The 55,595-nt window shown below is 68.9% G+C and carries 56 protein-coding genes and 1 tRNA gene (2 of these 57 running past the window's edge); 30 read left to right on the forward strand and 27 right to left on the reverse strand.

Going from position 1 to position 55,595, the window contains the following annotated elements; all coding sequences use genetic code 11:
* The 3 genes in view from HD596_RS02420 to HD596_RS02430 are tightly spaced (at most 2 nt apart) and all read left to right on the forward strand, a layout consistent with a single transcriptional unit that may run on beyond the window.
* A protein-coding gene (locus tag HD596_RS02420) for a hypothetical protein (protein ID WP_185067668.1) crosses the window boundary here: on the forward strand, positions 1-115 show its end. Its footprint begins 1,541 nt before the window's first position; only the last 115 of its 1,656 coding nucleotides appear in the window; the start codon falls outside the window, past its left edge; its stop codon occupies positions 113-115.
* The gene (locus tag HD596_RS02425; RefSeq protein WP_221519147.1) at positions 102-875 is read left to right on the forward strand and encodes a hypothetical protein; all 774 of its coding nucleotides are present in this window, start codon (positions 102-104) and stop codon (positions 873-875) included. The genes HD596_RS02420 and HD596_RS02425 overlap by 14 nt, the downstream gene beginning before the upstream one ends.
* Before the next feature lie 2 nt (positions 876-877).
* Entirely contained in the window at positions 878-2,860 is a 1,983-nt protein-coding gene (locus HD596_RS02430) for an Hsp70 family protein (RefSeq protein ID WP_185067670.1), read from the forward strand.
* Between the two features lie 56 nt (positions 2,861-2,916).
* On the opposite strand, the gene HD596_RS02435 is transcribed toward HD596_RS02430, so the two are convergent.
* Positions 2,917-3,564 (reverse strand): 5'-methylthioadenosine/S-adenosylhomocysteine nucleosidase family protein, encoded by a 648-nt coding sequence (locus HD596_RS02435; protein ID WP_281398402.1) that lies wholly within the window; start codon positions 3,562-3,564, stop codon positions 2,917-2,919.
* 17 nt (positions 3,565-3,581) lie between these two features.
* Positions 3,582-3,878, reverse strand: a complete 297-nt coding sequence (locus tag HD596_RS61245) for a hypothetical protein (RefSeq protein ID WP_246554077.1) — start codon at positions 3,876-3,878, stop codon at positions 3,582-3,584.
* A gap of 446 nt (positions 3,879-4,324) precedes the next feature.
* Here HD596_RS61245 and HD596_RS02440 point away from each other — a divergent pair, with 446 nt between their 5' ends.
* The 3 genes from HD596_RS02440 (at position 4,325) to HD596_RS02450 (ending at position 7,182) form a co-directional block, all read left to right on the forward strand.
* On the forward strand, positions 4,325-4,558 hold the full coding sequence (locus HD596_RS02440; protein ID WP_185067672.1) for a hypothetical protein: 234 nt from the start codon (positions 4,325-4,327) through the stop codon (positions 4,556-4,558).
* Positions 4,555-6,585 (forward strand): DUF6571 family protein, encoded by a 2,031-nt coding sequence (locus tag HD596_RS02445; protein WP_185067673.1) that lies wholly within the window; start codon positions 4,555-4,557, stop codon positions 6,583-6,585. Before HD596_RS02440 ends, HD596_RS02445 begins: the two co-directional genes overlap by 4 nt.
* Positions 6,586-6,762: 177 nt before the next feature.
* Complete coding sequence (locus HD596_RS02450; RefSeq protein ID WP_185067674.1) at positions 6,763-7,182, forward strand: hypothetical protein; 420 nt, start codon at positions 6,763-6,765, stop codon at positions 7,180-7,182.
* 346 nt (positions 7,183-7,528) lie between these two features.
* On the opposite strand, the gene HD596_RS02455 is transcribed toward HD596_RS02450, so the two are convergent.
* Together HD596_RS02455 and HD596_RS02460 are read right to left on the reverse strand one after the other, a co-directional pair.
* Entirely contained in the window at positions 7,529-8,893 is a 1,365-nt protein-coding gene (locus HD596_RS02455; protein WP_185067675.1) for a tyrosine-type recombinase/integrase, read from the reverse strand.
* The gene (locus HD596_RS02460; protein ID WP_185067676.1) at positions 8,890-9,081 is read right to left on the reverse strand and encodes a helix-turn-helix transcriptional regulator; all 192 of its coding nucleotides are present in this window, start codon (positions 9,079-9,081) and stop codon (positions 8,890-8,892) included. The genes HD596_RS02455 and HD596_RS02460 overlap by 4 nt, the downstream gene beginning before the upstream one ends.
* A gap of 992 nt (positions 9,082-10,073) precedes the next feature.
* Here HD596_RS02460 and HD596_RS02465 point away from each other — a divergent pair.
* Complete coding sequence (locus HD596_RS02465; RefSeq protein WP_185067677.1) at positions 10,074-10,433, forward strand: hypothetical protein; 360 nt, start codon at positions 10,074-10,076, stop codon at positions 10,431-10,433.
* Between the two features lie 40 nt (positions 10,434-10,473).
* On the opposite strand, the gene HD596_RS02470 is transcribed toward HD596_RS02465, so the two are convergent.
* Positions 10,474-10,767 (reverse strand): hypothetical protein, encoded by a 294-nt coding sequence (locus tag HD596_RS02470; protein ID WP_185067678.1) that lies wholly within the window; start codon positions 10,765-10,767, stop codon positions 10,474-10,476.
* A 405-nt stretch (positions 10,768-11,172) separates the two neighbouring features.
* Positions 11,173-11,790: an ATP-binding protein gene (locus HD596_RS02475; protein ID WP_185067679.1), complete on the reverse strand. Its 618-nt coding sequence runs from the start codon at positions 11,788-11,790 to the stop codon at positions 11,173-11,175.
* A gap of 204 nt (positions 11,791-11,994) precedes the next feature.
* On the opposite strand from HD596_RS02475, the gene HD596_RS02480 reads away from it, so the two are divergent.
* Positions 11,995-12,771: a helix-turn-helix domain-containing protein gene (locus tag HD596_RS02480; RefSeq protein ID WP_185067680.1), complete on the forward strand. Its 777-nt coding sequence runs from the start codon at positions 11,995-11,997 to the stop codon at positions 12,769-12,771.
* A gap of 137 nt (positions 12,772-12,908) precedes the next feature.
* On the opposite strand, the gene HD596_RS02485 is transcribed toward HD596_RS02480, so the two are convergent.
* Both HD596_RS02485 and HD596_RS64605 read right to left on the reverse strand, forming a co-directional pair.
* Entirely contained in the window at positions 12,909-13,589 is a 681-nt protein-coding gene (locus tag HD596_RS02485; RefSeq protein WP_185067681.1) for a response regulator transcription factor, read from the reverse strand.
* The gene (locus HD596_RS64605; protein WP_185067682.1) at positions 13,582-15,525 is read right to left on the reverse strand and encodes a sensor histidine kinase; all 1,944 of its coding nucleotides are present in this window, start codon (positions 15,523-15,525) and stop codon (positions 13,582-13,584) included. The genes HD596_RS02485 and HD596_RS64605 overlap by 8 nt, the downstream gene beginning before the upstream one ends.
* A gap of 303 nt (positions 15,526-15,828) precedes the next feature.
* Between HD596_RS64605 and HD596_RS02495 the strand changes: the two genes are divergently transcribed.
* A complete protein-coding gene (locus HD596_RS02495) occupies positions 15,829-17,361 on the forward strand; it encodes a serine hydrolase domain-containing protein (protein ID WP_185067683.1) in 1,533 nt (510 codons plus the stop codon).
* A gap of 134 nt (positions 17,362-17,495) precedes the next feature.
* Entirely contained in the window at positions 17,496-18,617 is a 1,122-nt protein-coding gene (locus HD596_RS02500) for an alpha/beta hydrolase family protein (RefSeq protein WP_185067684.1), read from the forward strand.
* 95 nt (positions 18,618-18,712) lie between these two features.
* Here the strand turns inward: HD596_RS02500 and HD596_RS02505 are convergent, their stop codons facing one another.
* Positions 18,713-19,015, reverse strand: coding sequence for a hypothetical protein (locus HD596_RS02505; protein WP_185067685.1), 303 nt, complete (start codon positions 19,013-19,015; stop codon positions 18,713-18,715).
* 299 nt (positions 19,016-19,314) lie between these two features.
* Positions 19,315-20,151: a helix-turn-helix domain-containing protein gene (locus HD596_RS02510; protein WP_185067686.1), complete on the reverse strand. Its 837-nt coding sequence runs from the start codon at positions 20,149-20,151 to the stop codon at positions 19,315-19,317.
* A 171-nt stretch (positions 20,152-20,322) separates the two neighbouring features.
* On the opposite strand from HD596_RS02510, the gene HD596_RS02515 reads away from it, so the two are divergent.
* The 3 genes from HD596_RS02515 (at position 20,323) to HD596_RS02525 (ending at position 22,815) form a co-directional block, all read left to right on the forward strand.
* Entirely contained in the window at positions 20,323-21,522 is a 1,200-nt protein-coding gene (locus HD596_RS02515) for a Gfo/Idh/MocA family protein (protein ID WP_185067687.1), read from the forward strand.
* A gap of 232 nt (positions 21,523-21,754) precedes the next feature.
* Complete coding sequence (locus HD596_RS02520; RefSeq protein WP_185067688.1) at positions 21,755-22,120, forward strand: hypothetical protein; 366 nt, start codon at positions 21,755-21,757, stop codon at positions 22,118-22,120.
* Positions 22,117-22,815, forward strand: a complete 699-nt coding sequence (locus HD596_RS02525; protein ID WP_185067689.1) for a hypothetical protein — start codon at positions 22,117-22,119, stop codon at positions 22,813-22,815. Before HD596_RS02520 ends, HD596_RS02525 begins: the two co-directional genes overlap by 4 nt.
* A 323-nt stretch (positions 22,816-23,138) precedes the next feature.
* Here HD596_RS02525 and HD596_RS02530 read toward each other — a convergent pair.
* Positions 23,139-23,212: transfer RNA gene (locus tag HD596_RS02530), tRNA-Arg, on the reverse strand.
* 736 nt (positions 23,213-23,948) lie between these two features.
* On the opposite strand from HD596_RS02530, the gene HD596_RS02535 reads away from it, so the two are divergent.
* Both HD596_RS02535 and cbiB read left to right on the forward strand, forming a co-directional pair.
* Positions 23,949-24,731 (forward strand): phosphotransferase, encoded by a 783-nt coding sequence (locus HD596_RS02535; protein ID WP_185067690.1) that lies wholly within the window; start codon positions 23,949-23,951, stop codon positions 24,729-24,731.
* Entirely contained in the window at positions 24,715-25,716 is a 1,002-nt protein-coding gene (gene cbiB, locus HD596_RS02540; protein ID WP_185067691.1) for an adenosylcobinamide-phosphate synthase CbiB, read from the forward strand. Before HD596_RS02535 ends, cbiB begins: the two co-directional genes overlap by 17 nt.
* A gap of 60 nt (positions 25,717-25,776) precedes the next feature.
* Here the strand turns inward: cbiB and HD596_RS02545 are convergent, their stop codons facing one another.
* Complete coding sequence (locus tag HD596_RS02545) at positions 25,777-26,010, reverse strand: hypothetical protein (RefSeq protein ID WP_185067692.1); 234 nt, start codon at positions 26,008-26,010, stop codon at positions 25,777-25,779.
* 91 nt (positions 26,011-26,101) lie between these two features.
* Positions 26,102-26,881 (reverse strand): exodeoxyribonuclease III, encoded by a 780-nt coding sequence (locus HD596_RS02550; protein ID WP_185067693.1) that lies wholly within the window; start codon positions 26,879-26,881, stop codon positions 26,102-26,104.
* Between the two features lie 417 nt (positions 26,882-27,298).
* Here HD596_RS02550 and HD596_RS02555 point away from each other — a divergent pair, with 417 nt between their 5' ends.
* Genes HD596_RS02555 through HD596_RS02565 form a run of 3 tightly spaced genes read left to right on the forward strand, consistent with a single transcriptional unit; the run spans position 27,299 to position 29,115 of the window.
* A complete protein-coding gene (locus HD596_RS02555) occupies positions 27,299-28,402 on the forward strand; it encodes a zinc metalloprotease (RefSeq protein WP_221519148.1) in 1,104 nt (367 codons plus the stop codon).
* Between the two features lie 11 nt (positions 28,403-28,413).
* Complete coding sequence (locus HD596_RS02560; RefSeq protein WP_185067694.1) at positions 28,414-28,731, forward strand: hypothetical protein; 318 nt, start codon at positions 28,414-28,416, stop codon at positions 28,729-28,731.
* A 51-nt stretch (positions 28,732-28,782) separates the two neighbouring features.
* A complete protein-coding gene (locus HD596_RS02565) occupies positions 28,783-29,115 on the forward strand; it encodes a DUF4326 domain-containing protein (protein ID WP_185067695.1) in 333 nt (110 codons plus the stop codon).
* Between the two features lies 1 nt (position 29,116).
* On the opposite strand, the gene HD596_RS02570 is transcribed toward HD596_RS02565, so the two are convergent.
* Positions 29,117-29,734: a hypothetical protein gene (locus tag HD596_RS02570; protein WP_221520159.1), complete on the reverse strand. Its 618-nt coding sequence runs from the start codon at positions 29,732-29,734 to the stop codon at positions 29,117-29,119.
* Positions 29,735-29,754: 20 nt separating this feature from the next.
* Between HD596_RS02570 and HD596_RS02575 the strand changes: the two genes are divergently transcribed.
* Complete coding sequence (locus tag HD596_RS02575; RefSeq protein WP_185067697.1) at positions 29,755-29,916, forward strand: hypothetical protein; 162 nt, start codon at positions 29,755-29,757, stop codon at positions 29,914-29,916.
* 117 nt (positions 29,917-30,033) lie between these two features.
* On the opposite strand, the gene HD596_RS02580 is transcribed toward HD596_RS02575, so the two are convergent.
* Complete coding sequence (locus HD596_RS02580) at positions 30,034-31,593, reverse strand: ABC transporter substrate-binding protein (RefSeq protein ID WP_185067698.1); 1,560 nt, start codon at positions 31,591-31,593, stop codon at positions 30,034-30,036.
* 172 nt (positions 31,594-31,765) lie between these two features.
* On the opposite strand from HD596_RS02580, the gene HD596_RS02585 reads away from it, so the two are divergent.
* Both HD596_RS02585 and HD596_RS02590 read left to right on the forward strand, forming a co-directional pair.
* Positions 31,766-33,652, forward strand: a complete 1,887-nt coding sequence (locus tag HD596_RS02585) for a sensor histidine kinase (RefSeq protein ID WP_246554078.1) — start codon at positions 31,766-31,768, stop codon at positions 33,650-33,652.
* A complete protein-coding gene (locus HD596_RS02590) occupies positions 33,645-34,001 on the forward strand; it encodes a DUF742 domain-containing protein (protein WP_185067699.1) in 357 nt (118 codons plus the stop codon). Before HD596_RS02585 ends, HD596_RS02590 begins: the two co-directional genes overlap by 8 nt.
* Here HD596_RS02590 and HD596_RS02595 read toward each other — a convergent pair.
* Positions 33,979-35,388 carry an MFS transporter gene (locus tag HD596_RS02595; protein ID WP_185067700.1) on the reverse strand — a complete coding sequence of 470 codons (1,410 nt, stop codon included), beginning with the start codon at positions 35,386-35,388 and terminating at the stop codon, positions 33,979-33,981. The genes HD596_RS02590 and HD596_RS02595 overlap by 23 nt on opposite strands.
* Positions 35,389-35,464: 76 nt before the next feature.
* Here HD596_RS02595 and HD596_RS02600 point away from each other — a divergent pair, with 76 nt between their 5' ends.
* Positions 35,465-35,926, forward strand: coding sequence for a MarR family winged helix-turn-helix transcriptional regulator (locus tag HD596_RS02600; RefSeq protein ID WP_185067701.1), 462 nt, complete (start codon positions 35,465-35,467; stop codon positions 35,924-35,926).
* Here the strand turns inward: HD596_RS02600 and HD596_RS02605 are convergent.
* The 7 genes from HD596_RS02605 to HD596_RS02635 are packed head-to-tail and all read right to left on the reverse strand — an operon-like array spanning position 35,919 to position 43,780.
* On the reverse strand, positions 35,919-36,785 hold the full coding sequence (locus HD596_RS02605) for an ABC transporter ATP-binding protein (RefSeq protein WP_221520161.1): 867 nt from the start codon (positions 36,783-36,785) through the stop codon (positions 35,919-35,921). The genes HD596_RS02600 and HD596_RS02605 overlap by 8 nt on opposite strands.
* 2 nt (positions 36,786-36,787) lie before the next feature.
* On the reverse strand, positions 36,788-37,591 hold the full coding sequence (locus tag HD596_RS02610; RefSeq protein WP_185067703.1) for an ATP-binding cassette domain-containing protein: 804 nt from the start codon (positions 37,589-37,591) through the stop codon (positions 36,788-36,790).
* Complete coding sequence (locus HD596_RS02615; RefSeq protein WP_185067704.1) at positions 37,588-38,442, reverse strand: ABC transporter permease; 855 nt, start codon at positions 38,440-38,442, stop codon at positions 37,588-37,590. Before HD596_RS02615 ends, HD596_RS02610 begins: the two co-directional genes overlap by 4 nt.
* Positions 38,439-39,455 (reverse strand): ABC transporter permease, encoded by a 1,017-nt coding sequence (locus tag HD596_RS02620; protein WP_185067705.1) that lies wholly within the window; start codon positions 39,453-39,455, stop codon positions 38,439-38,441. The genes HD596_RS02615 and HD596_RS02620 overlap by 4 nt, the downstream gene beginning before the upstream one ends.
* Positions 39,456-39,457: 2 nt before the next feature.
* The gene (locus tag HD596_RS02625; protein ID WP_185067706.1) at positions 39,458-41,083 is read right to left on the reverse strand and encodes an ABC transporter substrate-binding protein; all 1,626 of its coding nucleotides are present in this window, start codon (positions 41,081-41,083) and stop codon (positions 39,458-39,460) included.
* 23 nt (positions 41,084-41,106) lie between these two features.
* Entirely contained in the window at positions 41,107-42,717 is a 1,611-nt protein-coding gene (locus HD596_RS02630) for a hydantoinase/oxoprolinase N-terminal domain-containing protein (protein WP_185067707.1), read from the reverse strand.
* The gene (locus HD596_RS02635) at positions 42,710-43,780 is read right to left on the reverse strand and encodes an S-methyl thiohydantoin desulfurase family protein (protein WP_185067708.1); all 1,071 of its coding nucleotides are present in this window, start codon (positions 43,778-43,780) and stop codon (positions 42,710-42,712) included. The genes HD596_RS02630 and HD596_RS02635 overlap by 8 nt, the downstream gene beginning before the upstream one ends.
* A 106-nt stretch (positions 43,781-43,886) precedes the next feature.
* On the opposite strand from HD596_RS02635, the gene HD596_RS02640 reads away from it, so the two are divergent.
* The 6 genes from HD596_RS02640 to HD596_RS02665 all read left to right on the forward strand — a co-directional run bounded on the left by HD596_RS02640 (position 43,887) and on the right by HD596_RS02665 (position 50,114).
* Positions 43,887-44,321 carry an RpiB/LacA/LacB family sugar-phosphate isomerase gene (locus tag HD596_RS02640; RefSeq protein WP_185067709.1) on the forward strand — a complete coding sequence of 145 codons (435 nt, stop codon included), beginning with the start codon at positions 43,887-43,889 and terminating at the stop codon, positions 44,319-44,321.
* 15 nt (positions 44,322-44,336) lie between these two features.
* Positions 44,337-44,558 (forward strand): hypothetical protein, encoded by a 222-nt coding sequence (locus tag HD596_RS02645; protein WP_185067710.1) that lies wholly within the window; start codon positions 44,337-44,339, stop codon positions 44,556-44,558.
* Between the two features lie 116 nt (positions 44,559-44,674).
* On the forward strand, positions 44,675-45,838 hold the full coding sequence (locus HD596_RS02650) for an amidohydrolase (protein ID WP_185067711.1): 1,164 nt from the start codon (positions 44,675-44,677) through the stop codon (positions 45,836-45,838).
* A 27-nt stretch (positions 45,839-45,865) separates the two neighbouring features.
* Positions 45,866-48,394, forward strand: a complete 2,529-nt coding sequence (locus HD596_RS02655; protein ID WP_185067712.1) for a Tex family protein — start codon at positions 45,866-45,868, stop codon at positions 48,392-48,394.
* 392 nt (positions 48,395-48,786) lie between these two features.
* Positions 48,787-49,848 (forward strand): hypothetical protein, encoded by a 1,062-nt coding sequence (locus HD596_RS02660; protein WP_185067713.1) that lies wholly within the window; start codon positions 48,787-48,789, stop codon positions 49,846-49,848.
* Between the two features lie 50 nt (positions 49,849-49,898).
* On the forward strand, positions 49,899-50,114 hold the full coding sequence (locus HD596_RS02665; RefSeq protein WP_185067714.1) for a hypothetical protein: 216 nt from the start codon (positions 49,899-49,901) through the stop codon (positions 50,112-50,114).
* Here the strand turns inward: HD596_RS02665 and HD596_RS64610 are convergent.
* Entirely contained in the window at positions 50,107-50,802 is a 696-nt protein-coding gene (locus HD596_RS64610) for a TetR/AcrR family transcriptional regulator (RefSeq protein WP_185067715.1), read from the reverse strand. The genes HD596_RS02665 and HD596_RS64610 overlap by 8 nt on opposite strands.
* Positions 50,803-50,904: 102 nt before the next feature.
* Between HD596_RS64610 and HD596_RS02675 the strand changes: the two genes are divergently transcribed.
* Both HD596_RS02675 and ilvD read left to right on the forward strand, forming a co-directional pair.
* The gene (locus tag HD596_RS02675; RefSeq protein WP_185067716.1) at positions 50,905-52,125 is read left to right on the forward strand and encodes a saccharopine dehydrogenase family protein; all 1,221 of its coding nucleotides are present in this window, start codon (positions 50,905-50,907) and stop codon (positions 52,123-52,125) included.
* 48 nt (positions 52,126-52,173) lie between these two features.
* On the forward strand, positions 52,174-53,823 hold the full coding sequence (gene ilvD, locus HD596_RS02680) for a dihydroxy-acid dehydratase (RefSeq protein WP_185067717.1): 1,650 nt from the start codon (positions 52,174-52,176) through the stop codon (positions 53,821-53,823).
* 205 nt (positions 53,824-54,028) lie between these two features.
* Here the strand turns inward: ilvD and HD596_RS02685 are convergent, their stop codons facing one another.
* The 3 genes from HD596_RS02685 to HD596_RS02695 form a co-directional block, all read right to left on the reverse strand.
* Entirely contained in the window at positions 54,029-54,442 is a 414-nt protein-coding gene (locus HD596_RS02685) for a hypothetical protein (RefSeq protein ID WP_185067718.1), read from the reverse strand.
* 158 nt (positions 54,443-54,600) lie between these two features.
* Positions 54,601-54,978, reverse strand: coding sequence for an STAS domain-containing protein (locus HD596_RS02690; protein ID WP_185067719.1), 378 nt, complete (start codon positions 54,976-54,978; stop codon positions 54,601-54,603).
* Between the two features lie 41 nt (positions 54,979-55,019).
* A protein-coding gene (locus HD596_RS02695; protein WP_185067720.1) for a phosphotriesterase family protein crosses the window boundary here: on the reverse strand, positions 55,020-55,595 show its 3' portion. Its footprint extends 402 nt past the window's final position; only the last 576 of its 978 coding nucleotides appear in the window; the start codon falls outside the window, past its right edge; its stop codon occupies positions 55,020-55,022.

Consider the following 55,595-nt stretch of genomic DNA (forward strand, 5'->3'; position numbering starts at 1 on the left):
GCCGGCGAGCATGAGTGCGGACTTCCTGACGCTGCGCGAGCGGGCCGCAGAAGAGCTACTCGCCGAATTCCACGTATCTCCTTCAACAGAAAAGATCACCGATGCCGAGCAGTGAGAAGGGGCCCCGGAGCAAGAGTCGCGGTGGCAACAGCCAGCCGCCCGGTTTCAAGAAGTCACACCCGGCGCCCGCTGGGCAACGTCCCGCGCCTCAGGTGACGGCCAGTGATCTGCAAGCCGCCCTCGACGCCCGGTTCAACCAGCTCTCGTCGGACTTGGAGAAGACCGTCAAGAAGCACGTCCGGCAGGCGCTGAAAGCCGAGATCCGCCAGGAGGTCGAGCTCGAGATTCGGGCGGAGATCGCTGCCAAGGTTCACCGGGAGATGGCGGTACGCCTCGCCGATCTGGTCCGCGAACACCAGCATCTGGACCCAGCCACGATCCTGCAGGACTTCGTTCGGCAGGCCACCGAGCTGCTTTCCAGCTCGAGCCAGCCTGCTGCGGACACTCTTACACAGCAGGAGCTCGTGGAGGCGCTGCGGCAGGCCGTGTTGGACGCCTTCCGCGCCCGCCGGCTCCACCTGGCCCACTTGGCCGAACTCGACTCCCATCTGCGTGAGGCCACCGACTTGGAGGGCATCAGGCTGCTCGTCGATGAATGGATCGCGGTGACCGGGCTCAAGCGCGTCACCGCTCCGACGGAGAACCCAGAGTGCTTCACCACGGTGAATCCGTCGGCCGACGGCCCCTACCTGGCTGTCGTACGACCCGCGTATGTCGATATGGCCACCCGCAAGACCATACGAAGCGGTCAACTGCGCCACACTGACGACCCGGCTAGCGCGATCCACGACGACTCCCCCGTTGGAGGGCACTGAAGATGGCAACGGGCATCGACTTCGGCACGACGAACTCCGTAGTCGCGCAGTGGAACGGAGACGAGGCCGAGGTTCTCCCCCTCGACGCGGACAACATCGACTCCGACTGGCTCTATGAGGAGTTCCAGGGCATCTTCCCCACCATCGTGGGTGAGAGCTCCACCCGGCTCGGCGCACTCTTCGGCTGGGAGGCGAAGCTCCGTTCCAACCGGGTCTTCGAGGCGTGCAAGCGCATGCTCCGCAACGACGAGAGCATCCGGCTCCGCGACGCCTCCGTCCCCGCGAGCGTGGCCGCGGCCGGGGTCTTCCGCGCCATGCGTGAACGCGCGGAAGGCAACCTTCTGCGACCCTTCGACAGCGCGGTGATCACGGTTCCCGCCAACGCACGCGGGGCCGCGCGCTACCGTACGCGGGCGGCGGCGCGGGCGGCGGGCATCCAAGTCAAGGCACTGCTGAACGAGCCCACCGCCGCGGCGCTCTCCTACATGCACGACATGCAGGAGGAGGGCCGCATCATGGTCTTCGACTGGGGCGGCGGGACCATCGACGTGACGATCCTCGAACACATCGATGGACACTTTGAGGAACTCGCATCCAAGGGCATCACCCAACTGGGTGGCATCGAGTTGGACAAGCGACTTCGCAAACTGCTCCTCCGTAAGCTTCCAAGCCATCCCGTCCTGTCGGAGCTGGAGAGCCGGGAGCTCGACCTCATCGTCGAACGAACCAAGATCCGTTTGTCGAAGGAGCCGACGGCGGTCGCCCGTATCCCTGGCAGCGGCAAGCTAGTACAGGTGGCCCGTGACGAGTTCGAGCGGGAGATCGCCGATCTCGTGGAACAGGCGCTCCAACCAGCCCGGCAATGTCTCAACGAAGTCGGCATGCACCCCGACGAGATCGACGGCGTCCTTATGATCGGAGGAACCAGCCAGCTTCCCTGCGTACGGGACGCCGTTGAGAGACTCATAGACGACGAGGTCGTGCCGGACGTCATTTGTCATCCCATGACAGCCGTCGCTCGGGGAGCGGCGATCGCCGCGGCCATCCTCGACGAAAAGGTCAACAGCTATCTGCGAGTGTCGTCGATGTTCGCCCTGGGCACCAGCACCACTGACCAACGCAGTGGCAAAAAGGTCTTCAGCGCGATCATCGATCAGCACACACCGCTTCCCGCCATCGAGGAGAAGAGGTACACCCCGATCGATGATGGACGGTCCCAGCTCACCGTTCCCGTGTGGGAGGCGGATCCTGCCAAGTCGCTAGACGACCCCGAGAACTTCCAGCTGACCAAGCTCGAACTCAAGTATCCAAGGCCCCTGCGCCGGGAAGAGGCCATCTTCAATCTCCGCTACACCTACACGGTGGACGGCCTGCTTCACGTCAAGGCAACCCTCGACAAGACCGGCGAGGTTCTTCTGGATCAGGAGATCCGGGATTTCACCAGCGGTGATACTCTACCGATCAGCGAAATTCAGCGTCGAATGAGTGCGTTGGACCGACTCACTCCATCAGGGACCTCCCTGCCCCGAACGACGTCCACCTCAGCAAAGTCCTTTGTTGTAGACGGTTCGAATCTCGCCTGGTACGGGCGAGATGCCAGAAAGGGCGATATTCCCAGCCTCAGCCTGCTACTCAGCGGCATCCAGGCGCTCCACAATAAATTCCCCGAAGCGGGAGTAACCGTCTTCGTTGACGCAACCCTGCGACACAAGCTGTCCCCAGCGGAACAAGTGATGCTCGACGACGCCATTCGGCAAGAGATCATCTTGCCGACCCCTGCCGGAACGCATGGAAAAGCCGACAGATTGGTGACGATGTTCGCCGATGAGACGGGCAGCATCATTGTAACCAACGACAGCTACAAGGAGCTTCAAGCCGAGTTCCCATTCCTCCTAGACGATGGACGTTTTCTCGGAGCTACGCCCGCCGGTGGCCATTGGCTATTCTCTCCGCGAACGCCGGTCCGACATCGACCTAACTCCTGATTAGGCGCAGCGCGGTTCACGCCCAACCAGACTGTGTCGCGCTGCCTCTTCGACAGTCAAGCCGACCTTAATGGCGGCTGGTCCAGCCCGCCGTTGAGCAGCACGTCCCGGACGAACTCGGCCGCGTTACGCGACGCGCTTTCGTGCCAGTCGTCGTTCTTGCCCATCCCCCAGTCGCAAACGGACTTCACAACGATCCAGTCCACCTTCTTCTTGGCAGCCGCGGCGTAGACGCCGACCGCCTCCATCTCGCCGCCGATCGCGTCCGGATGCGCATCGATGAGCTCTTGTCGTGCCGTCGGCGAGTTGAGCAGCACACTTCCAGAGAGCATCGGGCCGAAGTGGACCTTCGGGGTGCCCTTCGTCAACCTGGCGGTCTGGCAGCGGTCGAGCAGCGTCACCGACGGGGCGACCCGCTCACCCCTGCTGATTTCGACAGCCGTCCCCGGCGTGGGCTCGACGATCTTCTTGTGATCGATGCCTCGGAGCTGAGTGCACACCAGGATGTCACCGAGCTGTTGCTCACCTTCACGCAGGCCATAGCAGATCCCGGTGAGCAAGAGGTAGTCGGGGCGGAGCCGGTCGATCAGCGACTTCGCGGTAAGTTGGGCGCCTCCCGGATCCACGGCTGCCGTCCGCGTCTGCGCCAACAGGACACGGGCACGCCTTACCAGGCCGAGATCGAAGGTGGTGTGGTGCTCCAGGTGGCGACGCTGTGGCCCTACCCCCGCATGGAAACTTGCCGTCCCCGCACGTCTGTTCGTGGCCCCGTGGCCTGGAACGTGACCCCGTCGCTGTTCGCGCCAGCCAACTCCCGCAAGGCGTCTCGCATGGCATGGGTCGTCGCTCCGTCCAGGAGGCACAGCAGCGGTTCGTTGACCTCGACCGTCCACAGGCGCACCCTCAGGTCCTCGACGGCGCCCATCATCTGGGCACGTACCAGCCCTTGCAGCCGCTCGGTGACCTCGCCGAGTAGGTCGTGCGCCAGAGCGGGGTCGGTGCAGTGGCACAGCGACATCGACCAGTGCTGGAACCTCAGCTCCTCGCCGACCGACCGCAGAACCGGGCCGCCCCGCCACGCTCTACCGCCGCGGCCCCGTCCGTCTCCTGCATCCGCCGCTGCTCCGCGAGGGGCGCACGGCCCGTACACAAACGACACCTGGCCCCTCCGCCAAGAAGTCCGACTAACAAAATGATCTAGGAGAAGGGGCCGCCGTGGATCGTACCGGAGAGTTATGGGTGCGGATCGAACCTGCATCCCCCGAAAAACTCGCCCACCAGCCCAAACCGCGTCCCGCTCTAGGCGCACCATCCGCGGCCTGCCCATGCCATAGCCACTCCCACGTTGTACGCAAGGCTGGCGCTTCTGGGTTCGAGCGATATCCACTTGGTCGGACTCGTCCAAGATGTGCCGTCCATGGTTACCATTCAAGCGTCCAGTCGTCTTTCCCGGGTCAGGCCGTCATGCCGACGAAAGATGAGGTAGAGACCGCTCGCCGACAGATCGAGCGTCTTTCCGATCAGTGCGAGGCGGATTTACGCGAGCTCATCCGCCTCGCCGAGGGTGGCGCGCTGAAAGGGCCGGAGGGCGACAAACTCTCCGCCGATATCCGCCAGTGGGAGCGCGACACCAAGAACTACTTCCGGGCGGCCCTGGACACGCTCCACAACCTCCCCGCGTCCGAGGTGTCTCCATGAGCCCTCGCGTGGGTATCAACCCTGAACTCATGACCAAGGTCATAGCCATGCTCAAGCGCACGGGCCCCGAGTTCCGGGAATCCAGCCGCCAGGTCGAAAGCGCGCTCGGCCGTCTCGGCGTCGAGTTCTGGACCTCGCCCGCGCTACGCAGGGTCGCCGACCAGATGAGCGCGAAGCCACCGGACCTTCAAGGTCGCCTGGACCTGATTCTCGCCACCCCTGATGCGGAGCTCAGCCGTGACGGCATCATCTGGGCGGACGGCGCGGACTGGCAGTCCAGCACCACGGAAGGCGCCGCCGCCGCCCGGGCGGTGGCGGCGAAAGTCCGTGCGCAGGCCAAATCCGGGGCCTTCGACGCCCAGACGATCGCCGAACTCGAGAAACACAAGAACGACCCTCTCTTCGCGGCTGCATTCGCCAAGGAGATCCCGCCTGATGAGCTCAAGCGAGTGATCTCCCGAATGTTCAGAACAGACCTTCCTCCCGCCGGCCGCCCGGATGACAAGGACCTGGACACAGAGAAAAAGGTCGCCGGGCTGTTCAGCACCATCCTGGGCACCGCCTCCCGGGCCCGGAAGCTGCCCGACAAATACGCCGATGAACTGCTCAAGGACCTGGACGACCCGCAGAGCGCCTTCGCCATCGGCAAGCTCCTCGGCAAAGGGAAATTCGACCACGCGTTCATGCTCGATGTGGTGAAGCGGGTCTACGACTTCGACGTGGCTCACCCGCAGGCACGGGCAAGAGAGCCGGAGTCGCCGCTGCCCGGCCAGGACAAGATTCGGCCCGCCCCCGACGTGAGCCCCATGAGCACGGTGCTGAGCGCTCTGATCCATCATCCGAAGGTGGCCCAGGATTTCTTCACCGACCCCAAGCGGAGGCCGCTGGCCTACCTGATGCGCGAGCGGCGGTGGGGACCGGAGAGCGACAACCTGCTCGGCGCTGCCCTGTACGAGGCGTCAACGAAGTTCCGGGACCACGGCATGCCCCGGGAGCAGTCGAGCGGATACAAGGCCGCGCTCATCGCCTCATGGGCGAGCCATTACTGGGCCGAGGAGAAGGTGCAGCAGAACCTGCCGAACACCCGGATCTGGGCCGCTTCCATCCACGCCAACTACATCAGCGACGTTCACCGGGCCAACCAGGCGCCGCCGAGAAAGGATATTGGCGCAGACACCGCCTACGATCCGGACAAGTCCCTTACCGGCGTACAGCCTTATGGCGCCGTCTTCAACAAGGATGAACTCAAGAGTGTCGAGACGTGGGCTTTCAACGACAACGACGCGTTCGCAACCGTCGCGGCGGCTCATGGGCAGTACTCGGTGAAGGTGCTGGACGAGACGGCGGCCGCGCTGGCCGCAGAGGTGAAAGCTGAGTTCGCGACATGGCACAAAGCACATCCGGAGGCGACCAAGAAGCAGATCAACGACAAGCGGCAAGAAATCCTCGAGGAAAAGATGGGCACCGGTGGCGGAGCCTTCCAGTTCCGGGGCGTGGTGAACGACCTTAGCGAGACCACATATGCCCTCACGGATGCCGCGAACATCGCCAAAATAGAGGAAGCCAGGAAGAACGACGAGAGGTACGCGGTGTACAAGAACATGGTCACGAAGATCATCGACCTGGCGCCCGGACCACCTGGCAAGTTCGTCGGACTGCTGGTCGACCAGGCGAAGGATCACATCTATGGAGCATTCACGTCCGATCAAGAGGGCAAGGCAAAAAAGGCGGCCGCGAATGCGCTGGATGACGCCAAGGTAATGTTCGAAGATGCCACTGCGGCCGCCATGATGCGACACGGCCTCTTCGGTGACGGATCAGCACCGGCGCCCACTCATCCATACGCTTCTAAGCAGAGACCAAAAGCCCCTGAGAACGACTTCCTTGTGAACGGGGAGATCATGTCAAAGGACAAGATGAGTGAATCTCAAAAGAATGCCTACGATGAGTGGCTCCATCGAACCCCTGCTACGGATCGCGTCTTCTTCGGGGTAGATAGTGCCATAACCCGTGACACTTGGTCATGACAGAGGCATATCATGAGCAAAGCCCGCTTCGCAATGCGAAGCCTGTCACCTCCCACGGCGCTCCTTCTTGCGGTGGCCCTGCTGACTGCCTGCTCGACCCCTTCTTCACCGTCCCCATCATCCACTCCTGACACGCAACCGCTTGGCGACGTCACGGCCGCACCCAAAGAATGCGGCTTGCTCTCGAGGCAGTCCGTCGAACGTGCCACCGGCCTCAGCAACTTCACCGTCGAGAAATACATGTCCGACGATGGCAAGCTCCTCCAGTCCTGCTACATCTACGCCAAACCACGTACCGGAAACGCATATCGACTCAAAATCAGAATTGACGACCCGTCTCAACTCCCCCTGAGCCGCTTAGAGGGATCCAGAGCCTCCAGAAACGGGGTCGACTTGCCCACCGACGCCGGGCCCGGATTCACCTTTATCCTCATGGAGTCCGGGGAGAAATACGGGACCGACGGCTGGGCGTGGGCGCAGGATGGCAGCCGTATGCTAAGCGTGTCGCTCTCCAACACCCCATCCAATAGGGACGCCCAAAAAGATGTCATAGAATTTATTCGCCAGCTCAGACCCATAGTTCTCGACGAGGACTGAGCATCGACACGGGCGCCTGACCGACCCAAGTGATCGACTCACACGTATATAGTCAATCGAAGACCGAGACCGCCCACTGCCCGATCAGTCGCGGCGACGACCAGTTCGGCCACTTCCGCCAGAGGTATCCACCCGCACCTCATGGCAACCATGCGCATAGACCGGCCGATCAAGCGGCGGCATCGATTTCTGTCAGTCTTGCCGTGACCGAGAAAGGAGTCGACAGACCGAGTCGCTCAGGTAGACCAAGCGTGGCGTCCCGTGGTAGGCAAACGCCACGATCAGACGCAAGTCGGGGAGTGAAACGGCCCCGGCGAGGCCGGGACCGGAAGTAGATACATGCAGGCTATTCGTTCAGAGCCTCGTTGATCTTGCCATTGATGTGCTCCTGCTGGCCGTCCACGCATTTCGCGTAAACCCGCAGCAGGACATCCACGCTATGGCCGGCGCGCTTGGCGACTTCGACGGCCGGGACGCCCGCGTTCAACCAAAGGGAAACTGCCGCGTGCCGCAGATCGTACGGTCGAGCAGCCAAGGAAGAGGCGAACCGCGCGGGGGTGAGCGCGAGTTTGCGAGCTTCCTGCCAAACGTAGGAATGCGCCGAACTGGAGTAGGTGCCACCGGTGCCCGTGTGGAAAACTCTGCCGTCCGCGGCGGTACCGTACTCGGTGATGTGCTCGCGAAGCATGGCGACCAGAACGGGCGGGATGGGGATCTCTCGTGTTTCCTTGTCCGCACGGTGCTTCAGGTTGCGCGACTCGTGGGTCTCGCCGGAGTTGGTCCAGCGCTTCGTTCCCTGGGGCCGCGCCTTTTCCAGGACGATCAGGCCCCAGCCCGCGTCCGGCAACGTGCAGTTGGCCAGCCGCAGGTCCGCCGCTTCCTCCGGCCGAAGCGCGGCGTAGTAGACGCATGCGAACAGGGTCTTGAGCCGAGGGCCGCGCTTGCGGCCTACCTTGGGCACTGCGTCGAGGAGTTGCCGTGCTTGGGCGGGGTTGACCACCGTGCGGGGATCAACGAGTGCTACGGGCTTGGGTACCCTCCTTTTGATCTTGTCCAGCGGGTTGCTGTTGAACAGTCGCTCCTCGACTGCGTGCTCCAGCAGATGATGCAGGATGGCGCGCTTGCGCCGTACCGTGTTGGCTGCCGCCGGTGTACCGGAGAAGGTGATCGATATGGCGTCGAGGGCCTTGCGAAGGACCTGTGCTTCTTCCAAGGCCGTCAGCGGTAGAGAGGCCCTCTCCAACCAGCTCATAGTCACGGCTTGTGCCGTTGTCAGGTCGGCCCGCCGCTTCTCCGGGAGCAGCGCGTGGATCCGGAGAACCTCCCTGAGTTCCGCAGCGGTGGGACGTTGCGGTGCGTCGGTGACCAACTCGGGGACGAGGGACAGCAGTGCGTACGCGTCTGTCTCGCGGGTTCGAGGAGCTGTCGAGTTCCAGCGCCGAAGAAGGTACGCCTGAGCGAACTGCAGGAGGGACGGCCCGGAGGGTTGCCGTGCGCGCTTCGACACCGGGAGACCGGTGGCGAGGTCGAACTCCTCCCCCACCTTGGTCGCCTGCCGCAAGTCGGATATGAAGGCGTTGGCCAGGCCCTTGGTCCGGAAGCTTTTCGACCTCTCCTTGCCGGCCACTCGCCAGCGAGCGATGTAGGTGGGTGCACTTCTATTGGAGCGCTGCTGGACGTAGCCCAGTTTCACGTCGTACGTGGTGCTCATCTCGGCTCCCGTCGTGAGTCGAGCCAGGCCATGAGATCGCTCCGCCAGACGCGGAGTTCGAGGTTGGGCAGTTGGACGCAGACCGGTGCGCGGCCAAGCTGACGCCAGCGGTAGAAGGTGCGGCGGGACACGCCGCCCAGCTCTTTGAGGACCTGAGGAACGGTCAGCAACTCGTCATGCCTGGTCATTGACCAACTCCGTGTTTCGATCGCAGAAACCGGTGCGACCGCTGTCCGCGGGGCCGGATAGCGTACGGCCACGTCGGATCTTGCGGTGGACGCCTTGTGCGCTGTCCGGCTCATGGGTGGTGTTGTCGTGGCGCAGGAGCCCGCTTGGGGTGCGATTGGGGTGGTTCACACTGCCACGTAGGTGAATGCGTCGACGGGGCCTGCCGGTTCTGCGGATGTGGCTGGCCCGGCAGTCGTCAGTCCGGCCGTTGAGCCGGTCGGTCGTCTCCATGGCGGCGCGGGAATGGGCAAGGTTCTCCAAGGTACGCGTCTTTCCTCTCCAGTGATCTACTCTGGCCTCGACTCGTCGGGTGTCCTGACGGACGTATGGCACGGTGATCACCGCGTGGTAGTGATCGCCGGACGGCTGAGGCACGGGCTATGGACCCTCACCTCTGGCCGCGTCGTCAAGTCCAGCGATTTGGTGCGCTCACGTGTCACGGCAGCTCAGCGCTGGTCCAACCGTCGGGCGGATAAGCGGCGAGGAGTGGGACATCGGCGGCTTGCGGAGGATCAGCAGATCTTCGCGCGCGGTGGCATGGATCGGCAGTCCACGCGCCCAACCCATACATGCTTCGACCAGTTCGAAGAACTGGAGCTGGGAGATGACATCCTGCGCCGGGCGGCCAAATATTTAGCCGGCGAGACCAACTGGTCAGCGCTTCCAGTTCGTCGTCGACCACGCGGGCGCCTTCGGCGTCAAGCGGCAGGCGCACATGCGCAGAGCGCCGCCTCAACGTGAATGAACGCCCCCGCCAGGATCGGTTGACCTGAGCCACGGCAACTCTCCCCAGCCCGGAGCGGCTCGCAATGACGCTGGATCGATGGCCTTGTGAAGCACCGCCCAAATGTTGATCAAGCCATGTCGCCAGGGATGCTGGGCTGCGGGACCCAGACACGCAGGAGGTTCACAGTGGCTCCGTTCTGATCTCCTCACCCGGAACGGATAGCCCATGATCCGTCGCATCGCCCTGTCAGCCGCCGCTCTCGCCGTCCTGCTGGCTCCCTCACCGGCCAAGGCCCAGACCTCGGACGGCTGGCATGATGACGCCGGCTGGGGATCGGTCAGCGTCTCGGCCGACCGCCATCGCATCACCGTCTGTGACCTAAGCAACGACGGCCGTGCCGTCCGGGTCGAATACGCCACCTCCTACCTGCAGACATGGACCATCGTCGACTCCAACGGCGCTCGCTGGGGCTGCAAAACCGACTCCACCTTCTTCAGCCGCATCACCGCCTTCAAGCTCTATGAAGGTCGTAGGTACGGCTCCTGCCGCCCCTCCACCTGGATCTCACGATCCGGCCTTGGGTAAGCCGGGCCAGTCTGCAATCTTGCGCGAGCGGCCGGGCAGTCTATGCGCTCCTTCTTCGGCGTCGTCCTGCCACGATCTGCGCGGCCGTCAGCCCGCACATGTGTTCCACATACCACCGGCGACTGTTTGCGGCTTTCCGACCATCCCACTCCTTGAGGTCCTGATTTGAGATATTGAGAGGAGCCGCCACTTTGATCGGCCGGTAGGTGGCACGCCAGATCTGCGGGTCACGCTCATAGGTGGGGTTCCAGTACGTGTAGTCGCCGCCAATGACTGCCTCGGGATCGAGATCGATGTGGAGGCAACCGCGATCGAACAGGTACACCTTGATCACGTCCCGGCCGCACTCGCGGCAGTACGCTCGTCGGGCGCTCATGTCGCGTTACCAGCGTGTGCGGGGTGCGCTCCCAACAGATGAAAGACCGACCGCATCATGGAGGAGTGCGGCGGCGGCACTTGCGGGCATGTGGGCCATATCACTGCCGCACCTGCCACGGGTCCGGGGCCGAAGGGGGCACATCTCCGGTTCGAGAGTTCGTTGTGCCCTAGATCGCCACGCCCAGCTTGCGCTGCGCATTGCACGGCACAAGTGGCGTGCCCGGGTTGAGGTCGCCCATGTCCGGCACCGCAGCCGCGTCCCCCACATCGTTGATCGATACGTACACCAGGACGGTGCCGTTGACTTACGGGGCCCCCTCCGAGCCTGTAGGTGTGCGGGCTATTGATCCTCTTGCCGTGCTCATTGACCATGAGCGATGTCCCTGCCGACACACCTGTGAGGCTGGTCTGCCAGACCGTGAAGGGCCTGGCAACCTGCAGTCCCCCACCCGCCGTCGGCGATACCTGCCGCTGGGAGCTGGGAAGGCTCAACGGGACCATCGACTCTCGCGTGGCCTGTCGCAGACGCATCTTCCCCCAGGACAGCCCAAACATTGCGGCGTCCGGCATCGCAGGTGTAGGTGCCCCAGGCAGTGGCGTACTCCGCCACGATGCCCAGGCCGCGACCTGTCTCCGAGGCGAAGGCCGGCGGATGCGGCTGCGGCAAGGGGGACATGTCCAGGGTGCCGGGATCGATGACCTCCAGCAGGAGGAAGGGGCGGCCGCGGCTGACGCGTACCACCACCGATTCACGACCCAGGCCGTGTGCCGGGTGGATGACGGCGTTGGTGAGCAGTTCGCTGGCCACCTGGAGGAGCGAAGGGAGCAACGGATCGTCCTTGCCAATCCACTGGGTGAGGACATGTCGCCCGTGGCGAGGTGCCCTCGCGTTACGAGGCAGGGTGATCTGCGAAATCAGCATCATCGCTGTCGGCGGGCGAGATTCCTGCACCGGCACGGGTGCGGTTTCCGTTGGCATGGATATCACCGACCATCTGGAGGGCTTGGCCCCGAGGTCCACAAGATCGACTCTTCTTGTGAACCCAAGTTCGCCTAGTTCGTTGAAGACACTCCCCAGACTGGCCCCCGCCAGTTACTTTGAGTAGTCAACAGGCGACACAGTTGCTACACACATCGGGTTCACGGATGTGTGTGTACTTGTGAACATGAGGGTGATGCGTCCATGGCCGCAAGCGAGCTCGACCCAGGAGCCAGTCCTCTCGCTCTCTTCGGGGCCGAACTGAGGAGGCTGCGGGACGAAAGAGGCGTAACGCAAGAAGAGATCGCGGACTACGCCCATGTCAGCAAGAGCCTGGTCAGCCAGATCGAGAACGCCAAGCGCACACCGCAGCGCGACTTCACCGAGCAGGTAGAGAGCCTTCTCGGCCTCAAGGGAGACCTGCTCCGCCTCTTGCCCCTCGTAATCAAGTCAGGACCGACCTGGTTCCGTCAGTGGCCAAAGATCGAGGCCGATGCTCATACCCTGCGCACGTGGCAACCCCTCGTGGTTCCCGGACTGCTTCAGACGCGCAACTATGCTCGCGCGATCCTGAGCGGGCAGCCAGGCATCAGCAACGAACGCGTCGACGAAGAAGCTGAGGCACGCCTCGCCAGGCAGGTGGTGTTCGACCGTCCCGAGCCACCCATGTACGCGGCGGTCATCGACGAAGGAGTCCTCCTGCGCCCCATCGGAGGAGCCGAGGTGATGCGACAGCAGCTCGACCACCTCCTCAAACTGCTGGCTCACCCCTGCATCACCCTGCAGATCGTTCCGATGGGTGGCCCGAGCCGACGCCCAAGGTCGCTGTGGCGATCCGGGCGATCTACCGAGGCAAGCGGCAGGTGCCGTTACCGGTCCGAGTGCGTGATGAACTGGGCGAAGTCTTCGCCGATGAGACGTTCGCAGGCGCCTTCGGCAAGGAGGGCCGGCCGGGCTGGTCGCCGGGACGCCTGGCGTTGATCACAGTGTTGCAGCGGGTGGGCCGGCACGACGGCGGCCAGCACTGCGAGCAAGGGGCCGGTCGGGGGTTAGGACGAAGCGGTGAACCCGGCGTTGGCCGCCCTCTCCAGGGCTGCGGAAACGTCTGACAGACGGCTCTAGAACTCCGCGCCAAGGTACTTGACCACCGCTGCCACACGCCGGTGCACGTCCGGCGCGTTCTCCAGGCCAAGCTTGTGGAAAATCGTGTTCACGTTCTTCTCGACCGCGGACACCGACAGGTGAAGCGACTGCGCGATGCCAGCGTTCGACCTGCCGAGGGCCATCTCCCCGAGCACCTCCCGCTCCCGCGGAGTCAGCCCCCCGGCGGCCGGACGGGTGCGCCTGACCCGGCGCCGCACCAGCGCGTCGACCACCTGCGGCTCGACGACCGAACCGCCCGCGGTGACCGCGCCGATCGCGCCGAGCAGGTCGTCGAGGTTGCCGATCCGGTCCTTCAGCAGGTACGCGAGCCCCTCACTGCCGTGCCTGAACAGCTCGAAGGCGAACAGCGCGTCCCGGTACTGCGACAGCACCACCACTCCGGTCCCGGGGTGCTCGGCGCGTACGCGATGGGCCGCGTCGATGCCTTCGAACCCCTCGCGGAAGGACGCTCCCGGCATGCGGATGTCGGTCACGATCACGTCGGGCTCGAACCGGCGCACGGCGTCGAGGAGCTCGTCGGCGTTGATGGTCGCCGCGACGACCCTGACCTTGCCGGAGGTCTCGAGCAACTGCCGAAGGCCCTCCCTGACCAGGTAGTGGTCGTCGGCGAGCACCGCCCGCACCTGGTCAGCCATCGACCGGTATCCAGGCGTTCACCCTGGTGCCCTCCCCCGGAGCGCTGATCGTCTCAAGATTCCCGCCGAGCGCGCTGAGCCGGTCGGCCAGAGGTCCGAGCCCGCGACGCGTCGCGGCCGCCGGGTCAAAGCCCTTGCCGTCGTCGGCCACCTCCAGGAGCAGGTCCCCGTCGCGCAGTCCGAGCCGTATTTCGATCCGGGAGGCGGCGGCGTGCTTGAGGGCGTTGGCGAGCGCCTCGCCGACCGTGAAGTATGCCGCCCCTTCCACGTCGTCGCAGAAGCGCCGCCCGCGCAGCTCGTCGTCGACGGTGAGCCCGACGTCGACTGGCAGGCGGTCGCAGCGTTCCTCCACCGCCTCGACCAGGCCGCCCTGGGTGAGAACCGTCGGGTGGATGCCCGCGGCCAGCTCTCTCAGGTCTTCGAGCGTGGCCCGCGCCTGCGCGCGCAGTTGCGCCAGGGTCTCGGCGCGAGGGGCGGTCCGGGCCAGTTCGAGCCCCGCGATGAGGGCCACAAGCTGTTGTTGTACGCCGTCGTGGATGTTGCGTTCGATCCGCCGGCGTTCGGTCTCCTGGGCGTGGACCAGGCGTGCGGCCAGACGGGTGGCGCGCAGGGCCAGGCCCGCCTGGGCCGCCAGGGCGGTGAGCAGCGTGTGGTCCCGGTCGGTGAGCCTGCCCTCGATCTTGGGGCCGCACGACAGCCGTCCCACCACCCGACCTTCGCTCGTGATCGCGACGGTTCGCTCCGGTGGGCTCGTGACGGCGCCCGCGTTCGCCTCCGTGCCGTCCTCCAGGCGTACGGCGATCCACTGGGTGCCGAGGGCGGAGCGGGCGACGTGCGCGAGGTGCCGCAACTGGCTGCCCGGCTCCGACATGGCGTCCAGCGCCGCACTCATCTGGACCAGGACATGTGCCGCCGTGGGGCGTACGCCGAACACCAGCCGGTCGGCGAGCGCTTCCAGCCGCGCCCGTACCGGCTGAAAGACAAGCGTGACCAGGACGGTCAGGACGACCGTGATCGCGACCGGCAGCCGCTCCCCGGCGACGACGCCGAGCCCGGTCGCGACGCCGGCGTAGACCAGCGCGATCGCGGACCACAGCAGGCCGTAGGCCAGCGACCCGCGGATCACCAGCCGGATGTCGAGCAGGTTGTACCGCACGACGGCCACGCCGATGGCCGCGGGTACCGCCCCGAGAACGGACAGCACGACGAGCCCGCTGAGATCCGGCGCGACGAGCCGGTGATCGATGCCGAGCGCGAGCAGGAACCCGGTCCCGTTCAGGAGGAAACCCGCCGTCATCCATCGCAACTGCCGCCTTTCGGACGGCGCGGCGCCCCGCCAGCGCGTGATGAGCGCGCCGAGCGCACCCGCCGCGGCTACCGGCATCAGCAGCGACCCCACTGTGGCCGCCGCCGCAGCCAGCGACCCCGCGACGCCGGGTAACGCGAGCGGGTTGGCCACAGGCACGTCCTCATCCACGAGGCCGGGCGCGAACAGGACGCCGAACGTGTGCAGCGCGATGCACGCGGTGCCTGCCCAGGCGAGCGGCCGCCACCGCGGCGAAGGCAGTCGGCCATCAGGGAAGAGCAGCGGGACGAAGATCCATACGAGCCCGTAGTGCACGCCGAACAGCGCCGCCGCCGCGACGCCGGGGCCAGGCACGTCCTGCCCCGTCCGTACGTGATGCAGGAGAGCACCCACACCCAGGCCGCCGAGGCCGAAGCACAGGGCGGCGCCGAGCAGCAGCCAGCCGTAAGGGTTGGTGGGCCGCCGGACGGCGATCAGCCGGCCAAGGACGGGCAGGGGCAACCCGATCGCCACGAAGAACCACTGGGACAGAGGCACCGGGAACCCGGTCTCGAGCATGGCGCCCACGAGTGTGCCCAGCCCGGCCGTGACTGCCATCGCGCCGGCCAGCAGCCGCACACGGGAGGTCACCACGGGAACATCACGCGAAGGGGCGAAGGGGCGAAGGGGGCATCGCCATCGATGACCGCCTCCTCGGACCTGCGAACACGACTCGCAGGCCAGCGTAGCGCTGTCAGGAGCGCAGCTCGTCCGCCCGTCGGCGCCGCCGATCGAATGCCCGTCACGACGTCGCAGCATGCCAGCTCCGCGGGCGGGGTTTCCTGTGGTTAACCGCACACTTTCTCCGGCTGGCCGCACTCATCTCACGCGGTGGCCGGCACCCTTCGGCGCCGAGGCTCGCCTGGCTAGCTTCGTCGGCTGGAGGTGGACCTCGTGACAACCACGATTGATCAACACGCAGCGCACGGCCGGCGTCGCCGCAGGCGACGCGCCCTGATCGTACTCGCCGCCGTCGCGGCGGCGGCGCCGCTAGCGGGTCTGCTCGCGCCGCGCGGCCTGCGACTCGGCCCCGAGAGCACGGGCGACGCCGCGCTGGCGCGGGTCGTACGGGAGGCGGCCTGGCCGTCGGCGGGACACCACGCGCTCGCCGTCGCCCTCATCGACAAAGGCGTCGTACGGACCGCCGGCGTGGGGACGACCGACGCGCCCGGCGGCAGGCCGGTGGACGACCGGACGCCGTTTGAGTTCGGCTCGGTCACCAAGACGATGACCGCGATGATCTTCGCCGACATGGTGAAGAAGGGGGAGCTCACGCCGCGGACTACGGTCGGCGAAATCTTCCCCGGCCGATCGTTCCGCGATCCCAGCGTCGCGAATACTTCGCTGGAGGAGCTGGCCGGTCATCGCTCGGGCATCCCCAGCGTCCCGGCCTCGGTCACCAGCGCCGCCGTCCTCGGCAGCCTGGTCGGCGGCAACCCGTACGGCGGGTGGAGCGCGCGCGACGTCGTGGACGACGCCGCCGCATCGGTGGCGACCGGCCGTGGCGAGATCGCCTACTCCAACCTCGGCTTCGCGCTGCTCGGACAGGCCCTGGCCGCCAAGGCGGGCGACACCTACGACGGCCTGCTCCGGCGGCGCCTTCTCGAACCCTTGGGCATGCGCGACACCGTCCTCGTCAGCGACCCGCACTCCCTGCCGCGCGGCCACGCCACCGGCCATCTCACCTCGGGCCACGACGCCCTGCCCTGGGCCAGCGACGGGTACGCCCCGACCGGTGCGGGCGGCTGGAGCACCAGCGCCGACCTGGCCCGCTTCGTCGCGGCCGTGCTCGACGGCACCGCCCCCGGCACGGACGCCACCCGCCCTCGCTGGCACCTCGCCGAGCACGACAGCGTCGGGTACGGCTGGCGCACCACGAACGGCGTGACCTGGCACGACGGCCACACCGCGGGTTTCTCCAGCTACGTGGGGCTCGACCGCACGTCGGGACGCGGCGTGGTCGTCCTCGGCGACACCTCCGCGGCCGTCGACTACATCGGGCTCCGCCTGCTCGGCAAGGACAGGCCGTCCGAGCGGGACCTGCTGACCGGCGAGCTCCCCGTTCTGGCGTCGACCCTCCTGTGTCTCGTCGCAGCGGCCCGCACGCTGGAGATCGCCGCTCGGCGCCCGGGCCGCCGCCTGCTCCCCGTCCCGGACCGGCTGAAGATCGTCTCGATGGCGTGGCGTGCCATCGTGCTGCTGGCGGCCTCCTGGACGTTCGGCACCTGGAACATTCTCTGGCCGCCGTTGTGGCCGGCTGTGGCGGCCCTCGTTGCCGCCGGCGTCGCCGTCGCCGGCCCCCGCTGGGTCCGGCTGCCGGTCGCCCGCGGCCCACGTCCCCGCCTGCGCTGGGCCACCACCATGGCCTCTGTACTGCTGTGGGCGGCGGTCGCGGCGGTCGTCGTCATTGCATGGGCCGCCCGTTGAAGCGTTCCAGAGAACTTGACCGGCTCAGCGAGGCCGATGCGACCGCGGGCGTACTCGGGGCCATGCGAAAGTCGCACGTGAGGCTGGACGTTCGGCCGAAGCGGGCGCTCCGGGGCGATCGAGAGCATGGCGGCATGAAGGTAAAGATCACTCATGCTGTCACCGCGGGCCTGCTCACCCTCCTCGCCGCCGCGCCCGCCCAGGCGGCTGTGGTAACGAGGGCCGAGCCCGTTCGGAGCGTGGCGCTGCCCGCGCCGACCGGATCCCAGGCGGTGGGGACGGTCAGCCTGCACCTGGTCGACCGGAGCCGCCCTGACCCCTGGATGCCCACGGAGAAGGCCAGGGAGCTCATGGTCTCGCTGTGGTATCCCGCCGAGAAGGCCGCCGGCCGGCCCGCGCCCTACATGACGGACGAAGAGGCCACGGCCATGCTCAAGGGACAGAAGGTCACGGGCGTCCCGAGCAAGACGGTCAGCGGTATCAGGACCCACGCCGTGACCGGGGCCCAGCCCGCCGGCCGCGACGGCACGCTGCCCCTGGTGGTGCTCTCCCCCGGGTTCACCATGCCGCGCTCGTCGCTGACCGGCCTCGCGGAGGAGCTGGCCAGCCGAGGGTACGTGGTCGTCGGCATCGACCACGTGCACGAGTCGTACGGCACCACGCTCCCCGGCGGCCGGCTGGCCTCCTGCGCCGCGTGCCCGGAGCAGGAGGCCGACGCCTGGGCCTTCGGCGACAAAGCGGTCAAGGGACGGCAGGCGGACGTGTCGTTCGTGCTCGACCGCCTGCTCGGACGCCATCCCGTCTGGAAGGGCGCCAGACTCGTCGACCGCTCCCGCATCGGCATGGCCGGGCACTCGCTGGGCGGATCGAGTGCGTCGTGGACCATGGTCAAGGACTCGCGCGTACGCGCCGGGGTCGACATGGACGGCACCTTCTTCGTGCCCGTCCCCGACAAGGGCCTGCGGCGACCGTTCATGCTGATGGGGGCGGGCCAGGTGCACGAGCCGGGCGGCAAGGACTTCACCTGGGGCCGCGACTGGGCGCGCATGACGGGCTGGAAACGCTGGCTCACGATCCAGGGCGGCGACCACGCATCCTTCACCGACTACACGCTGCTGACCAAGCATTCGGCGAGGGATCTGCAGGTCTCCCGGGCGTACGTGGTCGCCTTCATGGACCGGCACCTGCGCGGTCGCGACCAGCGCCTCCTGGACGGCACCTCCGACGCGTTCCCCGAGGTCAAGTTCTGGCAGTGACCCGCCAGCGCCGACAATCATGACGGACAGCCAAACTGACTCATCACGTGGGACGCCAGGGCCAGGTGCGGCCTTGACATGACGCACCGGGCGCCCTACCTGCACCAGGGCTGGAATGACGCTGCACCAACATCACACAGCTGCACCGCGAAATCACCGCGCAGGGTTTCCGCGGCAGCTACACCACCGTCTACCCCTACCTGGTCGCCTTCAAAGGCAAGACGGCACCGCCCGCCGTCCAGACCCCGCCGAAGGTCCGCCACATCACCAGTTGGATCCGCCGCCGCCCCGAAAAGCTTGATGCCGGCGAGCAGGTCAGGCTCAATGAGGTGCGTGCGGCTTGCCCAGATCTGCACGCGCTGCGCGGCCACATCGAACCGTCGGAATGGCTCAACCACCTTGATAGCCCGGCAAGCAGCACCCGCGCCGCTTTGCGTCCCGCCGTGAGGTGGACTGCCGGTCTGACCGATGCCACGCCGGGACGGGGAGCCGACGGACAAGCGGGTGGCGTTCTCGGGCTGTTTCGCGCGAGACCTCGTACGACAGCTCCACGGTGCAGGCAGCGGTGCTGGGACGGCATCCCCCATGTGCCGTCCCCGCGCTGGACCGCCCCGGCCACCGGCCAGAGAACCAACATAGTGACGTTCTGGATCTGGCCGGTCGTCCTCCTGCTGGTCACGTGGGAGGCCACCGCTCTTCAGGAGAACTCTGCCGTACGGTGGCGGCTGTACTCGCGCCGGAACTTCGCGGGTGATGTGCCACAGGCAGAAGTGAACACGCTGTAGAACCGGCTGACTGAACCGAAGCCGACTGTGGACGCGATGTCATTGATCGGTAAGTCGGTGATGATCAGCAGTCGGCGGGCCTCCGCAAGGCGGTGCTTGGTGAGGTATTCGACCATGGTTGTGCGGACCACCTTGCGGAACTGGGCCATCGCGTAATTGGGGTGCAGGTGCGCGGCGCCGGCGATGTCGGCGCTCGTCAATGGCTCGCGGAAGTGTTCGGCGATGTGCCGCACCATGGCGATGACGTGCTGTAGCGCCGGTTCGCCTCCGGCGTACCGGGGCACTGGTTCGCCCATGCTCGTCAGAGCGAGCCGGCGGACCCTGGCTTCGATCTCCAGCAGTGCGATCCGATGGCGTTCGCGCTGGTCGGTGGCCAGGTCGTCGGCCCACTGGGCAAAGGTCACGGGATCGGTAGGCAAGATGGCCGACGGTGCGGAGACCAGGGGTGCACCGGATAGAAGGCGCCTGACGAGCGTGGCGGGCAGTCGCCAGCCCAGGAAGGTCGTGAACGGCACGTGGAGCCAGTGGACGGACGTCGCCGAGTTCGCCACCAGCTGGTGCGGTACCGCGGCCCAGAACACTGCCAGGCTTCCAGGGCCGATCTCGACGGGCGTGCCACCGAACAGGTAGAGCATGGTGCCGCCCTCGATCACCAGATTGATCTCCAGGTCGTCGTGCTGGTGGGGGGAGCCCATGACCACCGGTCGGCCACCCCATCCGGTGAGACTCGGCGGTTCAAGGCTGGACATGAGAATCCAAGAAATTTTCACTCTCTTAGATGAAGCGTTCGTGGATTCTAGGCTTCTATCGTCGTGACAGTCCACGCGGGCCGCCTGCAGCCACTGCTGACACCTCACCGACCGCGGGTCCGCGGGGCAGGAAACATGACCATTGCTCTGACGGCATGACAAGGAACTTTCATGACCTTCTCTTTAGGCATCGTCGGCGCCGGGCAGTTCGCTGGCCAGTTCGCCAAGCTATGGCGGCTCCACCCGGGCGTCGGCGACATCTGGGCCACCGACCTGGTCCCGGACCGGGCCGCCCGACTGGTCGCCGACTACGACCTTGCCGGGACCATGCCGTCCTTCGAGGCCTTGCTCAACTCAGACGTCGACGCGGTCGCCATCTTCACCCAGCGCTGGACCCATGGGCCGCTGACCGTCCAGGCGCTACGGGCCGGTAAGCACGTGTATGCAGCAGTGCCCATGGCTGTGGCCGAGGAGGAGATCGAAGCCATCATCATGGCCGTCCAAGAGACTGGGCTGATCTACATGATGGGCGAGACCAGCCACTACAACCCGGCGACCGTGTACGCCCGCAATCAGATCGCCGCCAGCAGCTTCGGACGGCTGTTCTACGCAGAAGGCGACTACGTGCACGACATGGACCTCGGCTTCTACGACGCCTACCGGTACAGCGGCGGCGACAACTGGAAGGCGACGGCCAGCTACCCGCCGCTGCTCTATCCCACCCATGCGATCGGCGGCGTGCTCGGCGCCTGGCAGACGCACGCGATCAGCGTGTCGGCGATCGGAGTCGTCGACGATCGCGGGGACGGAGTGTTCGACAAGTCGGTCAGCCAGTTCGGCAACGACTTCTCCAACGCCACCGCGCTGTTCGAAGTCGAGGGCGGAGGATGCTTTCGGACGAACGAGTTCCGGCGAGTCGGCTACCCCTCACACATCCGCGAGTCGCGGTTCCGGTTCTTCGGCACTGAGGGGAGTCTGGAGCAGCTGGCCACAGTGAGCCTGTGGCAGGACAAGAGCGGTGTCACCGACGTCACCGACTACCTTCAACCCAAACCGACCCTGCCCCCTGATGACCCCTCGCTCCAGCACGTTTCCCCCGCCCTCAGAGACGCCTTCACCTCGGGCTCAGCGCCGGTGCACGACCGCTCCCGGCTGCCTGAAGAGTTCACCCACGTCTCCAACGGCCACGAGGGCAGTCACCACTTCCTCGCTGACGACTTCGTACAGGGGGTCGCCACCGGCACCCTGCCCCCGGTCAATGCCTGGGTCGCTGCACGCTACACCTTGCCCGGCATCGTCGCGCACCAGTCCGCCCTCAAAGGTGGCGAGCGGCTGGCAATTCCGGACTTCGGAAACGCCCCCCGGGCGTGAAAGACAGAGGTCCAAGGTGCCTCAAGGGGCACCTTGGACCGGCCTTCGAGGAGGCCGAGTTCCGAAATTAGCGGTAGTGACCTGCGGCTTCTTTGCCTGTCAGCGATCCGTAATGGCCCGGAACTCCTACAGCTCCGGCCAGCGGCCACTCAGTTATCAGTGGGTATGGCGGCGCGGTGCCAGAACCTCGGTTACCTTGGCGATGGCTTCGGCGCCGGGTTTGACGTAGCGCATGGCGGTGCGGGTCGCGCTGGCGACCCGGCTGCTCAGCGTCGCGGACGCGCGCGCGGTGGAGACCTACACCTCACCCGTGCCGCTCTTCGCCTCTGGCACGGAGGCGGCCGAGCATGGCCTGGCCGACCTCGATGCGCCGAGCCTCGAGGCTGTCCGGGCGATCGCCAAGGTCGACCGTAGGCGGGCGGGGCTGACCGGGCGGGGCGAGGCGATCGGAAACGCCCCGACTTCCGAGGCTTTCCGGGCGATCGCCGAGCTCAATCGTAGGCTGGCCGCATTCGTGCAGACCGAGGCGGCGGGCGGCACGCCGCCCGCGGGCGAGCCCGGTATCCCGCCCAGCGAGCAGGGCCCAGCCGTATCTTGACCGCCGACGGAACCGAGCTGCGCACGACGCCGCCCCCGCACGAGACCGCGGCACGGCGTAATCCCGACGATTTCGACGTCGCCGCCTGGCAGCGGCATGCCGGCGACCTGCTGGACACCTGGCTGCGAGAGGAGTTCACCTGGGCGAGCCGGCCGCTCGCCCTGTTCCTCACCGAAGTGAATGCCGTGTTCGACGATGGCCACCGGCTCGCCCTCTGGCAGACCGCCGAGCCATCCACTGCCTTCCGGACCCTGGCGTTACGCTCAGCACCGATGCTCGACGACGCCGAGTACGACATGTTCCATCCCGTCTGGGTGGAGCTGATGGAGGCGCCGTGGCTGCTGGAAGGACGCCTGCTGCACACCCGCACACCCGCTTCGAGATCGACCAGCATGCTTCGCCCACAACGGCGTCAATCTGCTGATCGCGGTTCCGGATCGGCGCACGCCGGACGTGGCGCCGCGGCTCGACCCGGACACGTCTCGTACACGACCGATCAAGGCATCCTCGCCGTCCCGCTGTGGCCGTTCCGGGCACTGTCTGCGATGCGCGCAGGAGCCGACGCGGCCACCGCCCTGCTACTCCTGGCCGGCACCGCAGTGGCAGATTTTGCGGTGCACGAGGCGCGCTGGAGACCTACCAAGGTGTCCCGGGCCGCCCTGTCTGGGATCCACACGACAGCCCGCACGAGCTGACCATCGAGGTGCGCTGGCAGAACACTGACATCGTCACGCAGGGCTGGTCCGTGATGAAGCGGATGTGAGAGCCGCGAGCGATGTCCCCGCCACGTTCTCCGCGACACGATGGCGATTGCGAGCGGTTCTGTACCCAGGAGGGGTGGGACGCATGGGGCGGATAGAGCAGGCGGCACGCTTGCCGCAGGAGTCGGAGGGTGGCGAATGGATCATGGTGTGTGCGGGGGTGGTGCGCGCGAGCACGCACGGAGCACGCAAGCGCTAGACGAAAATTCTAGAACGCATCCGATCCCGCGTAACCGCAGGTCAGAACATGATCAAAGCGCGCCCTGCAGGATTCGAACCTGCGACCGTCGGATTAGAAGTCCGGTGCTCTATCCAGCTGAGCTAAGGGCGCTCCCGCCTTATTGTGCATGATCCGGCGACATGTCACGCACACGTTTTCCTCGTGTCAGGCTGTCAGGCCGATCACACCCCACATGAACAGCGTTCCCAAGGCCTTAGGCGGCAGGGTCGAACCGGTGGCCCGGCAGGGTGTGTGAGCCTCTGGGAGGATATCGGAGGCGGCCAGATGGGGGAGGAAACCGGCGAAAAGACCGAGGTAGGCGCTCCGGGTACGGTCCGAGACGGTGATGGGGGCGTCAGGGGGCGGCGGTGCGTCCAGGAGTTGGAAGGTAGGGGTGCGGCAGCGGGCGTGTCGTAGAGGGGGTGACTGTCCGTGAAGTTGTGAGCGGTTGACTCCCGTTGTTGCGGCCATCGTCGGGGAGGTGTCCGTCTGGTAGGCGGGCTTGGGAGGCTCAGGACGATTGGAGTGTTGGGGGGACGTCTACGTCGGCGTGGGGTGGCCGTGCGGGTGGGTGGAGTGGTGGGGCTCGTGGGCGTCGAGGTGTGACCATCTGACAGCCGGTGATGTGGGTGGGAACGCCGGGGGCGGCGATCAGCATCGGCGGGGTAGGCCGAACGCCTCCGCCAGGGTTTTTGGGGTCGGAGATCGAAGGGCGCCTTGCTGGGCGTCGCTTCAGCGGGGGTGCTGCACCCCGCGCCACAACGCCCTCACCGGGCGCTTGGTGTGGGAGGGGAGGTGGGGAAAAGGTTGGGCGGGGGTGGGGTGGAAGGGTTTAAGCTCTCTTGGCATGGTCGCGACGCTCCTGCATGAGATTCCGTTGCAGGGCGGGGACGTGACTGACGGGGTGGTGCGGGTCGGTGACACCGTGCGTAGACCGGCCAGTACGTCGACGCCCGCCGTGCACGCCCTGCTCCGGCACCTCGAGGCCCGTGGGTTCGCAGGGGCGCCGCGGGTGGTGGGGATGGATGGGCTCGGGCGGGAGATCCTGACGTATCTGCCGGGGACGACCGGGTTGCGGCTGGAGAGCGTGAGTGATGAGGCGCTGGCCGGGCTTGCGGTGCTGCTTCGGGAATTTCATGACGCGACGGTCGGGTTTCCGCTGTCACCGGAGGGGTGGGAAGGCGGGTCGAATGATGACAAAGCGCCAGAAATCATCGGACACTGTGATTTAACGCCAGAAAACGTGATATTTCGCGGAGGCGGGCCCCACGCGCTGATCGACTTCGATCTTGCCCGGCCCACCACGCGACTCTTCGACATCGTCACCACGCTGCGCCACTGGGCCCCCATCGCCGACCCCGTGGACCGGTCCCCGTTGCTGCGCAACCTCGACGTGGGCGAGCGGCTGAGGCTGTTCTGCGACGCGTACGGCGTGCCGCCCCGCGACCGCCGCCGCCTCCTCGAACTGGCCAGGCTCCGCTTCCACCGCTCCTACGACGTCATGCGCACCCGCGCCTCGGCGGGCGGCAACTGGGCGAAGATGTGGGCGGGCGGCGCCGGCGAGCGCATCCGCCGTGCGGCCGCCTGGCTGGACGCGCACGAGGACGAGCTCCATGCCCGCCTGGTGTGACCCGCTCGGGCTTGCCCTCGGCGTGGCCCTCGACCGGCTGATCGCCGACCCGCAGAGCGCCGCCCACCCGGTCGCCGTCTTCGGGCGGGTCGCCGCGAAGGTGGAGAAGTCCCTGTACGCGGACAAGAAGGCGCACGGGGTGGCACATGTCGCCATCTGTGTCGGCGGCGCGACCGCGCTCGGCGTCTTGGCCCAGCGGGTCCCCCGCGCGCGTACGGTCGTCACGGCCGTCGCCACCTGGGCCGTGCTCGGCGGCACCACGCTGGCCCGCGAGGGCGAGTACATGGCGGACGCCCTCGAAGGTCACCATCTTGAAGGTGACGATCTCGAAGGTGACGATCTCGAAGGTGACGGCCGCAAAGGTGACGGCCGCAAAGGTGACGGTCTCGAACGAGCCAGGGCTCGGCTGCCCCATCTCTGCGGCCGCGACCCCTCACACCTGGAGGCCAAGGAGCTCGCCAGGGCCACCGTCGAGTCGCTGGCCGAGAACACCTCCGACGCCGTCGTGGCCCCGCTCTTCTGGGGCGCCGTGGCGGGGGTGCCGGGGCTGCTGGCGTACCGGGCGATCAACACGCTGGACGCCATGGTCGGCCACCGCTCCCCCCGCTACGAACGGTTCGGCTGGGCGGCGGCCAGGCTCGACGACGTGGCGAACTACGTACCGGCGAGGCTGACGGGGCTGCTCACGGTGCTGACCGGGCCGGACCCCGGCCGCGCGCTGGCGGTGCTCAGGCGGGACGGCCACCGGCACCCCAGCCCGAACGCCGGCAGGTGCGAGGCCGCCTTCGCCGGGGCGCTCGGCGTCACCCTGGGCGGCACGAACGTCTACCAGGGCAGGACCGAGCACCGCCCGACCATGGGCGACGGGCCCGAGCCCGACGTCAAGGACATCCGCCGTGCGGTACGCCTTACGCGCGCCGTCAGCCTGGCCGCCGCCGGGGCGGCCGTGCTGACGGCGTGGGCCCTGCGAAATCGCCGCAAATAGGCCATGGGGAGGATTGCGGACGGGCGCGCAATTGCGCGGTAATCAGCTATTGATTGCTTTTCACATGACGCGGTTGAGGTTGAGCACCAGCCAGACCACGAATATCGCGAGCAGCGTGATGCCGATCATCGACTTCGCGGCGTTGTTCGCGACGACCTTCCTGGCTGTGACCTGCTTGGCGCTCTGCTTCCACACCTGACGCATGATGATCATCGTCTGGAAGCGCCGGCCGAGGGCGAACACGGCGAGGGCGATGATGATGAACAGAATGACGCGACCGTCTGCAGGTTCCACGGAGATCCCCCCTGTGGGCCGTGATGCCGATCAATCCCCCGAGACATTTGAGGAATCAGAATACTCGGACGGACGCCGTTTGTAATTTGAATTATGGTCCGAGATCCACAACGATTGGGGCATGGTCGGAAGGGCCCTTGCCCTTGCGGGCCTCGCGGTCGACGTACGCCGACCGCACCCGCCCGGCGACGTCCGCGCTCGCGTAGACCAGGTCGATGCGCATCCCCTTGTTCTGGTGGAACATCCCGGCCCGGTAATCCCAGTACGTGAACGGGTGCGGCCCCTTCATCGGCGTCGGCACCACGTCGCGCAGCCCGAGCTCCCGCAGGTCGGCGAGGGCCCGGCGTTCGGCCGGGGTGACGTGGGTGGCGCCGACGAACAGCGCGGGGTCCCATACGTCGGCGTCCGTGGGGGCAACGTTGTAGTCGCCGCACGCGACCAGCGGCATGGCCGTCTCGGCCGCCAGCGCGTCCCGGAGCGCCGCGAACCAGGCGAGTTTGTACGCGTAGTGCGGGGAGTCCACGGTGCGGCCGTTCGGCGCGTACAGGGACCAGACGCGCAGTCCCCCGCAGGTGGCGGCCATGGCGCGGGCCTCCGGGGCCACGGCTTCGACGCCGGTCGGCTCACCGGGGAAGCCGAGGGTCACGTCGTCGAGGCCGACCCTGGACAGGAGGGCCACGCCGTTCCACCGGCCGTCGCCGTGGGCCGCGGCGGCGTACCCCAGCTCTCCTACCTCCGCCGCGGGGAACGCCTGGGCGGAGCATTTGGTCTCCTGGAGGCAGAGGACGTCCGGTTTCGCCTCGGCGAGCCATTCGAGCAGGCGGGGCAGCCGGGCCTTGACGGAGTTCACGTTCCACGTGGCTAGGCGCATCTCTCCAGCCTGCCATCATTTTTAAGATCCATTTTTTACGCTTGCGGCGGGCCGTCCACGCCCGCACGTGGTGCTCTCCCTTCAGTTTTTACGCTTACGGCGGGCAACCCACCCCCCGCACGTGGCCGGGCTCTGTCCAGGGAGACGGTCACGAGGTGTGCGGGGCCGGGCGCCGTTACGCCGCCTTCTGGGCCGCCGGATGGGAAAACCCCTGACCGTCGGACGAAATCCCGGAAGACCCGGGACCAGGGGGCGGCGGGTGCGTGGATCCGAGCCTGAAGCTATGCATTCCTTTGGGCTTTCGACCGGGCGGTTCGCGGTACGAGTGCATCAGCGTCCGACCGGCCGGATGGCGGTCTGCCCTTCTTCCGCGATCCGGCCGGGCGGCCTCTCTCGCTTCACTTCTGGGGAGAAATCATGATGGACGAGTCAGAGTTTTCCGAACCGCTCACGCGAGACCTGTGCGGCACCATGCCCGTGCACCGCCGGCTGCTCAACGAGAGCATGTCCTACCGCGCGCGGCGGGCGTCCATCGAGAACCAGGCCACGCAGTACAGGCTCGGCACCCGCCTGGTCAGCCGCGTCGGCGTGGTCAGCATCCCCGTCGTCGTGCACGTCGTCCACAACCCGGCCCGCCCCGAGCAGAACATCGGCGCCGACCAGATCCACAGCCAGATCGAGATCCTCAACCAGGACTTCCGGGCCGCCAACCCCGACGTGACGAAGGTGCCGCCCGTCTGGAAGTCGCTGGTGGCGGACACGATGATCGAGTTCCATCTCGCGACCCGCGGCCCGAACGGCGAGCCGACGGACGGGATCGTCCGCGTGGAGACCCAGCGGATGGGCTTCACCCACGACGACCTGGTGAAGTCGAGCGCCACCGGCGGCGCGGCCCCGTGGCCCAGCGACCAGTACCTCAACATCTGGGTGTGCCAGCTGACGGGCGGGCTGCTCGGCTACGCGCAGTTCCCCGGCGGGCCGCCGGACACGGACGGCGTCGTCATCCGCCACTCCGCCTTCGGCAGCACGGGCACCGCGGCGCCGCCGTTCCACCTGGGCCGGACCACGACGCACGAGGTCGGCCACTGGCTGAACCTCTTCCACATCTGGGGGGACGACGGCGAGGGGTGCAGCGGTGACGACAAGGTGGCCGACACCCCGAACCAAGCGGGCAACAACACCGGAATACCGATATTTCCCCATATCTCGTGCAACAACGGCCCCAACGGCGACATGTTCGTGAACTACATGGACTACACCGACGACGCCGGCATGATGATGTTCACCAGCGGCCAGTCGACGCGGATGAACGCCTGCCTGGAGGGCCCGCGGGCGTCCTTCCTGGTCCCGCAGCTGGCCGCACGGGCCGAGGAGCGCATCCCCGCGGGCGTCGCCGCCCCCGGTGGCACGCGGCTCACCGGCAACGGTTCGCAGCGCGACCTGGAGCAGCTGCTCCAGGAGGTGCTGAAGGACACCCGCGCGGCGCTGAACGTGGTGGCCGGGAACCGCCAGGTCCGATGAGCGTCGTCGTGATGAACGAGGAAGCGCCGGACGTCGTCGGAGCCTGGGCGCACTCCTACGAGGAGGACACCGACGCGGTGGCGGTGTACCGGCCGGACGATTTCGCGTTCCGGCCGTCGCGGCGGCCCCGGCGCGGGATGGAGTTCCACTCCGACGGCACCTTCGTCGAGTGGCTTCCCGGGCCGGACGACCGGCCCAGGAAGATCGTCGGCCGCTGGGAGCGCCAGGGAGCCGACCGGATCCGGATCACCTTTCCCGGCGGTCCGGGGCAGCCGTTCGTCCTGACCGTCGTGTCCCGCGAGAACGACCAGCTGGCCTTCGCGAAATGAGCCATGGAGGGCACCGGTGAACGTGGCCGCCACGGTGAAAAGCCAGGGACCATGCCACACCGCGTCAAGGTCGAGGGCGACCGGTTCCACGGCCGCGTGCCCGAGGGCGCCGAGTACGTCGGGCGCGAGTTCCCCGGTCACCGGCGCAGCCCGTTCGCCAACCCGCACAGCCTGTCGGAGACAGGCTGTCGGGTCTGCGGCGGCCGGGTCCACCGGCGCTCCCAGGTGATCGAGCTCTACCTGGCCCATCTCCGCGAGCACCCCGAGCTCGTCGAGCGGGCCCGCCGCGAGCTGCGCGGCAAGGAGCTGGCCTGCTGGTGCGACCCCGATCAGGAGTGCCACGCGGACGCGCTGCCGGCCGTCGTGGCCGGCGCGGAGCCGTAGCTCACGACCGTTCGACGCCTACGGTGATCTCGTTGCCGAGCCTCCGCCCCATCAGCAGCTCCAGGTCGTCGCCGCTCCAGAACTTCCCCGGGTCGTACCAGTTGGGCCGGCGACCGCCGGGCAGCAGCCCCATCTCCTCGTACGTGACCGCCACCACCTCGGCGCAGTACGCGCTCTCCAGCGTCTCCTCCCGGCGGCGCCGTCGCGGCAGCCGTCCCCTGGCCCAGCGGGCGGCCAGGCGGGCGGTGGAGGGGAACGGGGTGCCGTCGAGCCGGGCCACCGTGCGCAGGGCCGCGTCCTCCATCTCGGGGGTCGCCTCCGGCTCGAGCTGGCGCAGCCAGGGCCGCTGACCGTAGCGGCCGACCCACGTGGTCACCGCGTCGCGCAGGTCGTGCAGCTGCACCCCGCGCTGGTGCGTGCCCGACCACAGGTCGAGCAGCGACTTGCCCAGCTCGGCGTGCCACATCATCGGCGGCAGGTCCTCCACCACGATCGCCATGCCCACGTGGTTGACCGGGCTGTTGGTCATCGTCTGGATGGCACGGTCGGGCACCGAGCGCCCGCGGAAAATCCACAGATCGCCGGTCCTCGTCACCCTTACGGCCTCGTCGAGAGTCAGCACACCGTTAGCCTAGGCACATGCGCTGGTGGAAGATGCTCGGTCTGGCGGGAATCATGGGCGTCGCGGCCACGGGAGTGGTGATCGCGCGTGCCGAGCGCCGCCGCCGGGCCTACACGCCCGAGGAGATCAAGGCCCGGCTGCGCGAAAGGGTCGTCGAGGGAGCGCCGCCTCACGAGTGAGGCCATGAACTCGAGGGAGCGCCGCGGCGGCATCGAGGGCGACCGAGACCGCCTCACGAAGTGAGGCCATGAACACGAGGGAGCGCCGCCTCACGAGTGAGGCTGCGAACACAGCAATCAGGCCGAAGGGCGGAGGTCGTAGACGAAGACCACGTCCGGGTAGGCCGGGTTGTCGTTGTAGCCCTGCACGGCGCCCTGGTAGGCCCGCTGGTAGTTGACCACCCACGGGATCGCCGCGGCCGCCCGCTGGTCGAGCACCCGCTTCGTGGCCTGCTCGTACGCCCGCTGCGCCGCCGTCCTGTCGGTCACGGTCAGCTCCGGCACGGTGTCGAGCAGTTCGTCCAGGCCCGGGTCGCGCAGGTAGGTGAGGTTGAACACGGGCGGGTTCGCGCTGTGGAAGACGTTGCCGAAGTAGGAGTAGCCGTCGGCGTAGTCGGGCCACCAGTACATGACGAAGATGTCCTGGCCGCGCTTCTTGCCCTGCTCCCACTGGGCGGTCCAGGGCATCGCCCGGGCGTCGATCGTCACGTTGAGCGGCTTGAGGGCGGCGGTGAGCTTCGTGGCGAGCAGGTGCCAGTCGGTGTCGCCCTCCCCGTACGTCAGCCGCAGCCGGAGCGGCCGCCCGCCGGGGCCGTACCCCGCCCTGTTCAGCAGCAGCGCCGCGCCCTCCAGGTCCTGCCGGGGCCTGCGGCCCGGCACGTACCCCATGAGCCCTTCGGGGATGATGCCGCTGGCCGGTGAGACCGCGCCCTTCAGGTCCTCGATCAGGTCCTGGTAGTCGATGGCCTTCTGCACCGCGCGGCGCACGCGGATGTCCTTCATGGGGCCGTTCGCGGTGTTGAACAGCAGCATCGCCGTCTGGAACGACGCCCGCTCGGAGGTGCGCACGCCGGGCGCGCTCGAGGCGGCGGCGAACAGGCGCGGGTTCAGCCGCGCCACGAAGCTCACCTCGCCGCGCTGCAGCAGCCGCCACGCCCTGTCGGGATCGGGCACGACGCGGAACTTCACCGTGTTGTAGTGCGGCCGGCCCCACCCTCCCCAGTACTTGTCGTACGCGCTGAGCGTGAGCTCCTCCTCCTTGCCCTTCTGCCATTTCGTCACCGTGTACGGCCCCGAGCCCGCGTCCCTGCCCGACGCGAAGAACTTCCCGAGGTCGGGCGCGGCCTGCGTGTCGTAGATGTAGGCCGCGTACGTGGAGGAGGCCACCAGGTCCAGCGGGACGGGGTACTTCAGCGCGAACGTCACCGTCGTGGGGCCGTCGACCCTGATGGACGAGACGGCGTCCCAGATGTAGGAGGCGCCCGCCTTGGCGCTCATGGTGCGCTCGATCGACGACTTGACCGCCGCGGCGTCCAGGGGCCGGCCGGTGTGGAAGGTCACCCCGGGGCGGAGGTTGAACGTCCAGGTACGGCCGTCGGGCGACGAGCGCCACGACGTGGCCAGCCTGGGGCTGGACTTCTTGGTGACCGGGTTCCAGAAGGTGAGCGTCTCGTAGATGTTCTGGAAGGCGACGATCTCGTTGGAGTAGGACTTGGAGGGGTCCCACTCGGTGACGATGTCCAGGTTCTCGACATAGACGAACGGGGACTGCCCGGACGGCGCCTGCGGGGGCTCCGGAGGCGGGGAGCAGGCCGCGAGGAGTACGAGCGCGGCGGCCGCTGCGAGACGACGGCGCAACGCATCTCCTTCTGTCGGCGATGTACTCGGGAAACCTACTCCAAGATCGATGGGATCAACGCCCAGGTGTCCAAAAGTCCCGAAAAATTGGGCATTTTGATGATCCAATTGCTATTCTCTGGGCTTGTCCCGTCCGGGGTTGCCAGCAGGGGACCAACCGGAGTGAGGTGTCATGGGTCGTAGCCGAACGATCCGGATGAAGATCATCGGACTACTACTCGTGCCGCTGGCCTCCATGGTGGTCTTGTGGGGGGTCATCACCGCCGTCACCGCCACCGAGAGCTTGGAGCTGCGTCAATACAAGACACTCTGGACGAACCTCCGTCTTCCCGCGTACAAACTGATCAGCGAGATCCAGCGTGAACGTCTAGTCTCGGCCAGGCTCCTGCGTAACTCGGGGGACAAGTCCTCCGTGGCCGCGCAGCGCACCCGCACCGACGCCGCCAGTGACGCGTTCAGGCAGCTCTCCAGCAAATCCAAGGACCGATCGGAAGAGATCCGCACACAAGTGGACGCGGTGTACACGCAACTCGACAGGCTCGATGCGATCCGAGGCGAGATCGACACGGGTCTGTTCGACCGTCTGCACACCGTGGAGGCCTACAGCGCGATCAACGACACGCTCTTCGGCCTGCACAAGCGGGTCGCGCTGATCGACGACATCCCGATCTACGAGCAGTCGCGCATCGTCATCGACCTCGGGTACGCCAAGGAGCTGCTCACCAGGGAACAGGCCGTCGCGTTCGGGCCGACCCAGCCCGCCGAGCGCAGGCTGTTCACCCAGCTCGTCGGCAACCGGCGCTTCCTGGTCGACCAGTCGCTCAACGAGCTCGACCCGAGCCTGCGCGACCAGCAGGTGGCTCTGATCACCTCCCCCGCCTACCAGCGGATGCGGATCATGGAGGACCAGATCATCGCCGGGCAGGCGCCACGGAGCTGGCTCAGCCTCACGGAGGGGCTGTCCAAGTCGTTCCAGGAGACGCTGATGCGGGCCAGCTCGGTGCTGAACGCGCGGACCGAGCCGATCGCCGACCAGGTGCTGTCCAGGGCGCTCCTGCTGGCGGGGACGGCGCTGGGGCTGGTGGTCGTGTCGATCGCGTTCTCGCTGCGCATGGGCAACCGGCTGTCGAAGGAGCTGGGCGCGCTCCGGCTGGCCGCGCTGGAGGTGGCCCAGGAACGGCTCCCCCACGTGGTCGCCAAGCTCCGCAAGGGCGAGAAGGTCGAGATGCCGGCGCTGTCCGTGGCGAGCACCACGGTCGAGATCGACGACGTGGGCCAGGCGTTCTCCACCGTCCAGCAGACGGCGGTCGAGGCCGCGGTCGGCCAGGCGCAGCTCAGCGAGGGCGTCGGGCACGTGTTCCGCAACCTGGCCAGGCGCAGCCAGACCCTGCTGCACCGCCAGCGCATCCAGCTGCAGGACATGCAGCACCGGGCCACCGACCCGGACGCGCTGGACGACCTGTTCAAGCTCGACCACCTGACCACCCGCATGCGCCGCCACGCCGAGGGCCTGATCATCCTGTCGGGCGCCACCCCGGGCCGCGGCTGGAGCCGGCCGGTGCCGCTGCTCGACGTGGCCCGCGGCGCGTCGGCCGAGGTGGAGGACTACCAGCGGGTCACCGTCGAGCCGATGTCCGGCCAGCGCCTGGCCGGACCCGTGGTCGGCGACGTGATCCACCTGATCGCCGAGCTCATCGAGAACGCCACCGTCTACTCGCCGAAGCACACTCCGGTCATCGTGCGCGGCGAGGTGGCGGCCCGCGGCTTCGTCTTCGAGGTCGAGGACCGCGGGCTCGGGATGAGCGCAGAGGAGCTGGCCGAACTCAACGAGCGGCTGGCCAGCCCACCGGAGTTCGACCTGGCCGACAGCGACCGGCTCGGCCTTTTCGTCGTCTCCCGCCTGGCCGCCAGGCACGACATCCGCGTGACGTTACGCGGTTCACCATATGGAGGGACCACCGCGATCGTGTTGATCCCGGAAGAGCACGTGGCCGAGCCCGAACCGGAGGCCCACGTGAAGGAACCCGCTCGACCCATGCGGGTGGTGCGCAGTGAGTGACGAACGCTGGCTGGACGAGGACGCCGGTCCTATCGTCCCGGCCTACCTGCTGACGAGGGGCCGTACGGTCCCCGCGAGCGAGGCCATCGACCTCATCGCGGTGATCATCACGGCCGGCGGCCTGGCGCCCCCGATGGGCCTGGGCCCCGAACATCTGATCATCATGCAGAAGTGCACCAAACCGACCCGGCTCGTGGACGTCGCGGCCGAGCTCAACCTGCCCATCGGCGTGGTGCGGGTGCTGGTCGGTGACCTGCACGCGCAGCAGCTCGTGCAGGTCGAGCACCCGCCCCCCGCACCCGACGCGAAGGTGCTGCTCGAGGTGATCAGCGGCCTGAAGGCGCTGTGACCATCGTGCGGTTGAGCCGCCCGTACACGGCCGCGAAGAGCGCGGCCGTGGCCCCGGCCAGGGCTGCCGTCCCGAAGACCCACTGGTAGCCGCCCACGCCCGGCTGGGCGGCCAGGATGGCGGCGATGGCCGCGCCTGCCGTGCTGCCGCCCACGATGCGTACGAGCGCGTTCACGCCTGCCGCGAGGGCCGTCTTGCCCGGGTCCACGTGCTCCACGGCCATGGTGCCCAGCGCCGCGTAGCCGACGCCGAGGCCGATGCCCATCAGCGAGGTCGCCACGTACAGGTGGGCCGGGCTGCTGTGCGCGACCACCAGCCACAGCCCCGCCAGCCCCGTGATCGCCGAGCCCGCCGCCACCATGGACGAGGCCCGGAAGCGGCGCATGATGCGGCCCGCGAACAGCGAGATGACCAGCATGAAGATCGTGCTCGGCAGCAGGAAGAAGCCCACCTGGAGGGTGGAGGCGCCGAAGCCGTAACCGGTCACCGCCGGCACCTGGGCGAAGCTGGACGTGCCCGTCATGAGGGTGAAGAACGAGAACCCGAGCAGCATCGAGGCCACCGTGGCGCCGACCGTGCCCCGGTGGACCAGCATCGCCATCTCCACCAGCGGCTCGGCCACCCGGCGCTCGACCACGACCCAGACCGCCGCCAGCGCCGCCGCGGCGGCGAACAGGCCGAGCACGCCCGGCGAGGTCCAGCCCCACGAGCCGCCCTCGCTGATGCCCAGCAGGAGCGCCACCAGCCAGGCGGTCATCAGCGCCGCGCCGGCCAGGTCGGGACGGCCCTTGGGGCCCGCCGGGGCGCTGTCCTTCACGAGCAAAGCCACGATCACGACGGCCACCAGCGAGATGCCGGCCGTGATCCAGAAGACCAGGTGGAAGTCACCGGACGCGAGCCCGGCCAGGATCATCCCGCCGCCGCTCCCGAACCCCATCGTCGCGCTGATCACCCCTATGCCGGTCGCCAGTTGCTCCCTGGGCAGCACGTCGCGCGCCACCCCGATCGACAACGGCACCAGCGCGGCCACGGCTCCCTGGAGCACCCTCGCCACCATCAACCAGGTCAGCGAGGGCGCCAGCGCGGCCATGACCGAGCCGGCCACCAGGAGGCCCAGGGCGCCGAGGATCATGGGGCGCCTGCCGTACATGTCGCCGAAGCGGGACAACAGCGGCGTGGCCACCGCCGCGACCAGGAGGCTCAGCGTGAGCGTCCAGGTCACGGAGGACAGCGGGGCGTGCAGCTCCCGCTGCAGCACGGGAAGCAACGGGACCACGGCGGTGTTCTGCAGTGCGGCGATGGAGGCCGCGAAAGCCAGCGCGACCACCCCGGGCCACGGGCTCCTGGTGGACGTCGTACGTGCCGCGGACGCGACGACTGTCGCCATGTCGGCTCCTTTAGATAACTTGGGTAAGTAACCAGGAAAAGATAATACATACGTAAGTTAGGTAAGCAAATCGGTTATGGACGAAGATCTCAACAGGACGGTGTCGGCGTTCCGCTCAGTGGTGGACGCGCTGAACCGCGCCAAGACGCACGAGCGCCTGACCGAGGCCGCCGGCGTCCGGCTCGACCGGCCCGACGTGAAGATCCTCGTCCACCTGCTGGACGCGCCGGAGCCGCGCAGGATCGGCGCGATCGCCGAGGCACTGCAGGTGGAGAGCCCTCACGTGACGAGGCACGTCGCCTCGCTGGAGCAGCGCAAGCTGGTCGAGCGGGTACGCGACCCCGACGACGGCCGGGCCTGGCGCATCGCGCTGACCGAGCAGGGGGTCGAGGTGGCGGGCAAGTGCCGCCGGGTGACCCTGGAGTTGTTCGAGGGCGCGCTCGCGGACTGGCCGGCGCAGGACCGGGCGGAGCTGTCCAGGCTGATGGACAAGCTCTCGGGCGACCTCTGCGCCCACCTCAAGAGCCTCGTCAGCTGAGCAGCACGTCCTCGGCGCGGTGGCAGGCGACCCGGCGGCCGCCCAGGTCCCTGAGCACGGGCGGCCGCTCGCACTCCGGCGCGGCCAGCGGGCAGCGCAGCCGGAACGGGCATCCGGTCCGGGCGGGCACGGCCTCCGTCCTGCCCTTGGCCTCGGGCGGGGCGCCGCCCAGCTTCGGCACGGCGTCGCGCAGGGCCCGCGTGTAGGGGTGGGCCGGCTTCGCGAGCAGGTCGGTCGTCGGCCCGGACTCCACGACGCGGCCCGCGAAGAGCACGTGCGCGGTGCGGCACAGCCGGCCCACGACGGCGAGGTTGTGGGTGATGAGCAGGCGCTCGGTGTCGAGGGAGGCCAGCAGGTCGAGGATCCTGGCCTGAACGGTGACGTCGAGGGCGCTGGTGGGCTCGTCCAGGATGAGCAGGCGGGGATCCACCGCCAGGGCTCTGGCGATCACCACGCGCTGGCGCTGGCCGCCGGAGAGCTGGTGGGGGCGGCGGGTGGCCAGGTCGGGGTCCAGGCCGACCTGTTCGAGGAGGTCCTTGACCCGGCCCCGGGCGCCGCGCGGCAGGGCCTCGGCGACGGAGGTGCCGATGCGCATCCTGGGGTCGAGGGCCTCGGCCTGGAACACGGGCTGGACGTCTTTGCGGAACTTCCGCATGTCCACTTTTTTCAGCGTTTGGTCGCCGTACCAGATATTTCCGGACAGGGGGGTGAGGAGGCCCAGGAACGCGCGCGCCAGGGTCGTCTTGCCCGAGCCGCTCTCCCCGATCAGCCCGACGCCGCCCTCGGTGATGTCCAGGGTCACCTCGTGCACGACCGGGGTGCGGCCGTAGCCGAGCGTCACCCGCTCGGCCCTGAGCATGGTCACGGCAGCGCCTCCAGCAGCTCGCGCGTGTACGGATGGGACGGCTCGGCCAGCACCCGCGCGGCCGGCCCCGACTCCACCACCGCGCCGTCCTTCATGACCAGCACCCGGTCGGCGATCGTCGAGACCAGGGCCAGGTCGTGGGAGACGAGCAGGAGCGCCAGTCCCCGCTCCTCCCGCAGCCTGCGCAGGACGCCGACCACCTCGGCCTGCACGGTCACGTCCAGCGCGCTCGTGGGCTCGTCGGCGAGGATCACCTCGGCGCCCAGGGCGATGGCCAGCGCGATGGCGAAGCGCTGGGCCTGGCCGCCGGAGATCTCGTGGGGGTAGCGGCGCAGGATCTCCCGGTCGAGCATGACCGCCTCCACGGCCTCCCCCATGATCTCCTCCAGCCGTCCCTTCCCAGGTGCGGGTTGCGGAGGGGTGCCGTCCTTCGGGCCGGGGCGTGGGTGCGCGGGCCTGCCGATGCCGTGGAGCTTGAGGGCGCGGCGCATCAGGACGCCCAGGCGGGTGGCCGGGCTGAGGGCCGCCTGCGGCGACTGCATCACGAGTGCCACCCTGGCGCCCCGGATCTCGCGGAGCCTGCGCGGCGACGCCGTGAGCACGTCGACGCCGCACACCCGTACATGACCTGAAATTTCGGCATCTGGGGTGAGGCCCAGCAGCGACATCAGCGTGGTCGACTTGCCCGAGCCGCTCTCCCCCACGATCGCGACGCACTCGCCCTCGCGCACGTCCAGCTCCGGCACGTCGGCCACGACGCGCCCGCCGTAGCGCACCCGCAGGTCGCGCACCTCGATCATTTGACCGCCCTTCGCGGGTCGAGCGCGTTGCGCAGCCCCTCACCCAGGACGTTGAACGCGAACGCCGTCACCAGGATCGCCAGGCCGGGGAACGTGACCACCCACCAGTTCGTGGTGAAGAGCGTCTGCCCCTGCTGCACCATCAGCCCCCACTCCGCCGTCGGCTCCTGCGCGCCCAGCCCCAGGTACGACAGCGCCGCCGAGGTCAGGATCACGCCGCCCGCGTCGAGCGAGAGCTGGACCAGGACGGGCGTGAGCGAGTTCGGGAGCACGTGCCTGAGGATGATCAGCGGCGCGGGCACGCCGAGGCACCGGGCGGCGTCCACGTAGCTGCGGGTGGCGATCGAGGCCGCCACGGAGGCCGCCAGCCGGGTGTACCAGGGCCACCACGTCACGGCGATGGCCAGGATGACCGTGTTCACGCTGGGCTGGAGCACCACGGCCAGGGCCAGGGAGAGCAGCAGCGCGGGGAAGGCCAGGAAGATGTCCGTGATCCGCATGATCACGTCCCTGATCCAGCCGCCCGCGTACCCGGCGACCACGCCGAGCGTGACCCCGACCACCGCCGACACGGCCAGCACGGCCACGGCGATGAACAGGGAGGTGCGGCCGCCGTACAGGACGCGGGTGAGCACGTCCCGGCCGACCTGGTCGGTCCCGAACCAGTGCGCGGCGCTCGGCGGCTGCAGGTTCTCCAGCGGCTTGACCTCGTCCACCGGGTACGGCGCGAGCCACGGCGCCAGGACCGCCGCCAGGACGACCAGCACGATGAGCACCGCCCCGAACGCGGCGAACCGGTCGGGGATCCTGGGCAGGAAGTTGCGCCGCAGCGGCGCCTCGACGCTCGTCATCGCGCCCTCGCTCGCGGGTCGACGAAGCCCTGGAGGAGGTCCACGACCAGGTTGGCCAGCACGTACACCAGGGCCACCAGGAGCGTGACGCCCGCGATGGCCGGGGTGTCCAGCGACTTGATCGACTCGGCGGCGTAGCGGCCCAGGCCGGGCCAGTTGAAGACCGCCTCGACGAGGAAGCCGTTGACGATCGCGTACGCGAAGACGAGGGCGATCAGCGACAGGACCGGGTTCAGGGCGGGCCGGAGGGCGAACCTGGTCAGGATGGACGTCTCGCCGAACCCGAGCGCGCGCTCCAGCTTGGAGTGGTCCTGGCCGGACTCCTCGATGAGCGCCGCCCTGGTCATCTGGGCGATCACGCCCGTGGGGTAGGCGGCCACGACCAGCGCGGGCAGCACCAGGTGCTGGAGCGTGCTGGTGAAGATGGGCCAGTTGCCGGTGATGAGGGCGTCGACGATCGTGATGTTCGTCCAGAGGGTGAGGGGGCTGGTGGTGTCGAGGGAGGAGTCGTACTCGCCCGCGATCGGGAACCAGCCGAGGTTGCTGGCGAAGACCGTCTGGAGGGCCAGGGCCAGCCAGAAGACGGGTACGGAGACCGCCAGCATGCTGCCGACCCGCACCCCCAGATCCGGACATTTCGCCTTATAGCGGGCGGCGAGCACTCCGACCGGAATGCCCACGACGACCGCGATGAGCAGGGCCGTGCCGACCAGCTCCAGCGAGGCCGGGAACGCCACGTAGAGGTCGTCCAGCACCGGTTGCCGGGTCCGCAGGCTGACGCCCCAGTCGCCGGCGAGCAGGTCGCGCACGTAGTTGAGGAGCTGCACGGGGATCGGGTCGTCGAGCCCGAACTGCCTGCGCGCCGCCGCGAGCTCCTCGGGCGTGGCCTTCGGCCCGGCGAACGCGACCGCCGGATCCCCCGGCACCAGCCGCATCACGACGAACGTGAGCACGACCACGCCGGACACGACCAGGAGGGCCTGGCCGAGCCGGCGGGTCAGGTAGCGCGACATCGTCAGCTTGCGCGCTTCTTGAGGTCGTAGAAGAAGACCACGTTCGGATAGGCGGGGTTGTCCACGTACCCCTCGACGTCGGACGTCAGCGCGCGCTGGTAGGTCTGCACGTACGGCACGGCCACCGCCGCCCGGTCCTGGATGATCTTCTTCTGCAGGTCCTTGTACGCCTGGTCGGCCTTGAGCTGGTCAGTGGCCGTGAGCTGCGGCAGCGCGTCGATCTCCGCGTCGATGGCGGAGTCCTTCAGGTACGACAGGTTGAACTGCGGCTTGTCGGCGCTCTTGAACACGTTGACGAACCAGGAGTAGGCGTCCGGATAGTCCGGGTACCAGTACATGACGAAGATGTCCTGGCCCTGCTTCTTGCCCAGGTCCCACTGCGCGCTCCAGGTCATCGGCTTGGCCTGCAGCGTCACGTTCATGCTCTTCAGCGCCGAGCTGAGCAGCGTGACCAGCAGCTTCTGGTCGTCGTCGCCCTGCGCGTAGGTCATGGTGAGCTTGAGCTCGGCGTTGTCCGGGCCGTAGCCGGCCTCGGCGAGCAGCGCCTGCGCCTTGGCGAGGTCCTGCTTGGGCTCCATGTCGTTGGCGTGGCCGAGCAGCCCCTGCGGCACCAGGCCGTTGGCCTTCTGGCCGGAGCCCTTCAACGCCGCCACCAGGCCGTCGTAGTCGATCGCGTACTGCAGGGCCTGCCGGACCCTGACGTCCTTCGTCGGCCCGCCCGCCGTGTTGAACAGCACCAGCAGGTTCTGGAACGACGGCGAGGCGGAGGTCTGCACGTTCGGGGTCGTCCCGGCCTGCTGGAAGAGCTGCGGGTTCAGCCGCTGGACGAAGTTGACCTCGCCCTTCTGCAGCAGCTGCCAGGCCGTGGTGATCTCGGGGGTGACGCGGTAGGCGACCTTCCTGTACTGCTCGGGCTTCCAGCCGCCCCAGTAGCCGTCGTACGCCTTCAGCGTGAGCTCGGTCTCCTTGCCCTTCTGCCAGGAGTCGATCGTGTACGGGCCGGTGCCGGCGTCCGACTTGCCGTCCTTGTCCACGGCGTTCACGTCGTAGATGTAGGCCGCGTAGCCGGAGGAGGCCACGAGGTCGAGCGGGGTGGCGTACTTGAGCGTGAACTTCAGCGTGGACGCGTCCACCGCGTCGATCGTCTTGACCGCGTCCCAGATGTAGGCGGCGCCGCCCTTCTTCTCGATCGTCCGCTCGATGGCCTTCTTGGCGGCCTCGGCGTCGAGCGGGGCGCCGGAGTGGAACTTGACGCCCTGCCGCAGCTTGAACGTCCACTCCTTGCCGCCGTCCGCCGAGGTCCACTCGGTGGCCAGGCGCGGCTCGGCCTTCTTCTCCTGGGAGTTGTACCTGGTCAGGCCCTCGTAGATGTTCTGCATGGCGACGATCTCGTTGGAGTACGAGGTCGCGGGGTCCCAGTCGGTGACCACGTCGAGGTTCGGCACGTACACGAACGTGCTGTCGTTGGCCTGCGCGGCCGGGGAGGCCGCCGGTTGGCTGCTGCCGCTGCTCTCCGCCGGCTTGGGGGTTCCGCCGGCCCCGCGCACCTGACCGCCCGCGCACGCGGACGCGGTCAAGGCCAGGACACCGGTGACCCCGGCGACGAGCAGACGCTTGTGCCAGCGCATGGAGGGGGGATCCTTTCGGTATGTCACCGGGCGAGTGGTCCGGCGGCTTTGACGTGTACCCGCACGGCGGGCTCGGAGAGGTAGCTCAGCGGCACCTCGAGGAGGTCCACGATCTCTACGCCGGAGGGATCCGCCCCCGCCGCGACGGCTCGCGCCGCCGCCTCCTCCTTGGCCCTTTCGATCGCTTTTGACCGGCTATCTCCCGCAGGCAAGATCGTATCCACTCTGCCGCTCGCGAGTGCGATGGCGGCGCCCACGGCGTTGGCCACTTCGGCGTGCTCGGGGCGGACGACCCGGCTCGCGCCGGGGACGGCGTCGGGCAGCAGGAAGGCCCCGCCACCCACCGCGACCAGGGGTCTGTCCGTTTTGCCGAGGGCCATCCGGTCCACGGCGTCGACGACCATCCCGTCCGCGATGGCCACCGCTCTTTGCAGGGTGTCTGCCATTCTTTCCGACATGTCACCCGAGCCGCGCGCCCGGACGGCGGCCTCCAGGCGCTCGCGCCACCCGGCCGCCTCGCCCGGGGTCCGGCCCGCCGCCACGGCCGCGTCGGTCATCGTCACCGTGGAGCCGCCGAACACGAGCGCCTCCTCCACGATCCGGTAACCCACCGAATCGGGGCCGATGCCCGGGTTGCGGACGACCGTGCCGCCGCCGAGCGCGATGGCCAGGATGTCGGGCATGCGGAAGTTGGTCAGCACCCCGCCGATCTCGACCGCCGCCGCCGACTCCCTCGGGAAGCCGCCGACCAGCACGCCGAGATCGGTGGAGGTGCCGCCGACGTCCACCACGATCGCGTCCGCCACCCCCGACAGGTACGCGGCGCCGCGCAGCGAGTTCGCCGGACCCGAGCCGATCGTCGAGACCGGCAGCCGGGCGGCGTGCTGCAGCGTCATGAGCGTGCCGTCGTTCTGCGCCAGGTACGGCTTCGCGCCCAGGCCCCGTTCGGCCAGCGCGGTGACCAGGGCCTCGGTCACGTGGGCGGCGACGCCGTACAGGGCGGCGTTGAGCACGGTGGCGTTCTCCCGCTCCAGCAGCCCGAGCGAGCCGATCTCGTGGCTCACCGAGACCGGCAGGCCGTACTCGGCCTTGACCAGCTCCTCGACGGCGCGCTCGTGATCGCCGCTGGCCGGGCTGAACACGCTGGTGACCGCCACCGCGTCGGCCTCCAGGCCGTCCAGGAAGCGGCGCACGGCGTCGAGCCCCGGCGGGCCGATCTCGCGGCCGTCCACGTAGTGGCCGCCGGGCACGATGGCCTCCCCCGCCGACACGGCCGCGCGCAGGTCGCCGGGCCAGCCGGACAGCGGCGGGACGGAGGTGGTGGCGGGCGCGCCGAGCCGCAGCACGGCGACGCGGCCGAGGTTGCGCCGCTCCAGGATGGCGTTGGTCGCGTGCGTGGTGCCGAGCATGACCCGGCCGATCCGCGCCTGGCCCTCGCCGAGCTCGCCGAGCGCCCTGAGCTTGCTGAGCTCCCTGAGCTCGCTGAGGACCGCGTCCAGGGCGGCCCGCAGCCCCTCCGTCACGTCGGGCGTGGTCGGCCGCTTGGCCTTGGCGATCACCCGGCCGTCCGCGTCGAGCACCACCGCGTCCGTGTTCGTGCCACCGACGTCGATCCCCACCCGCAGGTCAGCCATGCGCCGTCAGCTCCTCGACGGGAACGTAGTCCAGGTCGTAGCCGAACGCCCGCGGCCCGGCCGTCTCCAGGCCCTTGGGGGTGCGCCAGAGCGGGTCGCACGGCCAGGCGAGCACCGTGACGCGCTGGCCGTACCTGAGCCCCTCGGTCTGGACGGCGGCGGCCGTCTCGGTGTCCACGACGGTGATGAGGTCGGGCACCATGGCCCGCACCCGGCCGTCCTCCAGAGCGACCAGGTTCTCGTTCTGCAGCTCCAGGGTGAGGCGGCGGCCCCGGTCGTCACCGGTGCCCTCGATCGTGGCCGTCCCCCTGACGAACCCGCCCGTGGTGCGCCGCTCCACGTCCGTCAGCTTGCCGGTGATCAGCCGGACGGCGCCCAGGCTGCCCTGGAGCGCGCCGAGCGGGTCCGCGGCGCCCTCCGTGGCCCTGCCGATCTCGATGGCGCGGGTCACCGTGCCCTCGATGACCGCTCCCCTGGCCCGTACGGTGGTGAGCACGTAGTCGGCCATCAGCGCGGACGAGCCCGCGGCCACGCAGACCGCCCTGGCCAGCCGTTCCGACCAGAGGCCGTCGACCGGGCGGATGGTCACCACGTTGCCGACGATGTCAGACATGATCACCAGGTCGGCCGGCAGCCCCGCCACGTACATCGACACCATCTGGACCTCGGGGAACGCCCGCCCCATGCCGTCGGCGTCGAGCAACGGCAGGCCGAGCCGGGCGGCCCAGGCGACGGGCGCGACCCCGTTGGAGCCGCCGATCTCGGAGGACATGATCGCGCTCGGGGGGCGGCCGAAGAGGCGTTCGATCTCCTCGGCGATGCGCTTGGGCTCGTCCGCGCTGTGGATCATCTCGTGGCTCACGGTCGGAGCCCCGATGCCGGACAGCGGCACGATCAGCGCGTCGTCGTCCAGCTCGTCCAGGCCGATCAGCGGGACCTCGCCGTGCTCGCGGACGGCGCCGATCGCCGCCAGCGATCCGGTACGCACGTCACCACCGCCCCCGGTGCCCAGGACGGCGCACCCACGGGCGAGCGCCGGAATGTCGCTCTCGTCAATACTCATATGGCGACACAACCAAGCACACTTCACCTCATTTCGCCAGTCCAGGGCATGTGCTGGCGTCCGCGCCGCCGCCCTTGATACACCTGAGGTCGGAACGGGAGGGCAAATGCGGATTTCGGTGGCCGCCGACAGCAAGGACGGCGTGGCCGAGCGGGTCGTGTCGGAGCTGCGCAGGCGCGGGCACGAGGTGGTCACCCACGGCGCGCTCAGCGAGGAGGAGCGCGACGACTGGGCGTGGGCCTCCGAGCTGGCCGCCCGCGACGTGCGCGAGGGGCGCGCCGACCAGGCGGTGGTCTGCTGCTGGACCGGCACGGGCGCCTCGATCGCGGCGAACAAGGTGCCCGGGATCCGCGCCGCGCTGTGCGTGGACGCCTACACGGCCGACGGGGCCAGGAAGTGGAACGACGCCAACGTGCTGGCGCTCAGCCTGCGGCTCACGTCCGAGGTGGTGCTCGACGAGATCCTCGACGCCTGGCTGGCGGGACGGCCGAGCGCCGACTCCGCCGACGTGGCGAACATCTCCCACCTCGACGAGATCTGACTAACCTGTATGGGCATGCCGAACTTACACTGTACGCACTGCGGCGAGGAGGGGCTCGAGGCCGGGTTCATCCGGGACTCGGACAACCCTCCGGGCTTCGCCAGATGGGTCGAGGGCGCGCTGGAGCGCGGGATCTTCGGCGGCGCCAAGCTGCTGGGCCGGCCGAGGTGGGAGATCGACGCGTACCGCTGCCGCTACTGCTACCACCTGGAGCTTTTCGCGCCCCGACGCGCCTGAACGCGACCGGTCGGGGGCCGAGCGGCGGCGACGTTTTCGCGGGCCGTCACCCGTGAGAGTGACCAGTCCCGGCCGAGAGGCGGAAATCGTCGGCGCCGCCGTTTAGGGTGCTTGCCATGACCGACGTGCTGCTCCGCGGCGGGCACCCCTGGGGGCGCGGCGCCCCCGCCGACATCCTGGTCCGTGACGGCCGGATCCACCTCGTAGCCCCGGGCGTCGAGGCGCCGGACGCCCGGATCGTCGACATCGCCGGGCAACTCGTGCTGCCCGGCCTCGTCGAGGCGCACTGTCACCTCGACAAGACCCTCTACGGCGGCCCGTGGGTGCCCCACTCGGCCGACGACACGCTGGCCGGGCGCATCGGAAACGACCTCGGCCGCCGCGCGGAGCTGGGCGTGCCGAGCGCCGAGCGGATCGGCGCGCTGCTGGCGCGCATGAGCGCGGCGGGCACGGCCCACGTCCGCACCCACACCGACATCGACCCCCAGGTGGGGCTGCGGGGCGTGGAGGCCGTGCTCGAAGCGGCCGCCTCCGCCCCCGTCGACGTTCGCCAGGTGGCCTTCCCCCAGCACGGCGTGCTGATCAACCCCGGCACCGCCGAGCTGCTCGAAGAGGCGCTGAAGAGCGGCGTGGAGGCGGTCGGCGGCCTCGACCCGGCGGGCATCGACCGCGACCCCGTACGCCACCTCGACCTGATCTTCGGCCTGACCGAGCGCTACGGCGCCCACCTCGACCTCCATCTGCACGACGGCGGGTCGCTGGGCGGTTGGGAGCTCGAGCTCATCACCGAGCGCACCAGGGCGCTGGGGCTGGGCGGCCGGGTGACGGTCAGCCACGCGTACGCGCTCGGCCAGCTCGACGACGCCTACCAGGACCGCCTGATCCAGGGGTTCGCCGAGGCGGGCGTCGCCATCGCGACCGCGGCCGTCTACAGCTTCCCCGTGCCGCCGATCAAGAAGCTGCGGGCCGCGGGCGTCACCGTCGCCTGCGGCCACGACGGCATCCGCGACCTGTGGGGTCCCTACGGCAGCGGAGACATGCTGGAGCGGGCGATGCACGTCGCCTACCGCAGCACGTTCCGCAGGGACGAGGACATCGAGCTGGCGCTGGAGGCCGCCACCTACGGCGGCGCCCGCGCGCTCGGGCTGGAGTCCTACGGCCTGTCCCCGGGCGACCGGGCCGACCTGGTCGTCGTGCCGTGCGGGGGCGCGGCGGAGGCGGTGGTCGTTCACCCTGCGCGCACTCTGGTCATGAAAGACGGCGTCGTCCTGCACAATTGACCGGCGGGACCATCGAAAGGCAGGCAAGTGCTCTCTATTCACCAGCGGATCGCGGCAGAGCTGGGCGTACGCGACGGCCAGGTGCAGGCGGCCGTCGAGCTGCTCGACGGCGGCGCCACCGTGCCGTTCATCGCGCGATACCGCAAAGAGGTCACCGGTGCCCTCGACGACGCGCAGCTGCGCACGCTCGAAGAGCGCCTGCGCTACCTGCGCGAGCTGGAGGAGCGCAGGACGGCGATCCTTGAGTCGATCGAGTCTCAGGGCAAGCTCGACGACGAGCTGCGCGAGCAGATCATGGCGGCCGAGACCAAGGCCCGGCTCGAGGACATCTATCTGCCGTACAAACCCAAGCGGCGCACCAAGGCGCAGATCGCCCGCGAGCTCGGCCTGGAGCCGCTGGCCGACCAGCTGCTCGCCGACCCGACGCTCGACCCCGCCGCCACGGCCGAGGGCTTCGTCACCGAGGGCGTGGCCGACGCGGGCGCGGCGCTGGAGGGGGCCAGGGCGATCCTGATCGAGCGGTTCGCCGAGGACGCCGACCTGATCGGCGGCCTGCGCGAGCAGCTCTGGAGCCGCGGGCGGCTGGTGTCGAAGGTCCGCGAGGGCAAGGAGGAGGCGGGGGCCAAGTTCTCCGACTACTTCGAGTTCGGCGAGCCGTTCACGAAGCTGCCCTCGCACCGGATCCTGGCGATGTTCAGGGGCGAGAAGGAGGAGGTGCTGTCGGTCACGCTGGAGCCGGACGACAGCCCCGACTACGAGATGCGCATCGCGTCCCGCTTCGGCATCTCCGACCAGGGGCGGCCGGCCGACAAGTGGCTGGGCGAGACCGTGCGCTGGGCCTGGCGCACCCGCATCCTCGTGCACCTCGGCATCGACCTGCGGATGCGGCTGTGGCAGGCGGCCGAGGACGAGGCGGTGCGGGTCTTCGCGGCCAACCTGCGCGACCTGCTGCTCGCCGCCCCCGCCGGGAGCCGGCCGACCATGGGCCTCGACCCCGGTCTGCGTACGGGGGTCAAGGTCGCCGTGGTCGACGCCACCGGCAAGGTCGTCGAGACCGCGACCATCTACCCCCACGAGCCCAAGCGGCAGTGGGACCAGTCGCTGGCCGTTCTGGGTGCGCTCGCCCAGCGCCACGGGGTCGAGCTGATCGCCATCGGCAACGGCACCGCCTCCCGCGAGACCGACAAGCTGGCCGGTGAGCTGGTCAAGCACATGCCGTCGATCACCAAGATCGTCGTCTCGGAGGCCGGGGCCTCGGTCTACTCCGCCTCGCCGTACGCCTCGCAGGAGCTGCCCGACCTCGACGTGTCCCTGCGCGGCGCGGTCTCCATCGCCCGCCGGCTGCAGGACCCGCTGGCCGAGCTGGTCAAGATCGACCCCAAGTCGATCGGCGTCGGCCAGTACCAGCACGACCTGGCCGAGTCCAAGCTCTCCCGCTCGCTCGACGCGGTGGTCGAAGACTGCGTCAACGCCGTCGGGGTCGACGTCAACACCGCCTCGGCGCCCCTGCTCACGCGCGTGTCCGGCATCGGCTCCACGCTGGCCGAGAGCATCGTCCGCCACCGCGACTCCAACGGCCCCTTCCGTACGCGCACGGCGCTCAAGGACGTGCCCCGGCTCGGGCCCAAGGCGTTCGAGCAGTGCGCGGGCTTCCTGCGCATCCGCGGAGGCGACGACCCGCTCGACGTGTCGAGCGTGCACCCGGAGGCCTACCCGGTGGTCCGCCGGATCCTCACCTCGGCCAAGACCGACCTCAAGTCGCTGATCGGCAACACCGCGGCCCTGCGCTCGATGAAGCCCGAGACCTTCACCGACGAGACGTTCGGCCTGCCGACGGTCACCGACATCCTGCGCGAGCTGGAGAAGCCGGGCCGCGACCCGCGTCCCGCCTTCAAGACCGCCGTCTTCAAGGAGGGCGTCGAGAAGCTCTCCGACCTGTCCTCGGGCATGATCCTGGAGGGCGTGGTCACCAACGTCGCCGCCTTCGGCGCCTTCGTGGACATCGGCGTCCACCAGGACGGCCTGGTCCACGTCTCGGCCATGTCGCGCACCTTCGTCAAGGACCCGCGTGACGTGGTCAAGCCCGGCGACATCGTCCGCGTCAAGGTCCTCGACGTCGACATCCCGCGCAAGCGCATCTCCCTGACCCTGCGCCTGGACGACGAGACCCCCACCCAGTCCTCGGGCGACGGCGGACGCCGCGGCAACAGCCGCAGCGACAGCGGTCGCAGTGACGGCACCCGTGGTGACGGCGGTCGTGGCGACGGCAGCCGCGGGACTGGGGGTCGCGGTGACGGCGGTCGACGCGACGGTGCCCGCGGTGAAGGCGGACGCGGCGACGGCGGGCGCGGCGATGGGAAGGGCAACGGCGGCCAGCGCGACCGCGCCCAGGGCCGCGGCGACGACCAGCGCGGCCGTGGGGACGGCGGCCGTCGCGGCGGGGGCGACCAGCGCGGTCGCGGAGACGGCCAGCGCGGCGGCCAACGCCGCCAGGACCGCCCGGCCCCCACCGGCGCCATGGCCGAAGCCCTCCGCAAGGCGGGCCTCACCGACTAACCCACCCCAAAACCCCACCGGCCCCTCCGCGGAACCGCTCCGCGCGAGGGGCCACGGCATTCCACCCCACGGCCCTCCCTCCACCACCACCAACCCGCCCACCACCGCACGCCTGGCACCGGCTGCGGAGACGCACCCGCACGCGGACCGCTGGAGGCGGCCAATCGCATCCCCCAGTGGGGAGGAGCCGTCGCTTCTGTCTCCCCGTGCGGACCGCGCCGCCCCGACTCGCGAACCGCCGCTGCGGAACTCCGGCGACCCGCGCCGGAGGAAGCGCCCGCCCCAGACCCAGACCGCCCGACGGAGAAGCGCCGCACCCGCACGCGGACCACAGCTGCGCAACTCCGACCACGACGCGCGCTGAGGGCGGGCCGGGGCGATACGGTCAAAGAGTGAGCACGACAGCCTTCACCACAGCGATCGCCCAGGCCCGCGACCTCCTCCGATGGTGCTCGCCGCTGAGGACCGAGTTGTGGGCAGCGCGGCTCGCCGCCGATCTGGAGCCGGACCAGGTGGATCCCTTCCTGCGGCAACTGTCCGAGGACGGCCGGACGGAGGCGCGGCTCACCCTCGCGGCACTGGCGGCGGTCAACCCGGGCGCCGACGCACACCCCGCGCCCGACGCAGGCCCCACATCCGCTGCGGGCCCGGTGTCCGATGCGGGGCCCTCGAGCGAGGCGGGCGCTCAGGCACCCGTGGCGGAGAGTGTGTACGTGAGGGCTGCGGGCGGGGTGGTGGACACGCTCCCCGGGTGGGTGCGGCGGATGGGGCGGGTGGTGTGCGAGGGCGGCTGGTACGGCAAGGCGGATCCGTACGGCGAGCAGGCCCTTGCGGCCCTGTCGTTCCGGTACGAGAACGGCAAGGAGCCGCACCTCCTCGTCGTCGCCATCGACCAGGTGAACGGCGGTCTGGCGGTGGACGCGGTCGTCGAGGAGGTGAAGTTCCTCGACGACCTGGGCCTGCGGGCCGAGGAGCCGGCGGCGGTCGCGGGACGGGTGCTGGACGCGTTCGAGCTGGGTGACCGGATCATGGGAGCGCTGGTCGCCGACACGCTGCCCGCCGTGCGGCCGGTCGCCCTCTCCAGGGCCCGCGCGGTGCCCGATCTCGTACGTCCGGCGCCCGACGACACCATCAGCCGGTTCCGCGAGCTGCCGGATCTGCCCGGGGCGCGGGAGGCGTTCGAGAAGCTTGCCGAGTTCGTGGGAGATCGTCCGCTGTGGTGGAGCCCGGCGCGGGTCACCCAGTTCCTGACGTACTGGTTGCCCAGGGAGGCCATCCTGTCGGAGGCGGGAGTCGCGGCGATGCCGGAGGTGGTGCGGGCCTGGAGCCGGTTCTGCGGAGCGCATCCCGCGGTGCTCGCCCAGGTCGAGGCGGACGCGCCGCGGCTGCCTGCCCTCATGGCCGACGAGTCCCTGGCAAGCCTCGGCAAGCGCATCGCCAAGAACCGCCTCTGACGACGGTGTTCCGGCGCCGCGGCTGCCTGCCTTCCCGTCTACGGCAGACGGTGGAGCTGATCAGCCGGAGCGTCGGGCGCGAGGCCACCTACCGGCAGCTCCCCATCGACGGACTCGGCCCGGAAGCCGAACGCGCCCTCACGGACGAGCGCGGACTGTGGCGCGCCGACATCGCGGCGCTGCGCGAACGCCACCCCGGCCTCCTGGACTTCCGCACCTGGCTCCGGGACGGCGGCACCGAGCAGATCCGGGCCCTGCTCACCTGAGCTGCGCGGAGGCGCTGGACAGCAGCATGTCGAGGGCCGTGGCGTAGGCGCTGTCGTTCATCTCGGCCACCAGCAGCGGCGCCGTCGCGGCGATGTTCGGGTGTGTACGGGCGGGCAGCCGGGCGTACGTGGCCTGCCACACCTCCTCGTCCGCCTCCCGCGCCGCCCTGGGCAGGGCCAGCGTGGCGGCGTCGAGGATGGCGAAGGCCAGGCTCTGGTCGATGAACGCGTGATAGATCCGCACCGCGTCACCGTCCGCGAACCCGGCACCGCGCAGGATGCCGAGGATGGCCTCGTCGCCGGCCACCTCGTTCGGCCGGCCGGTGACCCGGCTGGCGGTCAGCACCGCGGCCTGCGGGTGCGCCAGGTACGCGTGGTAGATGCGCAGGCCCAGCTCGCGCAGGTCGGCGCGCCAGTCGCCGGCGGGCCGCCAGTCGGCCATCGCGGTGCCGATCAGCTCGTCCGCGATCGCCCGCACCAGGTCGTCCATGCCGCGGAAATAGCGGTAGACCGTGCTGGCGTCCGCGCCCAGGGCCAGGCCCAGGCGGCGGGCGGACAGCCCCGCCGCCCCGTGCTCGCGGAGCATCCGGAGAGCGGTCTCCACGATGAGCTGATGGGTGAGGACCTGCCCTTGTTTGGTGGGACGGCGCCGCCTGCGCGCCGCCTCCGGCACCACTCGCTTGGCCACGAGTACGGCCCCCTTATGCCAACGCCATTGACGTTGACGAGCCTACCGAAGTTGAATTCTCGACACACCCCCCAAAACAGCACTAAAAGGGGATTTATCGTCATGCGCATCCTTCTCGTGGGAGCCGGCGGCGTGGGAACCGCCATCACTCGCATCGCCGCCCGCCGCCCGTTCCTCGACCACATGGTGGTCGCCGACTACGACCTCCCCCGCGCCAAGGCCGCCGTAGCCGCGCTGGGCGAGCACGCGGACCGGTTCACCCCTGTCAAGATCGACGCGGCCGACCGGGCCGCGGTCACCGCGCTGCTGAAAGAGCACCGGTGCGACGTCCTCCTGAACGCCACCGACCCCCGATTCGTGCTGCCGCTGTTCGACGCGGCCCTCGCGGCCGACGCCGACTACCTCGACATGGCGATGTCGATGTCCAGGCCGCACCCCGACCGCCCGTACGAGGAGGTGGGGGTGAAGCTGGGCGACGACCAGTTCGCCCGCGCCGCCGAGTGGGCCGCGCGGGACCGGCTGGCGCTGGTCGGCATGGGCGTGGAGCCCGGCCTGGCCGACGTCTTCGCCCGTTACGCCGCCGACGAGCTGTTCGACGAGATCGAGGAGATCGGCATCAGGGACGGCGCCAACCTGACCGTCGACGGCTACGAGTTCGCCCCGTCGTTCAACATCTGGACCACCATCGAGGAGTGCCTCAACCCGCCGGTCATCTACGAGAAAGACCGCGGCTGGTACACCACCGAGCCGTTCAGCGAGCCCGAGATCTTCGACTTCCCCGACGGGATCGGCCCCGTGGAGTGCGTCAACGTCGAGCACGAGGAGGTCGTGCTGGTCCCCCGGTGGATCCCGGCGCAGCGGGTCACCTTCAAGTACGGGCTCGGCGAGGACTTCATCGGCAAGCTCAAGACCCTGCACGCGCTCGGCGTGGACCGCACCGAACCGGTCGCGGTCAGGACCGACGACGGCACCGCCAGGGTGTCGCCGCGCGACGTGGTGGCCGCCGTGCTGCCCGACCCGGCGGGCCTCGGCGACCGCATGCGGGGCAAGACCTGCGCCGGGACCTGGGTGAAGGGCGTCAAGGACGGGCGGCCCCGCGAGGTGTACCTCTACCACGTGGTGGACAACCAGTGGTCGATGCGCGAGTACGGCTCCCAGGCCGTGGTCTGGCAGACCGCCGTGAACCCGGTCGTCGCCCTGGAACTGATGGCGAACGGGGTCTGGAAGGGCACGGGCGTGCTGGGGCCCGAGGCGTTCGAGCCGGGCCCGTTCCTGGACCTCCTGGTGGAGTACGGGTCACCCTGGCGCATGCGCGAACAGTGAGCGCGGGATCATGGAGGCGTAACGACCCGTACGACGAAGGACACCGCCTTGAGCATCGCCGACGACCCTGACCGCGCACCGGCCCGCTCCCACTTGTACGCCATGGGCTGGTCGGAGGAGGACATGCGCCGCCCGGTGGTCGGCATCGCCTCCACCTGGACCGGCACGATGCCGTGCAACCTCACCCACCGCGAGCTGGCCGCCCACGTGGCCGAGGGGGTGCGCGCGGCGGGCGGCACGCCGATGGAGTTCAACACCATCGCGGTCTCCGACAACCTCACGATGCACACCCCCGGCATGCGCACGTCGCTGGTCAGCCGCGAGGTCATCGCCGACTCGATCGAGCTCATGGGCCGCGCGCACGGCTTCGACGCGCTGGTGGTCATCGTGGGGTGCGACAAGACCGTACCGGCCGGGATCATGGCGCTCGCCCGCCTGGACGTGCCCGCCGTCGTCCTCTACAGCGGCACGATGATGCCCGGCAGGTGGCGCGGGCGCGACGTCACGATCCAAGACATGTGGGAGGCCCTCGGCGAGCGCGCGGTCGGCCGCCTCGACCAGGAGGAGCTGGACGACCTGGCCAAGCACGCCTGTCCGGGCGCCGGCACCTGCGCCGCCCAGTACACCGCCAACACCATGGGCAGCGTCGCCGACTTCCTCGGCCTGGCGCCGTTCGGGGTGGGCGACATCCCGGCGGTGGCGGAGGACAAGAACGCCGCGGCCCGGCGCGTCGGCGAGATCGCCATGGAGGCGCTGGCCCGCGACGCCCGCCCCTCGCGGGTGCTGACCGCGGACGCCCTGCACAACGCGATCGTCTCGGTCGCCGCCATGGGCGGCTCCACCAACGCCGTCCTGCACCTGCTGGCCATCGCCCGCGAGGCGGGGCTGCCGCTGCGCATCGACGAGATCGGCGAGGTCTGCCGCCGGGTCCCGATCATCACGGGGCTCAAGCCGAGCGGCGGCGACCACACGGCCCTGGACCTGTGGCGGGCCGGCGGCACCTCGCTGGTGGTGCGCCGCCTGCTGGAGGCCGGGCTGCTGCGCGAGAACGTCACGCTGGTGGACGGCCGCACGCTCGCGGAGGTCGCGGCCGACGCCGAGGAGACGCCGGGGCAGGAGGTGGTGGCGAGCGTGGCCGAGCCGTTCAAGCCGCGCGGCGCGCTGGCCATCCTGCGGGGCTCGCTCGCGCCCGACGGCTGCGTGCTCAAGCTGGGCGGCAAGGACGACTTCCGCCACGAGGGCCCGGCCAAGGTGTTCGACTCGGAGCACGACTGCTACATCGCCATCCAGGAGGGCCACATCGTGCCGGGCGACGTCATCGTCCTGCGTTACGAGGGCCCCGCGGGCGGCCCCGGCATGCAGGAGATGCTCTCGATCACGGGCCCGCTCGTCGGCCGCGGCCTCGGGTCCTCGGTGGCGCTGGTCACCGACGGGCGCTTCAGCGGGGTCTCGCACGGGCGCGTGGTCGGGCACGTGGCGCCGGAGGCGTACCACGGCGGGCCGATCGCGCTGGTGCGCGACGGCGACACGGTCGTCATCGACAGCGCGGCGGGGACGATCGAGCTGGTGGTGCCGGAGGAGGAGCTGGCGCTGCGCCGCGCCTCGTGGAAGCGGCCCGAGAGAGAGGTCGAGCGGGGGGTGCTGACCAAGTACATGGCGACGGTGGCCTCCGCCTCGGACGGCGCCGTCACGGCCTGATCCGGGATCGAGCAGGCGGCGCGGGCCGCTATGCTGCGCAGTGACGTACTCGAGCCGCTGTTAGGAGATTTGCGCGATGTACAAGGAGTTCGCTGTCGAGGCCGTGATGTGGCTCGTTCCGGTCGCGGTGCTGATCGGGGTGGCACTCCTCGTCACCGCGTGAGCCAGGGGCCAGCCGGGGGTCGGCCCGGCCCCTGGCGGTCGCTCAGCGGTAGTACCTGTACGAGACGTACGTGTTGGCGTAGCGGTTGAAGCTGCTGTAGCCGTCCAGCCAGTTGTTGTAAGACTGAGACAGGGCCCGGGTCCGCACGGTGCAGGCGGCCCACTTGGTCCCGCGCGAGCGGATGGTGCCGACGTAGTCGTAGCACGTCCCGACGTTCCGGCCGTTGACCCGGAGCCGCGCGTTGAGCTTGACGTTGTAGAGCGTCCTGTACGAGATGTTCCGGACCCGGACCTTGATCTGGCACGTGTCCTTGCACCGGCCGAAGTAGACCTTGGTGCGGATGAGCTGGGCGCCGGCGGTCGTGGTCTCCGTGGAGGCCGACGCGCCGGCGGGTGCCGCCATGAGCGTGGTGGCGGCGGCCGCGACTAACACCGTCCCGGCGAGGCTCTTGATCATTTTGCCCCCTGGTAAAGAGAAGCCGCTCCCCCCTCTTGGCAGCGGCTCGTGCTTGTCCGACTACTATCAGGAAGCCGACACTACCAACGTTTGGTAAAGAAGATCCGATATGAAACGGTTATCCGTTTATGTCGGCCTTATCCCGCGAGGCCAGGGGGCTACTCGGGGAACGCCGGGGGTTCGTTGAGCTCGGCGATGGCCAGCTCGGCCGTGGTGCGGATGTCGAAGAACTTGTCGAGCGCGGTGATCGCGAACAGGTGCTTGCACCGGCCGTTCAGCCCCGCCAGCAGCAGCCGCCCGCCCGAGGCGGTGACGGCCTTGTGCAGGTAGACCAGCACGGACAGGCCGGAGGAGTCGCAGACGCTGACCGCCTGCATGTCGATGACGAGCATGGGGGGCTGGGTGAGATCGAGGGCCTTGGTGACACGGTCGCGGACCTCGGCGGCGGACCCGAAGTCGAAGTCCCCCGTCAGCCGCGCGATGACACAGGGCCCTTGGAGTCCGAGGCTGATCGACAAGGCCTGCTCCGAAGTCACCCAGCTCCACCTACCTGCATTGCTTGACCGATCCGACTACTTTACGAGAAGTAGCGCTTCGGGTTGAACACCAGCATCTGCTCAATCTGGTCGTCGGTCACACCCGCGTCCACCAGTGCGGCCAAGACATCGTCGTGGATGTGATCGTAGCGCCAGTTCGGCGCGAGCGTTGAGCGGGCCTCCTCCCAGGCGCCACCGAAGTAGTCCATGAAGCACGCCGTGTCGTGGCTGAGGACCATGCGATCGGCGTATCCGCGCCGGCAGAGCTGCGCGACCGTGGCCACCCGCTGCGCGGTCGGGTTGTACGCGTCCAGCCCGAACCGGTCCATCCCCAGCGTCGCGCCCGTGTCGGCCAGGCGCATGAGGTAGTCGAGGTCGTTGCTGTCGCCCGCGTGCCCCACGACCACCTTCTCCAGGGCGACGCCCTCCTTGGCGAACAGGTCGAGCGCGATCAGCCCGCTCTGCGTGAAGGAGTTCGTGTGGACGGTGATCGGCGCGCCGGTGCGCAGGTGCGCCTGCGCGACGGCCCGGCAGATGCGCTCGACGCCGGGCGTCAGGCCCTTCTGCTCGACCACGCACTTGAGGAACGCCGCCTTCACGCCGGTGTCGGCGATGCC

Origin of the sequence: Nonomuraea jabiensis (genome assembly GCF_014204795.1) — a bacterium.
In the GTDB taxonomy this organism is placed as follows: Bacteria; Actinomycetota; Actinomycetes; order Streptosporangiales; family Streptosporangiaceae; genus Nonomuraea; species Nonomuraea jabiensis.

What these genes read in the sequence shown, in the direction of transcription:
- HD596_RS02425 (WP_221519147.1), top strand. Translation starts at nt 102, where the DNA reads ATGCCGAGCAGTGAGAAGGGGCCCCGGAGCAAGAGTCGCGGTGGCAAC.
- HD596_RS02430 (WP_185067670.1), top strand. Translation starts at nt 878, where the DNA reads ATGGCAACGGGCATCGACTTCGGCACGACGAACTCCGTAGTCGCGCAG.
- HD596_RS61245 (WP_246554077.1), bottom strand. Translation starts at nt 3,878, where the DNA reads ATGTCGCTGTGCCACTGCACCGACCCCGCTCTGGCGCACGACCTACTC.
- HD596_RS02440 (WP_185067672.1), top strand. Translation starts at nt 4,325, where the DNA reads ATGCCGACGAAAGATGAGGTAGAGACCGCTCGCCGACAGATCGAGCGT.
- HD596_RS02445 (WP_185067673.1), top strand. Translation starts at nt 4,555, where the DNA reads ATGAGCCCTCGCGTGGGTATCAACCCTGAACTCATGACCAAGGTCATA.
- HD596_RS02455 (WP_185067675.1), bottom strand. Translation starts at nt 8,893, where the DNA reads ATGAGCACCACGTACGACGTGAAACTGGGCTACGTCCAGCAGCGCTCC.
- HD596_RS02460 (WP_185067676.1), bottom strand. Translation starts at nt 9,081, where the DNA reads ATGACCAGGCATGACGAGTTGCTGACCGTTCCTCAGGTCCTCAAAGAG.
- HD596_RS02465 (WP_185067677.1), top strand. Translation starts at nt 10,074, where the DNA reads ATGATCCGTCGCATCGCCCTGTCAGCCGCCGCTCTCGCCGTCCTGCTG.
- HD596_RS02475 (WP_185067679.1), bottom strand. Translation starts at nt 11,790, where the DNA reads ATGCCAACGGAAACCGCACCCGTGCCGGTGCAGGAATCTCGCCCGCCG.
- HD596_RS02480 (WP_185067680.1), top strand. Translation starts at nt 11,995, where the DNA reads ATGGCCGCAAGCGAGCTCGACCCAGGAGCCAGTCCTCTCGCTCTCTTC.
- HD596_RS02485 (WP_185067681.1), bottom strand. Translation starts at nt 13,589, where the DNA reads ATGGCTGACCAGGTGCGGGCGGTGCTCGCCGACGACCACTACCTGGTC.
- HD596_RS02500 (WP_185067684.1), top strand. Translation starts at nt 17,496, where the DNA reads ATGAAGGTAAAGATCACTCATGCTGTCACCGCGGGCCTGCTCACCCTC.
- HD596_RS02510 (WP_185067686.1), bottom strand. Translation starts at nt 20,151, where the DNA reads ATGTCCAGCCTTGAACCGCCGAGTCTCACCGGATGGGGTGGCCGACCG.
- HD596_RS02515 (WP_185067687.1), top strand. Translation starts at nt 20,323, where the DNA reads ATGACCTTCTCTTTAGGCATCGTCGGCGCCGGGCAGTTCGCTGGCCAG.
- HD596_RS02520 (WP_185067688.1), top strand. Translation starts at nt 21,755, where the DNA reads ATGGCGGTGCGGGTCGCGCTGGCGACCCGGCTGCTCAGCGTCGCGGAC.
- HD596_RS02535 (WP_185067690.1), top strand. Translation starts at nt 23,949, where the DNA reads ATGGTCGCGACGCTCCTGCATGAGATTCCGTTGCAGGGCGGGGACGTG.
- cbiB (WP_185067691.1), top strand. Translation starts at nt 24,715, where the DNA reads ATGCCCGCCTGGTGTGACCCGCTCGGGCTTGCCCTCGGCGTGGCCCTC.
- HD596_RS02550 (WP_185067693.1), bottom strand. Translation starts at nt 26,881, where the DNA reads ATGCGCCTAGCCACGTGGAACGTGAACTCCGTCAAGGCCCGGCTGCCC.
- HD596_RS02555 (WP_221519148.1), top strand. Translation starts at nt 27,299, where the DNA reads ATGATGGACGAGTCAGAGTTTTCCGAACCGCTCACGCGAGACCTGTGC.
- HD596_RS02560 (WP_185067694.1), top strand. Translation starts at nt 28,414, where the DNA reads ATGAACGAGGAAGCGCCGGACGTCGTCGGAGCCTGGGCGCACTCCTAC.
- HD596_RS02565 (WP_185067695.1), top strand. Translation starts at nt 28,783, where the DNA reads ATGCCACACCGCGTCAAGGTCGAGGGCGACCGGTTCCACGGCCGCGTG.
- HD596_RS02575 (WP_185067697.1), top strand. Translation starts at nt 29,755, where the DNA reads ATGCGCTGGTGGAAGATGCTCGGTCTGGCGGGAATCATGGGCGTCGCG.
- HD596_RS02585 (WP_246554078.1), top strand. Translation starts at nt 31,766, where the DNA reads ATGGGTCGTAGCCGAACGATCCGGATGAAGATCATCGGACTACTACTC.
- HD596_RS02595 (WP_185067700.1), bottom strand. Translation starts at nt 35,388, where the DNA reads ATGGCGACAGTCGTCGCGTCCGCGGCACGTACGACGTCCACCAGGAGC.
- HD596_RS02600 (WP_185067701.1), top strand. Translation starts at nt 35,465, where the DNA reads ATGGACGAAGATCTCAACAGGACGGTGTCGGCGTTCCGCTCAGTGGTG.
- HD596_RS02605 (WP_221520161.1), bottom strand. Translation starts at nt 36,785, where the DNA reads ATGCTCAGGGCCGAGCGGGTGACGCTCGGCTACGGCCGCACCCCGGTC.
- HD596_RS02610 (WP_185067703.1), bottom strand. Translation starts at nt 37,591, where the DNA reads ATGATCGAGGTGCGCGACCTGCGGGTGCGCTACGGCGGGCGCGTCGTG.
- HD596_RS02615 (WP_185067704.1), bottom strand. Translation starts at nt 38,442, where the DNA reads ATGACGAGCGTCGAGGCGCCGCTGCGGCGCAACTTCCTGCCCAGGATC.
- HD596_RS02620 (WP_185067705.1), bottom strand. Translation starts at nt 39,455, where the DNA reads ATGTCGCGCTACCTGACCCGCCGGCTCGGCCAGGCCCTCCTGGTCGTG.
- HD596_RS02625 (WP_185067706.1), bottom strand. Translation starts at nt 41,083, where the DNA reads ATGCGCTGGCACAAGCGTCTGCTCGTCGCCGGGGTCACCGGTGTCCTG.
- HD596_RS02630 (WP_185067707.1), bottom strand. Translation starts at nt 42,717, where the DNA reads ATGGCTGACCTGCGGGTGGGGATCGACGTCGGTGGCACGAACACGGAC.
- HD596_RS02635 (WP_185067708.1), bottom strand. Translation starts at nt 43,780, where the DNA reads ATGAGTATTGACGAGAGCGACATTCCGGCGCTCGCCCGTGGGTGCGCC.
- HD596_RS02640 (WP_185067709.1), top strand. Translation starts at nt 43,887, where the DNA reads ATGCGGATTTCGGTGGCCGCCGACAGCAAGGACGGCGTGGCCGAGCGG.
- HD596_RS02645 (WP_185067710.1), top strand. Translation starts at nt 44,337, where the DNA reads ATGCCGAACTTACACTGTACGCACTGCGGCGAGGAGGGGCTCGAGGCC.
- HD596_RS02650 (WP_185067711.1), top strand. Translation starts at nt 44,675, where the DNA reads ATGACCGACGTGCTGCTCCGCGGCGGGCACCCCTGGGGGCGCGGCGCC.
- HD596_RS02675 (WP_185067716.1), top strand. Translation starts at nt 50,905, where the DNA reads ATGCGCATCCTTCTCGTGGGAGCCGGCGGCGTGGGAACCGCCATCACT.
- HD596_RS02685 (WP_185067718.1), bottom strand. Translation starts at nt 54,442, where the DNA reads ATGATCAAGAGCCTCGCCGGGACGGTGTTAGTCGCGGCCGCCGCCACC.